Below are 56,149 nucleotides of genomic sequence, written 5' to 3'. Positions count from 1 at the left end.
TGTACAAGCTGGCGCGAGCAGGAGAGGTAGTGGAGCGCGAGCCGCGTTCTGTTACCATTGCGCGCTTGGAATTGCTCTCGCTTGAGGATGACCGAGCGCGTCTGACCGTCGCGTGCAGCAAAGGCACTTATATCCGAACATTGGTCGAGGATATCGGGCATGCCCTGGGCTGTGGTGCGCACGTCGCCGAGCTGCGGAGAACCCAAGCGGGACCGTTCGATCTTAGTCAGACGGTCAGTCTCGAAGAGCTTGAGCGGGTGCACTCAGAAGGTGGTGCTGAGGCGGTTGATGCCTTTCTGAAGCCCGTGGACAGCGGACTCGAGCACTGGCCGCTGCTGCAGCTGTCAGAGCACAGCGCATTTTATTGGCTGCATGGGCAGCCGGTACGGGCACCGGAAGCGCCGAAATTCGGCATGGTGCGGGTGCAGGATCACAATGCTCGCTTCATCGGAATCGGTGAAGTGAGCGAGGACGGGCGTATTGCGCCGCGTCGACTGATTCGGTCCGAGTGACCGATACGCGGCGCGCCCTGAGGGTGCGTCGCGTTACGAGGATGGCTGTTGGCAGGCACGGTCACACCTCTTTTAAAACACGGGATGCAATCCCGGCCTGTTCATAGAAGGAGCCCATCATGGCACTTAGCGTTGAAGAAAAAGCCCAGATCGTTGGCGAGTACAAGCAAGCTGAAGGCGATACCGGTTCCCCGGAAGTGCAGGTTGCCCTGCTCACCGCCAACATCAACAAGCTGCAAGGTCACTTCAAGGCCAACGGCAAAGACCACCACTCCCGTCGGGGTCTGATCCGTATGGTTAACCAGCGTCGTAAGCTGCTGGATTACCTGAAGGGCAAGGACACTACTCGTTACAGCACCCTGATTGGTCGTCTGGGTCTGCGTCGCTAAGCGATGCTGGTGCGAAGCTGAATGCCAAAGCTGGAAGTGGGGTTTGCCCTGCTTCCAGCTTTTGCCTTTCAGAAGCGCACGTTTCGGACAGGGGTAAGGACGACTCCCACCCCTGCCCACAAATTTGTGTGACATGTCCCGCGCGAGGCCGTGCCCGCGGGATGTGAGAACGATTCCCCCAAGGCAACAAAGAGAAGGAACCACCGTGAACCCGGTAATCAAGAAATTCCAATTCGGTCAATCGACCGTAACCCTCGAGACTGGCCGTATTGCCCGTCAGGCCAGTGGTGCCGTATTGGTCACCGTTGATGACGATGTGACCGTCCTGGTCGCCGTCACCGGTGCCAAGACCGCCGACCCAAGCAAAGGCTTTTTCCCGCTTTCGGTCCACTACCAGGAAAAAACCTACGCAGCCGGCAAGATTCCAGGTGGCTTCTTCAAGCGTGAAGCACGTCCTTCCGAAAAGGAAACACTGACCTCGCGCCTGATTGATCGTCCGATCCGTCCGCTTTTTCCAGAAGGTTTTCAAAACGAAGTACAGGTCATCTGTACTGTCGTATCGACTAGCAAGAAAACCGATCCGGACATCGCTGCGATGATCGGTACTTCAGCTGCGCTGGCAATTTCGGGAATTCCGTTCAACGGTCCGATCGGTGCAGCACGCGTTGCCTTCCATCCGGAAACCGGCTACCTGCTGAACCCGACATACGAGCAACTCAAGGCCTCCAGCCTGGACATGGTTGTTGCCGGTACCAAAGACGCGGTTCTGATGGTTGAATCCGAAGCCAAAGAGCTGACAGAAGATCAGATGCTGGGCGCAGTACTCTTCGCTCACGACGAGTTCCAGGCCGTTGTTCAGGCGGTGACCGAGTTGGCGGCCGAAGCAGGCAAGCCAACCTGGGACTGGCAGCCGAAAGCTGAAAACACTCAACTGCTCAGCGCTATTCGTAGTGAGTTCGGCGAGGCTATCTCGCAGGCGTATACCATCACCATCAAGCAGGACCGTTATGCGCGCCTGGGTGAGCTGAAAGATCAGGTCGTTGCCAAATTCTCCGGTGAAGAAGGTCAGCCGTCAGCCGGTGAAGTTAAGGAAGCCTTTGGCGAAATCGAATACCGCACCGTCCGTGAGAACATCGTCAACGGCAAGCCGCGTATCGATGGCCGTGACACGCATACCGTGCGTGGTCTGAACATCGAAGTTGGCGTGCTCGACAAGACTCACGGCTCGGCGCTGTTCACCCGTGGTGAAACCCAGGCACTCGTGGTTGCCACCCTGGGCACCGCGCGCGACGCTCAGCTGCTCGACACCCTCGAAGGCGAGAAGAAAGACCCCTTCATGCTGCACTACAACTTCCCGCCGTACTCGGTCGGTGAGTGTGGTCGCATGGGCGCTACTGGTCGCCGCGAAATCGGTCATGGCCGTCTGGCCCGTCGTTCCGTTTCTGCCATGCTGCCGAGCGCTGACGAGTTCCCGTACACCATTCGCGTGGTTTCAGAGATCACCGAGTCCAACGGTTCCAGCTCCATGGCTTCGGTTTGTGGTGCTTCCCTCGCATTGATGGATGCCGGTGTGCCGATGAAGGCACCCGTTGCCGGTATCGCCATGGGCTTGGTCAAGGAAGGCGAGAAGTTCGCCGTTCTGACCGACATCTTGGGCGATGAGGATCACTTGGGCGACATGGACTTCAAGGTTGCCGGTACTGCCAAGGGCGTTACCGCGCTGCAGATGGACATCAAGATCCAGGGCATCACCGAAGAAATCATGGAGATCGCGCTAGGTCAGGCGCTGGAAGCGCGTCTGAACATTCTCGGTCAGATGAACCAGGTCATCGGTCAGTCGCGTACCGAACTGTCGGCCAACGCACCGACCATGATTGCGATGAAGATCGATCAGGACAAGATCCGCGACGTCATCGGTAAGGGTGGCGCCACCATCCGCAGCATCTGCGAAGAAACCAAAGCCTCAATCGACATCGAAGACGATGGTTCGATCAAGATCTTTGGCGAAACCAAGGAGGCAGCAGAGGCCGCCAAGCAGCGTGTTCTGGGGATTACTGCTGAAGCGGAGATCGGCAAGATCTACGTCGGCAAGGTTGAGCGCATTGTCGACTTTGGCGCCTTCGTAAACATCCTGCCGGGCAAGGACGGCCTAGTGCACATCTCGATGCTGAGCGATCAGCGCGTCGAGAAGGTCACCGACGTACTCAAGGAAGGCCAGGAAGTGAAGGTTCTGGTGCTGGACGTTGATAACCGTGGCCGTATCAAGCTGTCGATCAAGGATGTCGCTGCTGCCGAAGCTTCTGGCGCATAAGCATTCCGGTGACAAGAAGAGCCCTTCGGGGCTCTTTTTTTTTGCATCGGCGAAAGCCAGCCACGTCGTTGCGCTAGCTGGGATATTGCAGTCTGCACGCTTCGCTTGCTCGAAACATGCAGAGTGCTAGTGGCAGGGCGGCATTACATATCGCTATGTGATTGAAAATTATAGATATTTATAATTTCAGAGTTTGGCATGCAGCTTGCGATATCTAAGGTGAACCTGCGGTAGGGCTATGCCGCAGCCACTATGAGAAACAGGAGTGCGACTCATGAACAAGATCCAGACTTCTATTACTGCTGCTGCTATTGCAACTGCCTTCAGCTTGCCGATGGCAGGCACCGCGTTCGCCGAAACCACCTCAGCTTTTGACGAGCCGCAACCGATGATGCTGGCTGCCAGCGACACCATGGACGCCGCTGAACATACCGCAGACGAGGCGGGTGAGGCGATGTCCGACACCTGGATCACTACCAAGGTCAAATCAGCCCTGCTTGCTGGCGACTCGACTCCAGGCATGCAGATCGAGGTCGAAACCAACAATGGTGTCGTCTCTCTGTCCGGGACTGTTGCCACCGAGGCGCAACGTGAGATGGCCATCGACAAGGCTAAGACTATCGAAGGCGTCAAAGACGTCGCTGCAGATGGCCTGAAAGCGGTGGACTAACCGCTTAGGCAATATAAAAGCCCGCTGCTTGCAGCGGGTTTTTTTGCTCATCAGCCTCGTTCGCTATCGATATTACTGAGGCGGTTACCTTCGAAGCGCAAAAAATGGTACATGCCATTGGTGGGGCCGTAGGTCCATTCCTCAATCTGGACCTCCTGATGAAAACCGTATTCGTCGACCAACTCCTTGTATCCGGTCAATGCACGGTTAGTCGGTTCGCCGCACTTGGCCTGAACCTCGGCTGTCGAATCTCTCAGGCTTACCAGCTTGCTACCGCAACGAAATGTCGAGGAAGCCTGCACCTGCAGCGCAAAGATTGTGAGGGTAAGCGCGGCCAGCAAGATACTTTTCCGCATGGCGACTCCCTGAGCTCAGTTGGCGCGACTGGTTTCTATCCGTACCAGCCGGTTGCCCTCGAATGTGAGGATGCTGAATACGCCATTGTCTGGGCCGTAAACCCATTCTTCACGCATCATCTCGCGGCGTTGATGTGCGCCCAGTGTGTAACCGACCAGGTCACGCTGGGCCGGTTCGCCACATTTACGCTCCACTTCGAAGGTGCGGTCGCCAGTGTTGATCAGGCTGCTGCCGCAACGGAGGGTGTCCGCGCCGACTCCTGAGCTCATCAAACCGACCGCGAAAGAAAGGCCCACTTTCCACTGCCGCCTGCCTGTCCGTTTCATTCCGCCTCCAGATGCAGCACCGTTGGGACTTCTCTACCTTGGGGAGTCTGGGCAATGCCTGTGTCGAGCAGGAAAACCCTGTCCGCGGCCAGCCCTGTATTGTCCACCAGATAATCCTTGATGCTGGCGGCTCGCGCACGGCTCAGGCGTCGCAGAAGTGCGGTGCTGCTCTCTCGGCTGCTAAGGATTGCCTGCCGCAGCTGTCGCGCTCGAGTGTCCTCGTCGAGGCTTTGCCACTCAGTGGGCGGCTGCTGTTGCAGGCGGCTGCGATAGATGCCTTCCAACATGGCGGCTTTTTCGTCTTCACTGATTTCAAGCATTGAAGGATCGGCGGGTACAGTGTCACCACGTCGCTGCAAGACTTTGTACCAGGTTTGTTGATATTCGCGCTCCAGCCATTGCTCGGCGAGGAGCGGGCCGTCCACTGCGGGGGTGCTCATACCTTCGATCTCAAGCCTCAACACCGGTCGCTGCCTAAGCGCACTTGCGAGCGTATCCAGGTTGCTACGCGCAGTATTGTCCAGTTCGCTGCTGCCCGGCGGAAAGAGGATTTGACTGAGGTCAGTCTGGTCTCCACCTACGAGTCCGCCGAGAAACTTGAATGGGGACTTGGAGGCTTTAACTACCAGATTGCGCAGCGTCTGCCAAATGATGGGCACCACGTCGAACTGCGGGTTCTTGAGATCTCCCTGTACCGGAATCTTCAGTGCAATGGTGCCGCTGCTGTCCTTCAGCAGCGCGACGGCAAGGCGTACCGGCAGATCGACGGCCTGTTCGCTGTCGACCTTTTCGCCCAGCTCCAATTCCTCAAGCACCACTTCGTTTTCAGCATTCAGCTGTCCTTGCTGGATACGGTAATGCAGGTCCAGGTTCAGGCGACCCTTGCGGATGCGGTAGCCGGCGAACTTGGCCGAGTAGGGCGAGAGCGTGGTCAGTTCGACCTGTTTGAAACGGGTGATGATGTCGAGGCTCTGCAGCGGCTCGAAGGGCGTCAGGCTGCCCTCGATGCTCACGGGTGCGTAGCGGTCAACCTTGCCCTGTATATCAACACTGGCAGCGTTGTGCTGGCGGTTGTCGAGGGTGCCGATGCTGCCGCCAAGATCCTGTATGGCAGTGATGAACGGCGGACGCAGGCTCAGGTCAGCGAAATTGGCCGAACCGTCGGCTATCTGAATGCCACCGATCCGCAATGCGAAGGGCTCGTCTGGAGATGCCGACTCCTGTGGAGTAGTCGCGTTTTGACTGGGTGTGGCTGCGGGCTTGTCCACCAGCAGGTCATTGATGTTGGTCGTCAAGTCTGGGTTGATAATGAAGCGTGCATAGGGCTGGTTCAGGTCGAGCTTGTCAATCTGCAGCGCGTTTGGATAGCTATAGTCTAGACCGCTCACCTGCAATGACTGCCATTTCACCAAGTCACGGTCCTGAATGGTGTCGAGCGTATGAAGCTGGGTAACCTCGGCGGAACCGCCAATATGAAATGCCAGCGGCTCGATGCCCTTTAGTTCAACCGCAAGCTGGCTAGCCAGCAGTCCGCTGCGTAACTCCAGGTGAACGAATGGTGAGAGGTAAGGCTGCGCCAAGCGCAGGTCGATACCTGCCAGCGTGACGTCGAAACTCCCCTGCATCGGGGTCAACGTCAGCTTGCCCTCGGTAAGTAGCGAACCTTGCTTGCCGACCTCTGTCTTCAGTTTTAGATCCATTGGAGAGGTGCCGCGGCTGTCGAAGTTGCGCACGTCCAGATCGAGTGGCCCGACTTCCAGGTCAGCATTCGGCTCAGGGGTTTTGTCAGCCAGGTGCAGTTGGTAACCCCGCAGTTCCGCGTCACCTATGACGATCCGCCAAGGTTGACTGGGGGCATCCCCTTGCTGAACTGGCTGGGGATCGTCCTGAGTTGGTTCTTCGGTTGTCTCGCTCGAGATTGGCTCCGCTTTGCCTGCCACCAGGCGCTGCCAATTGAGCTGGCCGTCCGGCTCACGGATCAGCCAACTTTCCAGGGCCTGACTGCGCACTTGGCCAAGGGTTACTTGTCGCTTCTGCAAGTCCAGCGAAGTTTGGGCAATCTCTGCTTGCATCAGACGAAGCAGTGGCTGCCCTTCAAGGCTATCAATGCTTAGCGATGCCAGCGTAGCGCTCGCGTTGCTCAATTGCAGTGAAGTGCTTTCGCTGAGGTCCAGCTGATACCTCGTCTTCAGGCTCAGCTTTCCTTCGTTGAGGGCGAGTGGGGCCATGTCGCGGACATAGGGCCAGAACGTCTTCAGCGCCAGTCCGTCGATTTCAAGCTGGCCGGTTGATGTGATGGGGGAGAGGTTCAGCTGACCTTTCCACTCGATATGTGATCCGTCCGGGCCCTTGGCAGCCAGAACGGCGTCCGCCGCGTCGGTTGAACGGGTCGCAAAGTTGAGCAATTCGAAATCCAGCGAGTCGAGGAGAAAGTCGATTGGCTCTGCGGTTCGCTGATCGGCGAAGTGCACTCGGCCGCCAGCCAATGTCAGACGGTCGATACGCAGGGCGAGCGGCTCGGAGTCCTCTTTAGGAGAGTTTTCTGTCTTAGGTAGCTCGAACAGCTCGGTCAGGTTCAGTTTGCCGTCGAGGTCAAACAAGACTTCGGCATTTGGTCCAATGAGCTCGATAGCCGAAAGATGCAGAGTTCGATTCCACAGGCTGTCCCACTCGAGGTCGAGAAATAACCGTTCGAACGCCAGTTGTTCAGCGTCCGGCTCGCCCATGTGCAGGTTGTGGAGCCTTAGCTCAAGCGTGAACGGGTTGAGCTCGATCCGCTCAAGGCGAGCCGGTACCGTCGCGTAATGTGCCAGCTGCTGGTTGGCGATGCGCTGCGCTACTCCGGGCAGGATCAGAAAACCGAGCAGGCAATAAACGATCAGGGCGGTCATCAGGCTGATGAGCGCGCGCTTCAATCCGTTGTGCATGCGGACCTACTTTCCAGGCGATGAGCTGCTTTGGAGTATGGCATGACAAGCGGGTTCCTCTCGCGAGCGCGGGCGAGCATTGCCTCACAACTGGAGCATCAGCACCTTGAGCGGTGGCTTCTTGTCCATTGACGGGAAGTCGGCTGCCGGTGGCAGCACCTGGCAGTCCCGAACCGGCCGCCCGGCCTTGGTCGCGCAGCGCAAGACCTGACCTCGCCAGTCGTCGAGGTCGACCTTTGCCAGATTGTTACAGCAGATAAGGACGCCGTTCTCGGCGGTTGCAAGCAGTGCGGGTTTGAGCAAGCTCTGGTAGTCGCGCAACAGGTCGACCGTGCCGAAGGCGCTCTTTGACCAGGCCGGTGGGTCGAGCAGCACCAGATCGAACTGCTTGGGTGAAAGGCGTGGGTAATCTGGCAGAGGACGGCCGCGCCGCTGTGGAATAGGCATGTCGGCGAGCTGACGGATCGCGGGAAAGTAATCCGACTGAATGAACTGCATCGGGACCAGCTCAGGATTCAGCGCACTGTTTTCGCGGCCGACTGCAAGGTTGCTTTCGGCGAAGTCCAGGTTGCACACCTCGCGAGCGCCGCCAGCAGCAGCGCTGAGGCCGACGCCGCAGGTATAGGCAAAGAGGTTGAGCACTGACTTCCCAGCGCTGTTGGCCTTGATCCAGCCGCGCACATTGCGCAGATCGAGAAAAAGCAGTGGGTCTTGGCCGCTATGGCGCGCCCGGACGCGGTAGTTCAGGCCCCCCTCCTGGCCGATCAGGTCGTCCAACGCGGCAGGATCGGCGCGGTAGATCGGGTCACTGCGGTCAATACGCGAGTTACCTTGAGAACGGTCGTTATAGGCGAGCAACAGGCGTGTACCCAGGTTCGTGCAGGTTTGCTCATACAGGGCCAGCAGAGCCTCACGTTCGAGTGTCTGATGGAAGCTCTGCACCTGCAGCAGCTGGCCGTAACGGTCGACGGTGAGCCCAGGTGCGCCCTCCTGGCTGCCATGGAACAACCGGTAACAGTCGGTGGCCTGACGGTGCAGTTCGCAGAGCAGTGCTTCGCGCTTGAGGTAGGCGGCGCGCAGCGCCTGTTCGAGAGAGGACATGCGCGGCGACTCGTGAAAGAGGGCCGCGCAGTTTAGCGGAAATCGCCGGCGTATGGCCGGCGGGCTACTTGCCGGTCAGCGTTCGATTGCCAGCGCGACGCCCTGGCCGCCACCGATGCACAGCGTCGCCAGTCCTTTGTGGACGTCGCGGCGGATCATTTCATGCAGCAGGGTCACCAGGATACGGCAGCCAGAGGCGCCAATCGGGTGGCCGATGGCGATGGCGCCGCCATTTACGTTCACCTTGTTCGCGTCCCAGCCCAGTTCCTGACCCACCGACAGCGCCTGTGCCGCAAAGGCTTCGTTGGCTTCTATCAGGTCGAGTTCGTCGAGCGTCCAGCCGGCCTTTTCCAGGCAGCGACGCGTGGCCGACACCGGGGCAATGCCCATGATGGCAGGGTCCACGCCTGCGTTGGCGTAGCTGGCGATGCGAGCCATGACCGGTAGGCCGAGCGCCTTGGCCTTTTCGGCGCTCATCAGCAACACGGCGGCTGCCCCGTCGTTGAGGCTGGAGGCGTTACCCGCCGTTACGCTGCCGTCTTTCTTGAAGGCTGGTTTGAGTTTGGCCAGGCTCTCTGCCGTGGTGCCGGCTCGCGGCTGTTCGTCGACGTCGAACACCAGCGGCTCGCCTTTGCGCTGTGGAATCTTGATCGGGGTGATTTCCTCGCGCAGGCGCCCCGCCTCAATGGCGGCGACCGCTTTCTGCTGGGAGGACGCCGCGAACGCATCCTGAGCCTCGCGCGTAATGCCGTATTTCTCCACCAGATTTTCGGCTGTAATGCCCATGTGGTAGTCGTTGAAAGCGTCCCACAGGCCGTCCTGAATCATGCTGTCGACCAGCTTGCCGTGGCCCATGCGCAAGCCGGTGCGGGCAGCGGGCATCACGTAGGGCGCCAGGCTCATGTTTTCCATCCCGCCTGCAATCACCACCTCAGCATCGCCACAGCGAATCGCCTGCGTGGCCAGGTGCAGCGCTTTTAGGCCCGATCCACAAACTTTGTTCAGGGTCATGGCCGGTACCGCATGGGGGAGCCCTGCGCTGATCGCAGCCTGTCTCGCCGGGTTCTGCCCCGCACCTGCGGTCAACACCTGGCCGAGGATGACTTCGTCGACCTGGGCGACATCGATTTCGCTCTGCTGAATGAGTTGGCGAATCACCGCGGCGCCCAGTTCGACGGCAGCTATGTTGGCCAGCGCGCCCTGGAAGCTGCCGACAGCGGTGCGAGTGGCGGCGACGATAACGACGTCTTGCATGATCTTGAACCTCGATTAAGGTGCGGGCTCCGCGGGGTGCTCATGGTGGCACAGGCCGAAAGGTGGCTCCAGATGCGGAACCTGCCGGTCACGCTAGCGTATGGGCAGGCCCATGCGGCGGCGCGCCCGGTGAACCGAACCGCTGCGCACGGCCCAACGCAGGACCGGCGCGGTTCGCCTGACAGCCATTCGGATCAGTTGTCTTTCGAGGTCGGACTGGCTGAGATCGAGCATGGCGCTGGCCCAGTCCGGCAGCAGATCGACGCCGGCGCGCATCATCAGCGCGCCAAACGGCTTGGCCAAGCGACTTGGAGCGGGGGCGTCGAACAGGATGCGCACGATCTCTCGTGAACGCTCGTCGCAGCGCAGGTGTGGGCGGATAGCCTCAAGGTAGTCGTCAACCTCTTGCCGGGAATGCGGCACATGGCGGGCACCGAGTGCTTCGGCAATGCGTGCCACTTCGCCGTAGTAACGGTCTTGCTCTGGACCTGGCAATACGGGGTTGAGGTAGCGCAGGTGCGCCTTGAGAAAGCTGCTGACTTCGGCGACGTGCACCCAGGTCAGCAGGTCTGGGTCGTACGCGGCATAGGGGCGGCCGTCCGGTGCGTGCCCAGTAACCTTGAGGTGAATGGCCCTGATCCGCTCGATCAGTCGCTGTGCATCGGCCTGACTGCCAAAAGTAGTAGCCGAGATGAACTGGCCGGTGCGACGCAGCCGACCGAGCAAGTCGTCGCGAAAGTTCGAGTGGTCCCAGACGCCGGCCAGGGCGAGTGGATGCAGGGCTTGCAACAGCAGGGCAGAGATCCCGCCCACCAGCATGGATGTGAAATCGCCGTGCACGCGCCAGCAGACTGATTCTGGGCCGAACAGGCCAGGGTCACCCGGTGGGGTTTCGTAGTCGACACCGCCGATGGCCAGTCCTGTGAGGCTGAGCACCTGCGTTTCGATATGACGGCGGATGATTTCCAAAGGCAACGTCTGGCGTGACTGGGAACTTGAATGTTACCCGAAGCGCAGGTGTTACCCAGGCCTGGTGGAGCAATCTAGGACCGCGTGCGCATAAGCCATCAGGAAGTGGTGGGGGAAGGTCACCGGACAGCGGCAAGGCGCTGTCCGGCTCTGCACGGATCAGCCGCGATGACGGCCGCGGAAGAAGTCGATCAGGCCTTGGGTCGAAGCGTCCTCGGCGGGCTGTGCATCGAAGCTGGTCATCTGTCCGTAGACGGTTTTGCCCAGGTCCTTGCCGAGCTCCACGCCCCACTGGTCGAAAGAATTGATTCCCCAGATCACGCCCTGAACAAACACCTTGTGTTCGTAGAGTGCGATGAGCGCACCGAGACGGCCTGGACTGATGGTTTCCATAACCACGGTGTTGCTCGGTCGGTTACCCGGAATGACCTTGTGCGGCGCCAGACGCTCCACTTCGGCTTCGTCCATGCCTTTAGCTCGCAGCTCGGCTTCGGCCTCTTCGCGCGTTTTGCCGCGCATCAAAGCCTGACTCTGGGACAGACAGTTGGCGTAGAGCCACTCGTGGTGATCGGCGACCGGATTGTGGCTGACAACCGGCACGATGAAGTCTGCGGGGATCAGTGGCGTGCCCTGGTGCAGCAGTTGATGGTAGGCATGCTGGCCATTACAGCCGACACCGCCCCAGATCACCGGACCGGTGTTGCAGGACACGGGTGTGCCGTCCTGGCGCACGCTCTTGCCGTTGGATTCCATGTCCATTTGCTGCAGGTGTTTGACGAAATTGCGCAGGTAGTGGTCGTAGGGCAGAAAGGCGTAGCTCTGCGCGTCCCAGAAGTTGTGGTACCAGATGCCCAGCATTGCCAGCAGCACCGGCATGTTGCTTTCGAACGGCTCGCTGAGGAAATGCTGGTCCATGCTGTAGGCGCCGGACAGCAAATCCTTGAAGTTGGACATGCCGATAGCCAGGGCGATGGGCAAGCCGATCGCCGACCACAGCGAATAGCGACCACCGACCCAGTCCCACATCGGGAAGATATTCTTTTCGCGGATACCGAATTCGACCGCCGCTTGCTTGTTGCTGGTGACGGCGATGAAGTGGCGGTAGAGCTTCTCTTCGGTGCCGCCCTTGCCCAGATACCAGGTGCGCGCGGCCTGGGCGTTCTTCAGCGTCTCAAGGGTGCCGAACGTCTTGCTGGAGATGATGAACAGCGTGGTTTCGACATTCAGCTTGGCGGTCACTTCGCGGAACTCGCTGCCGTCGATGTTCGCCAGGTAGTGCGTGCGTACGCCGTGCTGGGTGAACGGCAGCAGCGCCTCGGATACCAGCTGCGGACCGAGGAACGAGCCGCCAATGCCGATGTTCACCACGTCGGTGATGGTCTTGTCGCTGAAGCCGCGCCACAGGTTGTTGTGGATGCGGGTGACGATGTCGGTCATCTGCGCCAGCGCCGCATGCACGTCACGAATGATGTTCTTCCCGTCGACCATCACCGATTCACCCATCGGTCGGCGCAGCGCGGTGTGCAATACCGGGCGGTTCTCTGAAGCGTTGATCCGCTCACCTTCGAACATGGCGCGGGCCGCCTGCTCGACGCCGGCCTCTCGCGCCAGGTTCACCAGCAGGGTGCGGGTCTCCGGGGTGATCAGGTTCTTCGAATAATCGAGAAACAGGCCGCTGCAGGAAACCGACAGGTCATCGAAGCGCGTCGGATCGGCTTTGAATGCCTCGCGCATGCTGAAGTTCTGCATGGCCAGGCGGTGTTCTTCCAAGGCCTTCCAGGATGGCAGGCCGGTGGCGTCGAGAGGGTGCTGGTAGTAGCTCATGGTTGTGCGGCTTCCTTTGCTTTGGCGGACTGTCTGCGGCTCTGCGATTCGTTCGGACAGTCATTCGATCATGCTGGCACGCTGGCATTCGTCCTGAATGTGACAGGCGCGTTCCGCTGCGATTGGACCGCAACGGCGACGGTGCATCCTGCACCGTCGAGACTGGTCTGACTGGCAAAAACGCGCGGCGTTCCGAAGCGTTGCGCACAGGCTACCGAGAGCGACCAAGACAAGACGACCATTGCAGATTTATAGGGTCGGGGGAAACCCTTTGCACACAAAAAAGCCCGCATCACTTGGGTGATGCGGGCTTTTGAACAACTGACGTCGAATTCAGGCGACCTGAACCGGAATTGCGTTGCTGGTGTGACTGAGATCACCATCGGCGCCCATATACAAAACGTGTGGCTTGAAGCTGGCCAGTTCGGCTTCGCTGTAGTGCGCGTAGGCACAAATGATCACTCGATGACCCACGCCGGCCTTGTGCGCCGCGGCACCGTTGACGGAAATGATCTTCGAGCCTTCCTCGCCGCGGATGGCATAGGTCGTGAAGCGCTCGCCGTTGTCGACGTTGTAAATCTGGATCTGCTCGTATTCGCGGATGCCGGCGAGGTCCAGCCAGTCACCGTCTATGGCGCAGGAGCCTTCGTAATCCAGAACCGAGTGGGTCACCTGGGCGCGGTGCAGTTTAGCCTTGAGCATGATGGCGTGCATGGCGGGGTCCTCCGGGGGCGCAAGCGGCGCAGAGTGTGCCCGAACCCTCAGGTGTGTTCAAGACTGAGGGCCGAGCTGGGTTAGGCCGATGGTCGGCTGTATCAGGACGCGCTCTGGGAGATATCGACCAGCAGGTTATCCAGCAGCCGGGTCTTGCCGAGATAGGCCGCGGCGAGAATCACCAATTCGCGGCTGTCGGCGGTGACCGGGCTAAGATCCAGTGCGTTGCGAACTTCCAGGTAGTCCGGGCGCAGGCCGGCGGTCTGCAGCCGCTGACGACCGGAAGCAAGCAGTGCAGGGTAGTCGCGCTCACCGTTACGAATGGCATCGGCGAGTTGCTGCAGTGTGCGGTGCAACACCGGGGCGGTTGTGCGCTCATCAGTGGTGAGGTAACCGTTACGTGAGGACAGTGCGAGGCCGTCTTCAGCGCGCACGATGGGTTCGCCAATGATCTGCACGGGCATGTTCAAGTCGCGGACCATGGTGCGGATAACCGCCAGCTGTTGGAAATCCTTCTGGCCGAAGACCGCCAGGTCCGGCAGCACCATGTTGAACAGTTTGCTGACAACGGTAGAGACGCCGTCGAAATGGCCTGGACGGCTGCCACCGCAGAGCCCTTCGGACACGCCTGGTACGCGGACGATGGTCTGCAGCGCCTGACCATGCGGATACATCTCCTCGACGCTGGGTGCGAATAGCAGGTGGCAGCCAGCCTCGAACAGCTTGTCCTGGTCGGCCGTCAGCGTACGCGGGTAGTTGGCAAGGTCCTCATTGGGGCCGAACTGCAGCGGATTGACAAAGATGCTGGCAACCACGAAGTCAGCGCGCTGGCCGGCCTTCTTGATCAATGCAATGTGGCCGGCATGCAGGTTGCCCATGGTCGGCACAAAGCCGATGCGCTTGCCTTCGCCCCGTGCGCGGGTTACTGCGGCGCGCAGGTCGGCAACAGTTTTCACCACGTTCATGCTGAGAACCCGTGTTCTGCGGCAGGAAACTCAACGGACTTAACCGCCTGGACGTAGGCGGCGATGGCGGTTGGAATATCGCCATGTTCGCGCATGAAGTTCTTGACGAATTTCGGCGCTCGGCCGGTCAGCGACAGGCCGAGCATGTCGTGCAGGACCAGCACCTGGCCATCTGTTGCGCTACCGGCGCCAATCCCGATGACCGGGACCGTCACCGCCTGGGTAATGCGTGCGGCCAGTTCACTCGGAACACATTCGAGTAGCAGCATCGCCGCCCCGGCATCCTCCAGCGCTTTGGCGTCAGCAATCATCTGCTGCGCCTGGGCTTCTTGACGGCCCTGAACCTTGTAACCGCCAAAAATGTTCACGGCCTGCGGAGTGAGCCCCATGTGCGCACAGACGGGGATACCGCGCTCGGCCAACAGGCGAATGGATTCGGCCAGCCAAGCTGCGCCCTCGACCTTGATCATGTGCGCGCCGGCCTTCATCAGGGCCGCTGAGTTGTTCAGCGTCTGTTCGAGGGTGGCGTTGGCCATGAACGGCAGATCAGCGACGATCATCGCCCCGCGGTTGCCACGTTTGACACAGGCCGTGTGATACGCCATCTCGTCAACCGAAACCGGCAGGGTGCTGTCGTGACCTTGCAGGACCATCCCCAAGGAGTCACCGATGAGCAGCATCTCGACACCGGCCTCGCAGGCTATCTTGGCGAAGGTGGCGTCATAGCAGGTCAGCATGGCGATCTTGTCGCCTTTCTGCTTGAGGCCTTGCAGGGTGGTCAAGGTTACGTCTGGCATGAATGCCGTCCTCCTAAAGCCTCTCGGGGATCACGGGTGCAGGCGGAGCGTCAGGGTTGCCCCGTTTCGATGCGTGCCGGCAGAGGGCGCTTATAGTCCAGATGGCGGCGAACTAAGTCAATCGTGAGTGTTACCCACAGGTTACATCTGTTACCCGGGGGTTACAGCGGCTCGCCGAGCCGCTCGAGGCCTGCGTACGGGCAGGCCGCGAGCAGCTCGGCCAGTGAGCGGCCGTCGGCAAGCCGCAGGCCGTCTATGGCAATCTCGGCGAGCGGGTAGAGAACGAAGGCTCTGGCATGCATGTGGTAGTGCGGCACCGTCAGGCGCGAGTCGCTGATCAGGCGATCCCCAAATAGCAAAATATCCAGATCCAATGTACGCGGGCCCCAGCGCTCGGCTTTGCGTTGACGGCCGTGGGCCAGCTCGATGGCTTGGAGTGCATCGAGCAGGGCCAGGGGGGGTAATGAAGTGTTCAGTGCAGCCACGGCATTGTGGTAACGCGGCTGATCCGGCGGGCCGAGTGGGTCGCTGAGATAAAGCGAGGACACAGCGGCGAGTTGCGTGTTGGGGATTCTGGTCAGGGCGTCGAGGGCGCTACGCAGCTGCTGACGAGGTTCGGCCAGATTGCTCCCAAGGCCGATATAAACCCGGTCCATTTAATCGGCAGACGCCGGTGCGCTTTCGCTAGGACCGCGCTTGCGGCGGTTGCTGCGACGTCGTTTGCGTGGAGCACCACTGCCGTCGTCCTTGTTGCTCAGCCCCCGAATCATGTTACGACGCTCGCTCTCGTTGGCTTCCTGGTAGTCCGTCCACCAGTCACCCAGGCCATCGGTTTTTTCACCGGCACTCTCACGCAGCAGCAGGAAATCGTAGCCGGCACGGAAGCGCGGGTTCTCCAGAAGCTGATCCGCACGGCGACCCTGACGGCGCGGCAGGCGTTCCTGCATGTCCCAGATCTCGCGCATAGGCATGGTGAAACGCTTTGGTATAGCGGTGCGCTGGCACTGCTCCCAAATGAGGTCGTGTGCCGCTTCCTGCATGGCCGGGATCGGCGGCAGGCCCCGTGCCTGAACCTCGGCGACCCGCGCCGGCAAGGCCGGCCAGAGCAGCGCCGCAAACAGGAAAGCCGGGGTGACGGGCTTGCCCTGGGCGATACGCAGATCGGTATTGATCAGGGCGTTGCGGATCAGCGTGCCGGCATACTCGGGGTTGTCTTCCAGTGCATCGGCGCTGGCTGGGAATAGCGGTGCGAACAGGTCGTATTCGAGCAGCAATTCGAAGGTGCGCTCGGCTTTGCCGCTAAGGAACAGCTTGATGATTTCATCAAACAGGCGCGCAGACGGCACGTCGTTCAACAGCTCGGCCAGGTCCGCAATCGGCTCGGCGCTGTGCTTTTCGATTTCGAAGTTCAGCTTGGCGGCAAAGCGGACTGCTCGCAGCATACGCACCGGATCTTCCTGGTAGCGCTGCTCTGGGTCGCCAATCAGACGTATCAGCCTGTTGCGAATGTCGTGCACGCCATGGGTGTGGTCGAGGATCCGCTCAGAGGAAGGGTCGTAGTACAGCGCATTGATGGTGAAGTCGCGGCGCTGTGCATCGTCTTCCAGCGTGCCGTAGATATTGTCACGCAGAATCCGCCCGCTCTCGTTGCGAGAAGCCAAGTGGTTGGCTTCATCATCGTCTTCTTCCGGGTGGTTGGCGCGGAAGGTCGCAACTTCGATGATCTCGCGCCCGAAATGCACATGGACCAGCTTAAAGCGACGGCCAATGACGCGGGCGTTGCGAAATTCGGCGCGTACCTGCTCAGGAGTGGCGCTGGTGGCCACATCGTAGTCCTTGGGTTCCAGATCCAGCAGCAGGTCGCGGACGCATCCGCCCACGACATAAGCCTCGTAGCCGGCATGCTGGAGGCGCTCAACGACGCTGACAGCGTGTCGGCTGAGATCGTTGCGGTGCAGCGAATGCTGCCGGCTGGACAGTATTTCGGGGGTGCGACGAGGATGCGGGAGTCGGCGCAGGGGAAAACGAAAAGACTGGAACAGCTTTTTCAGCATGAGAGGCACTGTGTGGCGAAATGACAAGGTGGCGAGGTGAATGGCCACGAAACAGGCGTGGATTCTAGCACCGGGAGCAGGGATGGTGAACGAAGCGCGGAGAGGTGTCAAAGCACGGCCTGGGCCAGAAAGCACTAGGGGGAGCCTAAGCTCCCCCTTTTAAATGATGTCGCGTGCTTTGTTGTTATTAGTATTTCGGGCGTGTTGTTTTTGTTTGGATCGCCCGCTCCCTTCAGCTATCGCGTCCAGGAACCGCTCCTACCTAGGGAGCAAAGAGCAAACGGATTTCTTTGGTCGCTGATTTACCATTGATCATTCGATCCAACCAGTTCAGGCGCTGCTTATGCAGTTTTTGTTGTTCTCAGCCTGGTCATGGGGCAAAACCCCATTTGGCAATTCCTCTCCAAAAGAATCAGTTAGCTACGTCTCTGCCTTATTGTCTTTATTTTGCTAGAGCCGGTACGTCTTGTTCTTATTGTGGGTCTGCTTGTTATTGTTGTTGTGCTAGATATAAAGCATTCGCCGTGCCAGTTTTTGAAAAGCCTTTAAAATCAATGGCTTGTTTTTTTCTGTGGGTGGCATTACCCGAAGAATCTGTGGTGGCCGTTACCGATGAACCCGCATTTTGTTACGTCTTGGTAGTGGCGGTAACAGCGCACTACCCAGCGGCGGCCGATTTGCGTCGTGGTATTCCGAGTCGCTGGCGACGCTCCCACAGGCACTTGCGGCTGATGCCAAGCTTGCGGGCGAGCTCGGTCTCGGTCATGTGGTCCTGGTGCTCAAGCACGAAATGCTGGAAATAATCTTCCAGCGACAGATCCTCGGTCGGCTCGTTACTGGTGGAGACAGCGGAACCGAGCGGAACGCCGGGTTCGTCGAAATCCTCGTCGAGAGGGTCGAGCTCAACATCGATACCCAGTAGCTCAGCGCTGATCTCTTCACTCTCACTGAGAATCGCGGCGCGCTCGATGGCATTCTCCAGTTCGCGCACGTTCCCCGGCCAGCCGTACTGCCGTACGGCCTGCTCGGCCTCGCGGGAAAAGTGCAATCCATCACTGCCCATGCGCTCGCTCTGGCGTGCCAGAAAGGCCTTGGCTATCTCCAGCACATCGGCGCCGCGCTCACGCAGGGGCGGGAGTTTCAAGGCGATGACGTGCAGCCGGTAGTAGAGGTCCTCACGAAATTGCCCGTTTTTGGCCAGCGTCTTCAGGTCGCGGTGGGTCGCCGCGACCAAGCGCACGTCGACTTTTTGCGATTGGGTAGAGCCTACCCGCCGAATTTCGCCTTCCTGCAATACACGTAACAGTCGCGCCTGTGCCTCCAGCGGCAGCTCTCCTATTTCGTCGAGGAACAGGGTGCCGCCATCCGCGGCCTCGACCAGGCCTGCGCGGCCGGCATTGGCTCCGGTAAAGGCGCCCTTCTCGTGGCCGAAGAGTTCTGACTCGATCAGGGTTTCCGGGATGGCGGCACAATTGACCGAGATCATCGGCGCCTTGGCGCGACGGGAAAGGTTATGCATCGCTCGGGCAACCAGCTCTTTGCCAGTACCCGATTCGCCCTGGATCAGCACATTGGAGTCGCTCGGAGCGACCTTGCGGATCTTGCCGAACAAATCTTGCATCGGACCGCAGCGGCCGATGATGCCAAGATCACCGTTGATCGAGTCTCCGGTCGTTGCGCCAGCAGCGGGCGTGGCGTTGCGTGACGCCGCAGTTGGCGCTGCGGCAGCTTGCTGCCGATCATGAAGAATGCGCGCCACGGTTTGCAGCATCTCGTCGTGGTCAAAGGGCTTGGCGATGTAGTCCACCGCGCCCATTTTCATCGAGTCCACTGCCGAGCGCAGGCTGGCGTAGCTGGTCATGATCAGTACGGGTGTGCCTTCGGCCAGCTTGATCAGCTCGGTGCCAGGAGCCCCTGGCAGGCGCAGGTCGCTGACGATCAGATCGAAAGAGGGAATGCTGAAGCGCTCTTGCGCCTCCTGTACCGAGCCGGCTTCGCTGACCTCGTATTGGTTGCGCTCGAGCAGTCGGCGCAGGGCGGAGCGGATAATGGTTTCGTCTTCGACGATCAGAATATGGGACATCAGTACTCTCTCGACGGTCTGAAGGCGGCTACACATCGGTTGGAAACGGCGCTGAAGAAGGGCTCGTTTATGAACCTGTGCAAGCCGCCGCGGTGCGACTTGATGCGGCTTCGGGGCGCCAGCGTCATCTCCATCCAGGTCGCGGCGGGGCCAGCTATACGCTGGGGTCGAGATCTGGCTAAGACTGCCGTCGCCTCGTCAATCACCGGAATCTGTTGCCTCGACATGACGCGGCAGGGTGATGCGGAAACGCGTGCCGCGTTTGGTTTCCGGGTCGGCCGGGCTATCAATATTGATTTGCCCATAATGCTCTTCCACGATCGAATAGACCAGTGCGAGGCCCAGCCCTGTGCCCTCGCCTGGATCCTTGGTCGTGAAAAACGGCTCGAAAAGTCGATCCTGAATCGACTGCGGAATGCCGCTGCCTTCGTCTTCGACGATGAGATAGACGGTCTGTTCGGAGACTTCGCTGCGCACTCGGATGGCGCCGCCGGGTTCCGATGCATCTCGGGCATTGGACAGCAGATTGATCAGCACCTGAGCGAGCCGCTGCGGGTCTCCTTCGGCCACATGACCAGGGTCGCAGAGGTTGAAAAAGCGCACCTCGGTACCGTGGCGGTTGAGTGAGAGCAGGGCAATGGCATCTTGAGCCACCTCGGCCAGGCTTACCGGGTACCGGTCCTGCTGCCTGCCGCCGGCGTGGGCGAAACTCATCAGCGACTGAACGATGCGCGAGACCCGCTTGGTCTGCTCGACGATTTGGTTGCTGGTCTCGATGATTTCCGGGTCTGCCTCGCGCTCCTCGCGCAGGTTCTGCGCCAGGCAGGCGATGCCGGTGATTGGGTTGCCGATTTCGTGGGCGACCCCGGCCGCCAGTCGACCAATGCTGGCCAGGCGTTCGGAGTGAACCAGCCGGTCTTCAAGCTGCTGGGTCTCGGTGAGGTCTTCGATCAGTAGTACCAGCCCGCTGCTACCCGGTGCCAATGGCTCGGCGATCGCGGCCTTGTGCAGGTTCAGGCATCGGCTGTGGCCGTCCAGTTGCAACCGTTGTTTATGCAGGTGCTCTTCTCTCTGCTGAGTGAAGTCGCTCAGCAAGCTCTGCCAAGGTTCGGCGATGGTCGACAGGCGCGAGCCCACCACCTGCAGCGCGGGAATCTCGGTAAGTTCTTCCAGGGCTCTGTTCCACATCAGGATTTCCTGATCCTTGGCCAGCGAGCAGACACCCATCGGCAGCTCCTGCAGGGTCTGCCGGTGATAGCGGCGCAGTGCATCGAGCTCGGCGGCCAGGCCGGTCAGGCGCGAGTGATAATCCTCCAGGCGACTCTCGATGAAATGGATATCTTCGGTGACGTAGCTGTCTGCGCCGTTCTTGTAAGAGAGGAAGTTCTCGACGATGTCCTGGGCAACGCTCGGACCCATCAGGCCCGACAGGTTTGCCTCGATGCGGTCGCGCAGCCGGCGCAAGGCATAGGGGCGATGCTCGTCAAAGGGGAGCTGCAGATCGCGCAGCGCCTGTTCCACTTCACGCTGCGCGGTCTTGGCGCCCAGGGGCTTGGCCAGTTGGGTGGCGAACTCCTGCGGCGAGGCAGCTGCCAATTCACGACGCTGCGGTCGGCGTACGTTTTCCACTGCACAGGCTTCGGCTGCGGCTTGCTCCTCGGGGCTGGTCTCGGTGAACAACGAGAACAGCGAAAACGCCAGTACGTTGACCGCCAGCGAGGCGATTGCCGCCAGGTGCCAGCTGGTGTCGTCGAGCACGTAAACGACGTTGAACAGCGGGATATAGAAACCATCAAGGTTGCCAATCAGCGGCAGCAGCATGGTCACAACCCAGACGGCGATGCCGGCCAGCAGCCCAACGATGTAGCCGCGACGATTGGCGGTCGGCCAATACAGCACCGACAACACGCCAGGCAGAAACTGCAGAGTCGCCACAAAGGCGACGATGCCCAGGTTCGACAGATCCTGTTCCGCACCGAGTAACAAATAGAAGCCGTAGCCGGCCATGATGATCGCGATGATCAGGCTGCGGCGGGTCCATTTCAACCAGCGGTAAATGTTGCCTTCGGTGGGCGGCTGGTAGAGCGGTAGTACCAAGTGGTTGAGCGCCATCCCCGACAAGGCTAGGGTGCTGACGATGATCAGTCCGCTGGAGGCTGAAAGCCCGCCGACGAAAGCCAGCAGCGTCAGTGCCTCGCTCTGCGCTGTAATGCCGAGGCCGAGTGTGAAGTACTCGGGGTTGGTGCTGACGCCCAGCTTGAGCCCGGCCCAGAGAATCAGCGGTACGGCCAGGCTCATCAGCAGCAGATACAACGGCAGGCCCCAGCTGGCGCTGACCAGTGCGCGCGGGTTGAGGTTTTCGGTAAAGGTCATGTGATACATGTGCGGCATCACGATCGCAGAGGCGAAAAACACCAGCAGCAGGGTGCGCCACGGCCCTTCCTGCAGCGGCGTGTGCAGGGCCTGCAGCGCCGATTGGTTCTGCAGCAGCCAGATTTCGAGCTGATGCGGCCCGCCAAACACGACAAACAGTGCATACAGACCAATGGCACCGAAGGTCAGCAGCTTGACCACCGATTCGAAGGCGATTGCGAACACCAGTCCTTCATGCTTCTCGCGCGTGGCGATATGCCGGGCACCGAAAAGAATGGTGAACAGCATGATCATCACGCAGTAACCCAGCGCGACCCGTTCCTGCAGAGGCTCGAGGGTGAGAATTCCGATGGCGTCGGCAACTGCCTGAATCTGCAACGCGAGTAGTGGCAGCATGCCAATCAGCATGACCACTGTGGTCAGTGCGCCGCTCCAGGTGCTACGGAAGCGGAAGGCGAACAGGTCCGCCAGCGACGCCAGCTGGTAGGTCCGGGTAATGCGTAGTATCGGATAAAGCAGTACCGGCGCCAGCAGAAATGCGCCGCACACGCCCAGGTAGGTGGCGAGGAAGCCGTACCCGTACTGATAGGCCAGCCCCACCGTGCCATAGAACGCCCAGGCACTCGCGTAGACACCAAGGGACAGCGTGTAGGTGAGCGGGTGGCGAATGATGCTGCGCGGGATCAGCCCGCGCTCGCTGACCCAGGCGACGCCGAACAGCACCAGCAGGTAGGCGACACTGATCAGAATCAGGTGGCTGAGGCTAAAGCTCGTCTGCATCGCGTTGACTCTGAAGAATGAAGGTCACCACGATGAGAATCAGCCACAACAGATAAGGCCGGTACCACGCGCCGTTGGGGTCAATCCACCAGTCCATGATGGCAGGGGAAAACAGATAGATCCCCACCACCAGGAGCAGCACCAGTCGGTAGATGTACATGCTGGAACTCGTGTCGAAAGTAGGCGGATGGTAAAGGAAGCGGCAAGCGGCAGGCCACAGGCTGGCAGAAAAGAGCGACGCGTGTCGGTTGGCTCGCGCCGATAGGCAAAGATGCCGCCTCAGCGCAGCTGCGACTCGGCGAGGGTGCGACAGCGAGGAATGCGCTCGATATCCCAGTGGGCGGTCGCCCAGCTCAGTACCTCATCGGGCAGGGCGTCGGACAGCTCGCCGAGGGTGGTTTGGCCGAGCGCGCGCAACGCACGCAGCAACAAGGGTGTGGCTTGGGCTGGCTCCAGCGGGGGCGATCGGTAACGCTTGCCCAGCTTATGGCCGTCCGGCTGGATGATCAGCGGTACGTGCAGATAGCGCGGGCGGGGTAGGCCAAGCAGCTCCTGCAGGAACAGCTGGCGCGGCGTGGAGTCGAGCAGGTCGGCGCCGCGAACGATGTCGGTGATGCCTTGCCAGGCATCGTCGAGCACCACCGCCAGCTGATAGGCGATCAGCCCGTCTCGACGGCGGATGACGAAATCACCCACTTCACGGCTCAAGTCCTGGCTGTACTGACCCTGAACGCGGTCATTGAAGCTGTAGGTCCGATCCGGTACGCGCAGGCGAATGGCGGCGTCTTGGGTGTCGCGGCCTGCTTCGCGGCACAAGCCTGGGTACAGTCCGGCGAACGCCTGCAATTGTTTGCGTGAACAGTTGCAGGCATATGCATGGCCGTCCTGCCTGAGTTTTTCGATCACCTCGTTATAGACTTCAAGCCGATCGCTCTGGCGGACCATCTCTCCATCCCACTGAAACCCGTAGGCCTCCAGCGCCCGGAGAATCGCTGACTGCGCGCCTGGCATTTCACGCGGCGGATCGAGGTCCTCCATGCGCAACAGCCAGCGCCCACCAGCAGCACGGGCGTCGAGATAGGAGGCGAGGGCGGCAATCAGCGAGCCGAAGTGCAGGTAACCACTGGGGGTCGGCGCGAAGCGGCCTATATACGAAGAGGGTGCGGACATGAGCCGGCTCGGATAAGGGGCGTCGAGGCGGGATGAAGCAAGGGCGCAGGAGGGCATAAATGAAGCGGGGCGCCGTAGCGCCCCGTTCGGGATCAGGAACCGATCTGCTTTTCCTTGATCTCTGCCAGCGTCTTGCAATCAATGCACAGCGTGGCGGTGGGGCGGGCTTCCAAACGACGGATACCGATTTCGACGCCGCACGAATCGCACCAGCCGTACTCGTTGTCTTCGATCAGCTGCAGCGTCTCGTCGATCTTCTTGATCAGCTTGCGCTCGCGGTCACGGGCACGCAGTTCCAGGCTGAACTCTTCTTCCTGGCTGGCGCGGTCGGCCGGATCGGGGAAATTGGCCGCTTCGTCCTGCATGTGATGCACGGTGCGGTCGACTTCTTCCATCAGCTCCAGCTTCCACTTATTGAGGATGCCGGTGAAATGAGCGCGCATGTCATCGCTCATGTATTCCTCGCCCTTGGACTCCTTATAGGGAACGAAGGCGCGGATCAGTTGGTTGCTGGGTGTCGTCTTAGTAATGGGCATGGATGAACGCCTCTCGCTATGTCCATTGCGCAGGATAGTGAAATCCCTCTGCCGGCCCGTGCCGGCCCTGCGGCTGCAAGCGGGCGAACTTACCAGATCGCATCGGGGTGCGCTACTCCCGAATATCACGGTGGCTGCGGTGTCAGGGGGACCTTCGGTAGAATTCACGTTTTGTACTCGTCAGGAAGGTCAGATGACCTCGTCATATAGCGCGCGTAGCCGTGCAATCGAACCCTTTCACGTCATGGCATTGCTGGCCCGGGCTAATCAATTACAGGCGTCTGGACATGATGTCATTCACCTGGAAATAGGAGAGCCGGACTTCACCACCGCCGCGCCCATTGTTGCGGCTGGTCAGGCTGCCCTCGCTGCTGGTCATACCCGCTACACCGCTGCCCGAGGGCTGCCGCAGTTGCGCGAGGCGATTGCCGGTTTCTACGAGCAGCGCTATCAACTGTCTATTGACCCCGAACGCGTGCTGATTACTCCCGGCGGATCCGGTGCGCTTCTTCTGGCCAGCAGTCTGCTGGTAGATCCGGGCAAACATTGGCTTTTGGCGGATCCCGGCTACCCGTGCAACCGGCATTTTCTGCGCCTGATCGAAGGTGCCGCGCAGCTGGTTCCGGTGGGTGCAGATGTGCGTTATCAACTGACGCCCCATCTGGTCGAGCGTTATTGGGACAAGGACAGCGTTGGCGCCCTGGTGGCTTCGCCGGCCAACCCCACCGGCACTCTGCTGACCCGTGACGAGCTGGCGGGGCTTTCTGCAGCGCTGAACTCGCGCGGTGGGCATCTTGTAGTCGACGAGATCTACCATGGCCTCACCTATGGCACCGATGCGGCCAGTGTGCTGGAAGTCGACGACTCGGCGTTCGTACTCAACAGCTTTTCCAAGTACTTCGGCATGACCGGCTGGCGCCTCGGCTGGCTGGTCGCGCCACCTCAGGCCGTCAGCGAACTGGAAAAGCTCGCGCAGAACCTCTACATCAGTGCACCAACCATGGCGCAGCATGCCGCGCTGGCCTGTTTCGAGCCGGGCACGCTCGAGATTCTCGAGGCGCGTCGCCGAGAATTCGCCAAGCGTCGCGATTTCCTGCTACCGGCGTTGCGCGAACTGGGCTTCGGTATCGCGGTGGAGCCGGAAGGCGCTTTTTATCTCTACGCCGATATCAGCGCCATTGGCGGTGATGCCTATGCCTTCTGCCAGCACATGCTGGAAACCGAATTTGTCGCTATCACGCCCGGGCTGGATTTCGGACGGCACCAGGCCGGCCATCATGTACGCTTCGCCTACACTCAGGATTTGCCTCGGCTGGAGCAGGCCGTCGAGCGCATTGCCCGTGGTTTGCAGAGCTGGAAAGGCTGATGCTGTTTTCAACGCCTCTGGAGCAGGGACGCCTGATTCGACGCTACAAGCGCTTCCTTGCCGATGTGGTCACTGAGGCTGGTGAAGAACTGTGCATCCATTGTCCGAATACCGGCTCGATGCTCAATTGTATGGGCGAGGGCGCACGCGTGTGGTTCCAGCGCAACAGCGACCCCAAGCGAAAGCTGCCAGGCACCTGGGAGCTGGTGGAAACGCCGCAGGGGCGCCTGGCTTGTGTCAACACGGCACGCGCTAATCGGCTGGTCGAAGAAGCCCTGCTGGCAGGCGTGATTGGGGAACTGAGCGGCTTCACTGCGCTCAAGCGTGAGGTGGCCTACGGCATCGAGAACAGCCGCGTGGATTTCCGCCTCGACTATCCCGCCGGGCCGGCGTTCGTTGAAGTCAAAAGCGTGACCCTGGGGTTCGCAGATACCGCTGTTGCGGCCTTTCCAGATGCGGTGACGACCCGCGGTGCTCGCCATTTGCGTGAACTGGCGGCGTTGGCTGGCCAAGGCATACGGGCGGTACAACTGTATTGCGTCAACCTTACTGACATCGAGGCGGTCCGCCCCGCCAGCGAGGTCGACCCGGCCTACGCCTTCGCACTGCGGGAAGCCGTTGCGGCGGGCGTCGAAGTGTTGGCCTACGGTGTCGAGCTGTCGCCGGAGGAGATCCGGCTGGTGCATCCGTTGCCGGTCATCCTCTGACCAGGCCTGGCGCGACCGGTTGGGGGCCGGTCGCGATTCGCACCCTTTACCGGTGGTTGGGTGTTACCCGCCAGATCACGTTACCGACGTCATCGGCCACCAACAGCGCTCCAGCTTTGTCCACCGCGACGCCTACCGGGCGACCCATGGCCTGCTCCTCCTCATTGAGAAAGCCGGTCAGGACATCTTGGGCAGTGTCGTCCGGCTCGCCATCCTTGAAGGGCACGAACACCACTTTATAGCCACTGCGCGGCTTACGGTTCCATGAACCATGCTGGCCGATGAAGGCGCCGTGTCGGTAGTGCTCGGGCAGCAGCGAACCTTCATAAAAGGTCAGGCCGAGAGAGGCTGTGTGTGCGCCAAGCGCATAATCGGGCACGATGGCTTTAGCCACCAGGTCCGGACGTTGCGGCTTGACCCGCTCGTCGACGTGTTGACCGTAATAGCTATAGGGCCAGCCGTAGAAGCCTCCGTCTTGGACAGAGGTCATGTAGTCCGGCACCAGGTCGCTGCCGATCTCGTCGCGTTCATTCACAGTGGTCCACAGCTCGCCGCTATCGGGTTGCCACGCCAGGCCGTTGGGGTTGCGCAGGCCGGAGGCAAACAACCGCAGCGTTTTTTTCTGCGGGTCAACTTCGAGGATGGCTGCGCGGTTTTCCTCCGCTTCCATGCCGTTCTCGGCAACGTTGCTGTTGGAGCCGCTGGTGACGTACAGCCGTGATCCGTCCGGGCTGGCGATGACATTCTTGGTCCAGTGATGATTGATCGGCCCTGCGGGCAGGTCGATGACTTTCTCAGCCGCCGCGTCGATGCGGGTAACGCCTTGCGTGTAGGGGAAGCGCACCAGTGCATCAGTGTTGGCGACATACAACTGATCACCTATGAGGGCCATGCCGAACGGTGAGCGCAACCCCTCGATAAATACCGAGCGGTCTTCGAGCGTGCCGTCACCATCGCGGTCACGCAATAGCGTAATACGGTCGGCGCTCTTGCCGCCGGAGCCCGCCCGCACCATGACCTTTTTCATGATCCAGCCACGAATGCCCTGGCCGTCCTCCGGCTTCGCGGGCGCATTGCTTTCGGCCACGAGCACGTCACCATTGGGCAGCACATAGAGCCAGCGCGGGTGGTCGAGGTTGTCGGCGAATGCTTGAACCTGGAGGCCGGCGGCCGCTTGCGGGGTCCGGCCCTCAGGCCACCCGGTGGCCTCGGCGATGTTGACAGTCGGGATCAGCGTCTTGTTAGGCGCGGGCAGCGCAGGGTCCGGGCCGTAACCCGCTTCGACTGGCAGGGTGGCGGTATCGCCGCAGCCAGCCAGGCCAAGCATCAGCGCTCCGGTGGCCAGGTAAGCGTAACGGTTATGCATGATCTACTCCTGAAGGAAAGCTGCAGGCGGTTGTCATGGGGAGTCATCCTGATCACGCCCCTTCTTTTCGGTATCGGCCGACCTATGCGCCGCATGCTGCTCCAGGCGAGGCATCAGCAGAAAGATCACCAGTGCGAAGGCCGTGGTCATTACGGCGGTGGATTCGTGACCCAACCCCGTGGCAACCCCGATGGCGGCGGTCAGCCAGATGCCGGCGGCGGTGGTGAGGCCTTTTACGTCCTGAACCGAGCTTCCCTTGAGAATAGTGCCGGCGCCAAGAAAGCCAATGCCGGTGACAATACCCTGCATGACCCGTGAGAGGTCCTCGATGGGCATTCCCGCTTCGAGCGGTACCAGCACGAAGAGCGCAGCGCCCAGCGACACAAGCATGTGGGTTCGCAGACCGGCGGCCTTGCCCTTGGATTCACGTTCGTAGCCGAGCACACCCCCCAGAAACGCGGCCAGAACCAACCGTACGGTTACGCGAATCGCATGCTCGAAGTCAGGGATGTCAGAGAATTCCGAGGCAACGGTGCGGCTTAATATGTCCCACCATTCCATGCATTCCTCCATGGCCAGTAGCGGACGCCCTTTGCCGTTCGATGCCGCCTGGCTTCAGCGGTTCATTCCACGACCTCGAAGCGCAGCATGCCGATCATTTGTCCTGCCTCGGTCATCACCCGTATGCGCCATTTACCTTGGGCCTGCGCGGGGAAATTGCGCTTGTGAGTCCAGGCGCGGTAGCCAGCATCTCGGCCGCCACTGATCTCCAGAGGAATACGATCGACTCGTCGACCGTTGTGCGTCCATTCATGATAGATCCGCTCTTTCAGGCCGCGCGGCGCGTTGATCGCAGTAAAAGCATAGAGGCCATTGCCATGCAGCTGTTGGCTGGTCAGTTCACGCAGGCGATTACCCGGCTTGCGCGACTCATTGTCGAGGGTCATGGTCACTGCGACGTCCGTCAGCCAGAGCGTTGCCGGCGGCACCCAGGTGCGTCCCAGCCAGCCGGCCAGGCCGACCACGGCGGCGAGCGACAGTATTCCCAGCACGCTTTTCCAGTTCCAAGAGGTAAACAATCCGCCGAGGCTGGGCAGGGCGAGCACCACGGCGATGGCCAATGCCCAGAGGTAGCTCTGCGGTGTCGACAGGTGAAAGATGATCGGCAGTGCAGTCAGCAGAACGGCGAACAGTGTCAGCGCGTGAAAAGCCAAATAGACCCAGCGTCGCGGCGCCAGCCACTTGTAATAGAGCGGGTCGACCAATGACACGAGCGCTGCTACGCCCAGCAGCACGGTGAATGCGGCCTGGCCGCTGTTCCAGGTGGTGGTGATAAAGAAAAAGGGAATGATGAAGAACAGACTTTCCTGGTGGACCATCTGCGTCACGTAACGCAGCAGCGGCGGCGGCACCTTCCAACCGAAGCGACGTTCCAGGCCAGCGCGCAGACTTTTCTCCAGCATCAGCCACAGCCAGCTGACCAGCATCAGGGCGGCGATGAACTTGGCTAGTCCGGCCTGGCGTTCAACCAGCACGAAACTGGCTAGGCCCGAGCAGAAACCAAACAGTGCGAAGGTTCCCGGGTAACGGCTTATCAGACGAGAAGCAAGCCCGAACAGCGCCTGCAGGCGGGCTTTCAGCAGCATGGGGTGATCACGAGCAGGGTGTCTCCGGGAAAGGGGCGCGGCGTTATGGAGGGCCGCAGCCCTACGATTGTCGCGCGAAACTCACCTCGATTCGATCACCGGCGAGCCGAAACCGCAGCCCTCTGGGGGCGGTCGTGACGGGTCCAAGGCCTACGACCGAGTTTCAATGGCCTGCTCGACGGCGGCACACAGCCGGTCATAGGCGCGCGCCGTTTCCGCCGACAGGCGAACCAGCGGCAGGCCAATGGTCTGGCACAGTTCATCGACAAAGGTGTTGGCCGCGTCTGCCGGTTCCATTTCGATGGCGCATTGCGGCTCCAGTGTCGTCCTGTCGCACAGCAGAAAATCGAAGCGGGCCGCCGAGATACGGTTGACGGCGCGATACCAGGGCGCACGGCGCGGGATGGCGGTGACGTCGACGACGTCCGCCAGGCGCACCTTGGCGAGGATGACGAAACGCTCACCCAACGCCGCCTGCAATAGCTCTAGCAGCTCGCGTTCGCTGGGGTGGAACAGCGGCTGCTTTAGCGCATAGGGGAGACGCAGGGCCGGATGGTTGTACTGCCGTTGCTTGATGAAGAAGACCAGCGCAAAGCAGACGAAAGCCGCCAATACCATGGCGAGGAAGCTCATCATTGGAGCGGCACCGACATCAACAGGCGAGTTGAATGAGGGCGCGGGATGGCAGCAGCTGACCGGGACAACATGAGAGGTTCCTTGAGTAGGCCTATGCGATTGGAGGCGTTGTCCCCAGGGAAGTTCGTTGTTGGCGCGGGTGCAGCTTTCTGCTGATGAGGTTATCCCGGATATCTGTTAGGCGTTCTGTGGATAAGCTTTGAGTTGAAGGCTGTATGCCATGAGTTACGCGGCTTGCAGCGGTTTGTTCGTTTTTTAACCGAACCGCTTGTGGCCTGTAAGACGGCACGGCAGCAAAGGTTGTGCAAGGCTTTTCGGACCTGTTTGCCGCCTCGCCTGGTGGGTTCCTTCCAGTTATCCCCGGTTACTGTGGAGAGTGCTGTGGATAACCATCGGCGAACCCATTGCAAGCCACGAAGCACGACGCCTGCACAGATCTGGTTGTTTTCTGTACAGGCCGGGCGGCGAGCATTTACGCCGGTGCGCGCTTGCTCCAGCGCGTCTCGGCACTCGGCTGCCAGTCCTGCAGGAGCTGCAGCAACGCTTCAGGCGAGTCGCTGCGCTGGAGCATGCCGCGGTGCGGAGCCTTGACGAAGCCCTCGTTCACCAGATGGTCGAGGAACTGGCTGAGCTTGCTGTAGAAGTGATTCGTGTCGAGCAGGCCAAGCGGTTTGCCGTGGTAGCCCAACTGACCCCAGGTCCAGACCTCGAACAGCTCCTCGAGCGTGCCAAGGCCGCCCGGAAGGGCAATGAAGGCATCCGACAGCTCGGCCATCCGTGCCTTGCGTGCGTGCATGCCGTCGACTACCTCTAACCGCGTCAGTCCGGTGTGGCCGACCTCGGCGTCCTTGAGGCTTTGGGGGATAATGCCGATGACCTCGCCACCGGCGGCCATCGCTGCATCGGCTACCACGCCCATCAGGCCGACCGCACCGCCGCCGTAGACCAGCCGGATGCCGTGTCGGGCCAATGTCTGGCCCAAGGTTTCGGCCGCCTCTCGGTAAATTGGATCATGGCCAGTACTGGCGCCGCAGAACACGCATATCGAATGCAAGGACATCATCGACTCCGTCAGTTGAACGACAGGCAGCGTAACGCCCTGGTCCCGCCCAGCCAAGCCTCAGCAAGGCTCGCCGATACAGGCACCGCTGATCCCCAGCGCATAGTTGGCAAACAGGGTTTGAATCATTTCCAGACTGGACATGGCGGCGGCTCCTTGGGCGTGAGGACAAGCCTAGTCGCGTTGCGAACAGCCGCCTCTTAGGTTTTCCTGATTACCTCGATAGAGTCGGGAATACTTATCCCCGATGCCTGTGCAAGCCTCTGTGGATAACCTATTCGTGAATGTCTGAGCGCCGCGACCGCGTTGACGTTGCGGTAACTGATCAATAACTGATCAGCACTTGCTATCCGCCTCTAAGTGGTTGTTCAAAGGTCGTTTTCGCTTGACAGTCCGCTTCCTCTGATCCGTGGAAATGCGGCTGTTAGTTGTCCAGTATTTTTGTGGGGCGCTCTGTGGATAACATGGGGAAACGAGACGCCAGCCCACGCCCTGTCTGGCATGCAGCGAGTTGGCTAAAAATTAGCCACTAGGCTCGCTGGGCCTGTTTGGCCCCATCGGCTGTGCTGCTGGGGTTGCCACCGGCTCAGTCCTCGGCGCTCACCAGGCCCTTGCGCAGCGCATACAGCACCAGAGAGGGCACGTCACGCAGCTTGAGCCGATCCATGATCTGCGCCCGGTGTGCATCGACGGTCTTCACGCTCAGGCCCAGGCCGCTCGCAATCTCACGGGTCGACACGCCGCGCACGATCAGCCGCAGGATTTCGATCTGGCGTGGCGTCAGCTGCGCGGCAGCAGGCTCCGTGCGCTGGCCGCCTTCGATCACCGCCGACTGGATGACGGTCTGCGCGATGCCGGGACTGAGGTAGGACTCGTTGCGCGACAACGCCCTCAGTGCCAGCTCCAGTTCCTGTGCGGCGGCGTCCTTGAGCAGGTAACCGCTGGCGCCCAGGCGCAGCGCCTGCAGAACGTAGTCCGGCGTGGTGTGCATCGACAGGATCAGAATCTGTACGGCCGGGAACTCTGTGCGCCATTGACGCAGGGCGTCCAGGCCGCTCATGTGTTTCATGCTGATATCCAGCAGCAGGATGTCCGGCTTGAGGCGGGAAAGAATGCCGTGCACCTCGCTGCCGTCGGCCCCTTCGGCCACCACCTCGTATCCCGGCTGGTCCTGCACCAGCGCCCTTAGGCCTGCTCTGACCAGTCCATGATCGTCGATCAGTGCTACCCGTTTCATGCCTTTACTCCAGTGTGCGGGGATGCTGCTGCGATCGGCAGCTGCATGGTGACCCGTGTGCCGACCCCGCTGAGGCTGGCGATGTTCAATTCTCCGCTCAACGCCGCGACGCGTTCCTCCATGCTGGTCAGGCCCAGACTCTGAGCGCGTGTGCGAGCCGCTCGAACGTCGAAGCCGACGCCGTCATCAATGATTTCGACACGCAGGGCATCGTCTGTGCGGCAGATCAGCACGTCCAGGCGGCTGGCGTGGGCGTGGCGGGCGACATTGTTCACCGCTTCCTGAATGATGCGGAACGCCACCAGGGCGATATCAGGAGAAAGGTCGACCGTTTCGCCCTCAAGCTTAAGTGACCAGCGGGTGCGGGCGGCTTCGAGGAAGCGCGACAGGTGCCAATGCACGGCGGCCTGCAAACCGAGTGTCTCGAGCTGCAGGGGATGCAGCGCCAAAGACAGGCTGCGCACCTTGCCCAGCGCCTCGTCGGCGGCATCGCTGAGCTGGCCTGCCAGCCTCGCCAGCGTCGGTTCATGGGCCAGCGACAGGCGCAGCCGCTGCAGGTGCAGCTTTAGGGCGGTCAGCTGCTGGCCGATGTCGTCATGCAGGTCGCGGGCGAGCTGGCGGCGCTGGCTTTCCTGCACCTCCATCAGCCGCTGCGACAGATGTTGCAGCCGCTGGTTGGCCTGTTCCAGCTCGCGCTGCATTCGCTCCGATTCGCTGATGTCACGTATCAGCAGGAGCACGTCATGGTACCCGTCATTTTCCAGTAGCAGCTCGCATACCTCGGCCTGGAACGGGGTGCTGTCGGCGCGCAGCAGAATGACGTGCCGAAAGCACTGTGGGCTGATCACGCCGCACTGCAGGCGGTCCAGTCGCTCGGTTTCGCGTGCCCGCAGGTGCGGGGCAATGTATGGCTGCCATTCGCCGGTCAGCGACGGCGTCTGGCCTGATGGATCGAACAGGTTGCCGGCCGCCGCATTGCAAAAGCGGACCTGTCCGCTGCGGATGATCACCACGCCGTCGGGGAGGCTGGCGACCATCCGTTCGTAGATCCGCGGCGAATAGCTGCCCGTCGGCGAAGCAGCAACGTCCGCGTCGCGGGTGCTTGCACCTCCTACTGCAGCTGACTGTTGCGCCCGCATCGCACGGAGTATGACCTGGATGGCCAGCCACCACAGCGCCAAAGACAACAGCAGCGTCAGCAGGCTCCAGACAATGGCCGCCAAGGGCCGCGCACCCATCAGCAAGCCGCCCAGCAGCACGAGGGCCGCATGCAGCGCAGCGATGGCCCAGGGCATCCAGCGCAACAGTGAAGGGGAAGGGCCCAAGCGATCTGCAATGTCCGATACACGCTCCGTCATCTAAGAACCGTTACCTGTGGTCGATGGGTGCCGCTGTGTGCGGCACCCCCAGGGGTAGCTGTTTTACTGCGCGAGCGCTCTGTTCAGCCTAGTCCGCACGCAGTTCCTCGCAAACGAGCAGCCGGATGATGACGTAAGGCGGCGTATGCATGCCCCGGCAGCGGCGGCGGAAACTTTAGGGCTTTGACGCCTTAGGACACCCTAGGGCCGCCTAGGGTTTTGCCTGATACCGCCGTTGATGGCGGCTGCCTATCGTGCCGGCCATTCGACTCTGCCCTGCGAGGCCGCACCGTGTTTGCCTACCCTGCACTCTGGATTGGAATCACCATCGGGCTTGCCGGCCTGGCCCTGGGCTCGCCCTGGATCGCTGGCACGGGCAGCGCTGTGTGCGTGGCCGCGGCAGTTTTTCTCAAGCCGCGAGCCCCTCGCGCGGCGATCAACTCCGAGCCAGTGGTTGCAACGTCGGCCGACGCCCCAGCGGTCGAGCCGCTGCTCAATGCCGTGTTGCCGACCTGGGACAAGAACCTCGGCCAGGTGCGCGCCATCCAGCAAAACAGTGTGCGCCAGCTGTTCGAGCACTTCGCCGGATTGTCGGATCGGCTCAGCCAGACCCTGAATAAGTCGGACAACGTGATCGGCGGCGACGGCATGGCCAGCAGCCTGCGTCAGGCGCAGAACCGACTCAACGAAGTGACCTCGGCGTTCCATGCCGCCAGCGGCCGCAAGGCCGAATTGCTGGGCACCATCGCCGACCTCAACGGGTACGCCGCAGAACTGCAGTCCATGGCCAAACACGTCCAGGACATTGCCAGCCAGACCAACCTGCTCGCGCTCAATGCCGCCATTGAGGCGGCCCGTGCCGGCGACTACGGCCGAGGGTTCTCGGTGGTGGCCGACGAGGTGCGCAAGCTGTCGACGCTGTCAGCCGAGACCGGTCAGCAGATGGGCAACAAGGTCAGTGAGATCAACCAGGCGATCCGCGCCACCGTGACCGCCGCCGACGAGCTGACCACCAGCGAGCGCGACAACCTCAGCTACCTCGACAGTGTGGCGGGCGACGTCATGCAGGGGCTGGGGCAGAGCCTCAACGAGCTCTCGGTTACCTCGCTGCAGCTGCAGCAGGAGACCCGCGTCACCCAGGCGACCATCGAGGAAATCGTCGTCAGCCTGCAGTTTCAGGACCGCACCGACCAGATGCTCGACCACCTGCAGCACGACATGCAACGCCTGGATCAGGCCGTGCGCGTCGGCGATGGCAGCGTGAGCGACCCGCAGCGCTGGCTGCGCGAGCTGCACCAGCACTTCACCACAGACGAGGAGCGCCACGGCAAGACCCGTAGCAAGAGCTCCGGCGACGACGTGACCTTTTTCTGATTCAACAAGGAGCTCCACATGGCCAAGACCATTCTCATCGTCGACGACTCGCTCTCCATGCGCCAGCTGGTGAAGATGACCCTCACCGGCGCGGGCCATCAGGTCATCGAAGCCGTCGATGGCAAGGACGCGCTGACCAAGCTCAACGGGCAGAAGATCAACCTGATCATCAGCGACGTGAACATGCCCAACCTCGATGGCATCGGGCTGGTGAAGGCGGTCAAGGCCAACGCGGCCTACCGCTTTACCCCCATCGTCATGCTCACCACCGAAAGCGAGCAGGGCAAGAAGGCCGAGGGCCAGGCGGCCGGGGCCAAAGCCTGGATCGTCAAGCCGTTCCAGCCGCAGCAGTTGCTGACCGCTGTCGACAAGCTGGTCGGCTGACATGCTCGAAATCACCTACGACCGCAGCGTGGAGCCGACCCGGCTCTGCCTGACCGGCAGCCTGACCATCTACGAGGTCGGCGAGGCGCACACGACGTTGCTCAGCATGCTGGCCACGCCGGAGGCGCGCCCCTGCCTGCTCGACCTCGAAGCGCTGGAAGACCTCGACACCGCCGGGGCGCAGCTGCTGCTCGCTACCCAGCGTCATTTCGAGGCGGCCGGCGGCAGTTTGAAGGTGCAGGGTCCGGCCGCCGCTGTGACCGAGGTGCTCGAGCTGTTGCGCCTGGAAACCCTGTACCCCGACGTCCTACTGGCCCATCGCTGAAAGGAAACCGTGATGCTTGATGGCGAACAATGGAGCCAGCTGCTGCTGAGCTTTGTCGAAGAGGCCCGTGACCTGGCCAAGCAGGCCGAAGAGTACCTGCTGCTGCTCGACGAGTGCCCGACCGACGAAGAGGCGATCAACGGGCTGTTCCGCGCAATGCACACGCTCAAGGGTTCGGCGGGCCTGTTTTCGCTGGGGCCGCTGGTGGGCTTTACCCATCATCTGGAAAACCTGTTGATGGCGGTGCGTGACGGCGCTCAGAGCCTGTCGCCAGCACTGATTTCGCTGATGCTGCGTTGCCTGGATGAGATCAGCGCGATGATCGAGCTGATCGACACCGACAAGGGCGAGTTACTGGTCGACGACAGTCGCCAGCAACCCCTGCTGGCCGAGCTCGCCAGTTGCACCGACGCGCCGCCGCCGATGCACCACATTCCGGTGGTCATGCTGCCCGAGGACAGTTGCAACAGCCGCGGTCAGCTGGAGCGCTGCGCCAGCTGTGAAGCCGATGGCGCCTGGCACATTTCCTTGCGGTTTCACGCCGATCTGCTGCGCAACGGCTTCGAGCCCAGCTCGTTTGTCCGCTTCCTGAGCCGACTGGGCGACATCCTGCATCTGCAGACGATCACGCAATCGCTGCCGTCGCTGGCCGAGTTGCAGCCCGAGAGCTGCTACCTGGGGCTGGAAATTGCGCTGTGCACCCCGGCCGGCAAGGCCGAGATCGAAGAAGTCTTCGAGTTCATCGAGGACTTCTGCACCCTGCGCATCCTGCCGCCGTCCAGTGAGCTGCAAGACTACCTGCAGCTGATCCACGATTTGCCGGAAACGGATGCGCAGATCGGCCGGATTCTGGTCGCCAGTGGTCTGTTGACCGAGCGCGAACTGGAGGAAGGCCTGGCCCTGCAGGCCGCGGAAACGGTCGAGGTCAAGCCGCCGCTGGGCACCGTGCTGGTCAATGAAGGCATCGTCGCGCCCCAGGTGGTCAACGCCGCCTTGGCCAAGCAGCAGGTGGCGCGCGACAAGCGCAGCCAGGAAAGCAGCCAGATCCGAGTAGCAGCCAACAAGCTGGACGAGCTGATCAACCTGGTCGGTGAGCTGGTCATCAGCGCGGCGGGCGCACAGCTGCGCGCCCGTTCGCATGGCGACGCGGGGTGCATCGAGAGCACCCAGACGGTCAACCAGCACGTCGAGCTGATCCGCGAGGCCGCGCTGAAGCTGCGCATGATCGAGATCGGCGACACCTTCAACCGCTTCCAGCGTGTGGTGCGCGACGTCAGCCAGCAACTGGGCAAGGACATCCGCCTGGAGATCCGTGGTGCCGACACCGAACTCGACAAGGCGGTCATCGACAAGCTGGCCGACCCCCTGACGCACCTGGTGCGCAACGCCATCGACCACGGTATCGAATCGGCCGACGGTCGTGTTGCCGCCGGCAAAACGGTCGAGGGTCATCTGCGCCTGGACGCCTATCACGAGTCGGGGATGATCGTGATCGAAGTCGCTGACGACGGGCGCGGGCTCAACACTGCACGTATCCGCGAAAAAGCCATTGCCCGTGGGCTGATCGATGCCCAGGCGAACCTCCCCGAGGCCGATATCCAGGCGCTCATCTTCGCCGCCGGTTTCTCCACTGCCGAGAGCGTGTCCGACTTGTCCGGCCGGGGCGTGGGGCTGGATGTGGTGCGCAGCGCCATCGACGCCTTGCGCGGGACCATCGAGATCGATTCACGCGAAGGGCATGGCTGCACCTTCCGCATTCGCTTGCCGCTGACCCTGGCGATCATCGACGGCTTTCTCGTCAGCCTCGGCGACGACTATTTCGTGATCCCGCTGGACATGGTCACCGAGTGCCTGGAAATGGACACCGAACAGCTGAGCTCCGGCGCCTACGGCTACCTCAACCTGCGCGGCAAGCCGTTGCCCTGCCTGTCACTGGCGGCCCACTTCAACCTGCCGGAAAGCCACGGCAAACGTCGCAACGTCATTGTCGTCAGCCAGGGCCGGCAACAGGCCGGGCTGATCGTCGATCACCTTCACGGTGAACTGCAAACCGTCATCAAGCCGCTCGGGCAGCTGTTCCAGCACCTGCAAGGCATTGGTGGCTCCACCATCCTGGGAACCGGGCAGGTCGCCCTGATCCTGGATATACCCAGTCTGTTCCGTTACCTGCAAAACCACGTCGACGCGAATCCTGCTGCCCAGCGCATCAGCCAACCCCGCCAGGACCTCGCAGGCCAGTAAGGAGAAACACCCATGAATGTATTCGGTAACTTCAAAATAGGGACGCGCCTGATCGCGGGCTTTCTGATCGTGGTGGCCATGACCGTCACGGTCGGCACGCTGGGTATCCATAAGCTCGAGCAGGTCAACGAGCTGTCGGACCAGATGTATGACCGCGAATTGATCGCGTTAAACAATATTCAGTCGGCCAATGTGCAGCTGGTCTATGTCGGCCGTGGCCTGCGCTCGAGCATGCTGGCCACCAGTCTGGAAGAGCGTGATTTTGCCATTCGGCAGACCCGCGCCGCGATTGACAAGATGTACGAGTTTATCGAGCTCACCCGCCCGAGCTTCGTGACTGCCGAGGGCATCGCCCAGTTCGAAGCGCTCAGCGAGCCGATGGCCGCTTATGTGCAAACCGTCGAGCAGGTGCTCAAGTTGCGCGAGGCATCCAGCGAGGTGCGCCCGGCCGACGAACTGACGGTGATGCTGCCGCAACTGCGTGAAACCGGAAACAAGGCCGACGACCTGCTGACGGCGCTGGTCGAGCGCAAGGTGTCGCGTGCCAAAGAGGCCAATGAGCAGATTACCGGCATCTACCTTGACTCGCGCACCCAGATGATCGCGCTGGTGATCATCGCCGCCGTGCTCGGCTTCGGCATCGGCATCCTAGTGACCCGCAGCATTACCCGACCGCTCAACCGCGCGGTGTCGGTGGCTGATTCGCTCGCCGCTGGCGACCTCGGCATCCAGGTCGAGTCCGACAGCAAGGATGAAACCGGGCAGCTGCTCAACGCCATGAAAAACATGACCGAGCGCCTGCGCAGCGTCATGGGCGATGTGCGCAGCGCCGCCGACTCGTTGTCTTCGGCCTCTGAGGAAGTCAGTGCCACGTCGCAATCGCTGAGCCAGGCGGCCAGCGAGCAGGCGGCCGGCGTCGAGCAGACCACCGCCTCGGTCGAGCAGATGTCCGCGTCGATCGCGCAGAACACCGAAAGCGCCAAGATCACCGACAGCATCGCCGGCAAGGCGGCCAACGATGCCGTGGCCGGGGGCCGTGCGGTGCGTGACATGGTCATTGCCATGAAGCAGATCGCCGACAAGATCGGCATCATCGACGACATTGCCTACCAGACCAATCTGCTGGCGCTCAACGCAGCCATCGAGGCGGCGCGGGCCGGTGACCATGGCAAGGGCTTTGCGGTGGTGGCTGCCGAGGTGCGCAAGCTTGCCGAACGGAGTCAGGTCGCCGCTCAGGAAATCGGCGGCGTGGCCGGCAGCAGTGTGCAACTGGCCGAACAGGCCGGGCGCCTGCTCGACGATATCGTGCCGAACATCCAGAAGACCTCGGACCTGGTGCAGGAGATCACCGCGGCGTCTCAGGAGCAGAGCACCGGCGCCGGTCAGATCAATATCGCCATGGGTCAGATGAACCAGATAACCCAGCAGAACGCCTCGGCCTCTGAAGAGCTGGCTGCCACCTCCGAGGAGATGAACGCCCAGGCCTCGCAATTGCTGGAGCTGATCGGCTTCTTCCGGCTCGATGCGCGCGATGGGGTTGCTCATGGCCTCGGTCGCCAGCCACAGGCGCCCAGCGTCAAGGCCAGCGGCAACCGCTCGGTGCGCAGCATCCGCAAGCCGACCGCCATGGCTGATGACGGCCAGTTCGTCAGCTTCACATAAGGGGGCGCAGATGAACCTTCCACAGGTTAGCGGTGCTGCCAGCACCGCATCGGCTGACATCCAGCACCTGTCGTTCCGGGTGCGCCAGGCACGCTACGCGCTGCCTATCGATCTGGTGCGCGAGATCATCGAGTACGGACAGATCACCAGCGTGCCGATGATGCCAGCGTGCATCCACGGGGTGATCAACCTGCGCGGCAATGTCGTGCCGGTGCTGGACCTGGCGGCGCGCTTCGGTATGGAGCGCACGGTGCCGAGCAAGCGGACCTGCATTGTCATTATCGAGCTGGAACTGAACGAATCCGTGCAGCGCATCGGCCTGGTGGTCGATGCGGTTGACGCGGTACTGGACATTCAGGCCGACGATGTCGAGCCCGCACCCGCATTCGGCGCTGGGATTCGCACGGAGTTCATCGCCGGCATGGCGCGCGATGAGCGGGGTTTCACCATCATTCTGGACGTGCGCAAGGTGTTGTCGCTGGATGACATCCTGCAGATCAGCCAGGCGATGGCACAGGCGAGTTGAACATGCGGACGTCGGGCTTGCCGGTGCTGGGCGAGCAGGAATTTCGCTTCCTGCAGCAGCTGATGGTCGAGGCGTCCGGCATCCATCTGAGCGACAGCAAGCGCCCGTTGGTGGCCGGCCGCCTGATGCGCCGATTGCGCGCGCTGAACCTGAGCAGCTACCGCGACTACCTGTTGCTGCTCAAGGACCCGACGAAGCAGGCCGAGCAGCGGCTGGTGATCGACCTGCTGACCACCAACGAAACCTATTTCTTTCGCGAGCCGCAGCATTTCCAGTTTCTGGCCAGCTGGCTGGACGGCCGGCGCGGGCCGCTGCGTATCTGGAGCGCCGCCTGCTCGTCAGGCGAGGAGCCCTATACCCTGGCCATGGTACTGGCCGAACATGGGCCGGCGGACTGGTCGATCCTCGGCAGCGACCTCAGTCGCACGGTGTTGGAAAAGGCCGAGGCCGCGATCTATCCACTGGATGAGTCGAGCAAGTTTCCGCCCGGCTGGCTGAAGCGCCATTGCCTGCGCGGTATCGGCGATCACGAAGGGGCTTTTCGCCTCGCCCAGGGCTTGCGCGAGCGGGTGCGCTTCCGCGAGCTCAATCTGATGCGGCCATTACCCGAGGACATCGGCAGCTACGACGTGATCTTTCTGCGCAACGTACTCATCTATTTCAATGCCGAGGACAAGCGCGCCATCGTGGCGCGGCTGATCGAACGCCTGCGCGCGGGCGGCCTGCTGTTCATCGGTCATGCCGAAAGCCTGCATGGCTTTGGGCTGCCGCTGCGCAGCGTCGCGGCTTCGGTGTTTCAGCGTCTATGACTGCGCCCCGTTTTCTCATGCCTGGTGAGTACCTGTTCGGCCAGTATTCCGAGCCGGTGGTGACGCTGCTCGGCTCGTGCGTGGCTGTCGTGCTTTGGCATCCCCAGCGTCGGCTGCTTGCCGTGAGCCATTTTGTGGTGCCCGGTGGCGCCTTCGAGCGGGACGACACGCGCTGCGGCGAGGCGGTGTTCGTCCGTCTGCAGCAGGACATGGCCCGCCACCGCACGGCGCCGGGTGAGTATCGCAAAGGTCTCTTCGGCGGCGGGTCCTGCCTACAGCCGGGCAGGCATGGCACCGTCCAGATCGGACGCATGAACATCGCGTTCGCCCGAGAGCAATTTGCGCTGCTCGGCTGGTGCGCTAACGAGCAACATCTTGGTGGCCTGGGCTATCGGCGATTGACGGCCGACGGCCGGGACGGGCGCCTGATCTGCCAATCCTTCACTCCCCCTCAATTGCTGGAGGGCACGGCATGATCAAGGTCTTTATCGTCGATGACTCGGCGTTGGTGCGACAGGTGTTGTCGGCCTGCCTGGAGAACCACCCAAGCATCGAGGTGATCGGGCAGGCTGCCGATCCCCTGTTCGCGCTGGAAAAGATGCAGCGCAACTGGCCAGATGTGCTGGTGCTCGATGTCGAGATGCCGCGCATGGACGGCCTCACCTTTCTGCGCAAGCTGATGGCCGAGCGGCCGACCCCGACAATCATCTGCTCGACGTTGACCGAGGCGGGCGCGGCCATCACGCTCGAAGCCTTCGCTGCAGGCGCCGTGGGTGTGTTCACCAAAGCGCGGCTGGGCCTGAAGGACAGCCTGTTGCAACTGGCCAGTGACCTGATCAAGCAGATCCAGCAGGCCGCAGCAACTCGCCCGCGTGTCGCGGTTGCGCGATCAACACAGGTGGTGTCACCCGTGCGCCCGGCGGAGTCGCCCGCCAGCAGCGCCTTGACTACCACCGACCGGGTCGTGGCGCTGGGTACTTCGACCGGGGGCACCCAGGCGCTGGAGTTGGTGCTCAAACAGTTGCGCGTGGATTCGCCGGGGATCGTCATCGTCCAGCACATGCCGGAGAAATTCACTGCCGCCTTCGCGCAGCGTCTCGACAGCCTCTGTCAGATCGAAGTGCGCGAGGCGTGTCATCTGGATCGGGTGCGCTCCGGGCTGGCACTGGTGGCGCCGGGTGGCAAACACATGCAGCTCAAGCGCAGTGGCGCGCAGTATTTCGTCGAGGTGCTCGACGGCCCGCCAGTCAACCGGCACAAGCCCTCGGTGGATGTGCTGTTCCGCTCCGTCGCGCGTCATGCGGGGCATAACGCGCTGGGTGTGATCATGACTGGGATGGGGGACGACGGCGCCCGTGGGTTGCTGGCCATGCGCGAGGCGGGCGCCCGTACTGTGGCTCAGGACGAAGCCAGCTGTGTCGTTTTCGGTATGCCGAAAGAAGCCTTGCAGCTGGGTGCGGCGCAGTGTACCGAGTCACTGGACAATCTCCCGCGCTTGATCACCGACTATGCTCGGGCACCGCTTGCGTGAAGGCCGTTGCGATTGGCAGAAACACCGCTCGCTGATCAGAGGGTTGCTTTGCCGCGCGCAGTGACTCCGCCTAAGATCACGGACGTTTTCTGCAAACAAGGACAACCGGGTGAAAATCGTTCTGCAACTCGTGGCTGCTGTCGTGGTACTGCTCGTCCTGGCCCTTGCGGTGCTGGTGACGCTCAACTGGGCGCCGCCACGGTCGGTCGAAAGTCTGACCGAACGCTGGGCACCGGAGCCGTCCAAATTCATCGAGATATCCGGCATGCAGGTGCACGTTCGCGACGAGGGGCGGCGTGACGACCCCGTTCCGCTGGTGCTGCTGCACGGCACCTCCGCTAGTCTGCATACCTGGGAAGGCGTGGTCGAGGCGCTGAAGCCGCAGCGGCGGGTGATCAGCCTGGACCTGCCGGGGTTCGGTTTGACCGGACCCTTTCCCGACGGCAATTACCGCATGAGTCACTACGTCGAGTTTCTCTCGACCTTGCTGGACAGGCTGGACGTCGAACGTGCGGTGCTCATCGGTAACAGTTTCGGTGGTCAGCTCGCCTGGGAAATGGCGCTGGACCAGCCGAAGCGTGTCGAGCGACTGGTGCTGATCGATGCGGCAGGCTACCCTCGTCAATCGACCTCGGTGCCCATCGGGTTCAAGCTTGCCGGCGTTCCGGGGCTGGCACCGCTGATGACCAACATTCTCCCGCGCCGGCTGGTCGAGTCGAGCACCCGCAGCGTCTATGGCGACCCCGACGAGGTGACGCCGGAGCTGGTCGACCGCTACTACGAGCTGACCCTGCGTGAAGGCAATCGTGAGGCGTTGCGCGAACGCTTCAAGCAGGTGCCAGCCCTCGACAACACCGCTCGAATCGCATTGATCCAGACACCGACGCTGATCATCTGGGGCGGGCGCGACGGCTTGATTCCGCCGCTCAATGCGCGCCGCTTCCAGAGCGATATCGCTGGCAGCGAGTTGGTCATGTTCGAGGATCTCGGCCATGTCCCGCAGGAGGAGGCGCCGTTGCGAGTCGCCGAGGCGATCCGCGCGTTCCTGCTGCAGCCCTGACGCTATCAATCATCCTGCAGCCTTATGGTCGGGCATTCATTCGCGGCCGTTTGATTGTGGCCGGCTGTGGCGTCGCCGACACTCGCCACAGGCTTTTGCGACGCATCCAACAATAATCCGCTGGAGGAATTTCCATGAGTGAAGCCATTCGCTTCGAAGACAAGGTCGTCATCGTGACCGGTGCTGGCGGCGGCCTTGGCCGTGCCCATGCACTGCTGTTCGCCCGTCATGGCGCCAAGGTCGTGGTCAATGACCTGGGCGGCAGTGCCCAGGGCGAAGGGGCCAACGCCTCGGCTGCTGATCGGGTCGTCGAGGAAATCCGTCAGGCCGGCGGTACTGCAGTGGCCAATCATGACTCGGTGACCGACGGCGAAAAGATCGTCCAGCATGCGCTGGACAGCTTCGGCCGCATCGACGTGGTGGTGAACAACGCCGGCATCCTGCGCGACAAGACCTTTCACAAGATGGAAGACGCCGACTGGGATCTGGTCTACCGCGTACACGTCGAGGGCGCCTACAAGGTGACCCGCGCCGCCTGGCCGCACATGCGCGAGCAGGGCTATGGCCGGGTGATCTTCACGGCGTCTACCTCCGGTATCTACGGCAATTTCGGTCAATCCAACTACGGTATGGCCAAGCTGGGCTTGTACGGCCTGACCCGCACGCTGGCCCTGGAAGGGCGCAAGAACAACATTCTGGTCAATGCCATCGCGCCGACAGGCGGCACGCGCATGACCGAAGGGCTGATCCCGCCGCAGGTCTTCGAGCAGCTCAAGCCCGAGCTGGTCAGCCCGCTGGTGGTCTTTCTCGCCAGCGAGCAATGCCAGGAAACCTCCGGCCTTTTCGAAGTCGGTGGCGGCTGGATGGGCAAGGTGCGTTGGGAGCGCAGCCTGGGTGCCGGTTTCGACCCGAAGGCCGGCTTCGATGCCGAGGACGTGGCGGCCAACTGGCAGCAGATCTGCGATTTCGAGAACGCAGCGCATCCGGCCGACAACATGGAAGCACTGAAGGAAATGATGGCCAACCTGCAGAAACACGCCGGTTAAACCATCGGTCGGCCGCTCGAGCTGCATAAGCGTTTCACGCTTCAGCTCAAGCGGCTTTTTTTGTTCAGACAGCTGGCTCGGCTGCGGCTGGAGCGGGTAACAGGCGTAAGGCCTTTGCCCGAGCCTGGGCCAGGTCTCGCACGTGGTACAGCTGTCCTTCGAGCGCGTGAATACCGGCGCGGCGTAGCTTCAGCCGCAATCGGGCATTACTCCCGGACAGAATCAGGGCGACGCCTTGCTTGCGGTAGTCCAACAGAACGTTTTCCAGCGCCGCCAGGGCGGTCATGTCCATCATCGGCACGTCGCTGATGTCGACGATGACAACCTTCACCTCTGGATTGAATTTTCGCAGCACGCTCAATGCCTTTTCGGCGGCACCGAAGAACAGCGGGCCACGAATCGCGTAAGCGGCGACGTGCTCGGGCAGGTCCTTGAGCATCGGGCTCTGCCCGAGGTTCAGAGGAGTGGTATCGGTCAGCTCGCTCATGCGTTTGATGAACAGTCCGGCCGCCAGCAGCAAACCAACGCCCACCGCCAGCACCATGTCGAACAGGACGGTCAGGCTCAGGCAGGTCAGCAGCACCAGCACATCGCTGCGCGGTGCTATGCGCAGTGTTTTGACGACGTGGGGTGCTTCGCTCATGTTCCAGGCCACCATTAATAGCAGTGCTGCCAAGGCAGCCATCGGCAGGTAACTGAACAGCGGTGCCAGCCAGAGAATCGCCACCAGGACCACACCGGCATGAATGATCGCCGCCAGTGGTGAGAAGGCGCCGGCGCGCACGTTGGTGGCGGTGCGAGCAATGGCGGCGGTCGCCGTGATGCCACCAAACAACGGGGCGACCAGGTTGCCGAGGCCTTGACCAAGAAGTTCGGCGTTCGGGTCGTGGTTGCCGCCGGCCATGCCATCGGCCACCACCGCGCAGAGCAAGGACTCGATGGCACCGAGCATGGCAATGGCGAACGCTGGCGCCAGCAGTTGGTGAAACAGCTCGAAGCTCAGCACCAGCGGTCGGCCGTCGGGGCCAGGCAATAGCCATGGCCATGCAAAATCCGGAAGAAATGGTGGAATGCCGGGATACTGCACATCATCGACCACGTAGCTGAAACGTTCGCCAAGCGTGGCGACGGTCAGTCCGATCGACTCCAGCGCCATGGCCGCCAGTGCGCCAACAACGAGGGCGATAAGATGGCCCGGCACCTTGGGCACCAGGCGCGGCCAGACGATGAGCACGCCAAGGCTGATCAGGCCGACCAGTGCGTCACCCCATTGGGCGCTGGGCAGCGCACTTACCAGCAGGCCGAGTTGTTCCACGTAATGTTGAGGCTGTTCGCTCAAGGTCAGTCCGAGCATGTCCTTGAGCTGGAGGGTGGCGATGACGATGCCGATGCCCGCAGTGAAACCCAGCGTGACCGGGTAGGGCACAAACGCGATCAGCCGGCCGGCGCGCAACAGCCCGAGCGCGATCAGGATCAAGCCGGCCAGCATGGTGCAGAGCAGCAACCCGCCGAGGCCGAATTGCTGGGTAATCGGCAGGAGGATGACGACGAAGGCTGCGGTTGGACCGGACACGTTGAACCGCGAGCCTCCGGTCAAGGCAATCAAGGGGGCAGCAACCAGCACCGTATACAGGCCGTGCTGCGGCGCTACACCTACCGCTATTGCCAGTGCCATGGCCAAGGGGATGGCGATAATGCCCACCGTCAAGCCGGCCGTGATGTCGCCGCGCAGTGCCGGGACACCATAGCCCGAACGCAGGGTTTGACGCCAGGCGGCGAACAACGGCGGAAGCTTCATCCCAGACACTCCATGTGCGCAAACCGGCAGTATAAGCACTGGAAATAGCGCTGGGCCTGTAGGAGTGCAACATCGGGGTCAAATCGCGGATTTTCGAGTACGACCTTGGTCTTATCGGCCTTTGGCGCGTTGAGTGCGTCGTGCGCGCAGAGTAAACTGCCGCCCCCGAAAGGCCCCGTCGAACCGGAGAAACCATGCGTAAAGACAAGAAGAAGGTGATCGGCGAGGAAGTCAGCGACGAGTCGATCAAATTGTTTCTCGAGCCGGAACCGGCTGACGACACACCGCCTTCGTTGCACAAGCTGATCAAGGCTTATCGCGGTTTGCGCGTCGATGATTTCGAGCGTTTTCTCGGATTCTTTGTCGAAGCGGGATACAACCTGAATGCGAAGGATGCCAATGGGCAAGACTTCGTTGCCTTGATCGCGGATCAGCGCCAGGCCGAGCCCTATATCGAGCTGATCAAGGCCGCGCGCGGCTGAGTTCGTCTGTAACCGTCGAGCTTCAAGCATGACCTGGCTGAGCAATCGGCAGCCGCAATAGATTTTCTCGCTGCACGCATCCCGTAGAGCCCTGGCTTGTCGCCCCGCTCCGGGAAGCAGAGGCGCGAGAGGGAGGAGGCCAAAAGCCGCTCTCCCGACAGCGGGTAGGTGCTTTCGAGTTCCTGCCTTCGGGCACAAGCCCGAGCAGCGGTATAGAAACCTCCTCCGTTTCTAGCCGCCAGGCTGGTGGTTCTACGCGATCGCGTACTGCGGTCGTGACAGTTTAATGCTGTGATTCTGGAGAACGCGTTAATGACGCAACACGATAGCGAAGCCGTGGATTTGGTGCTGGTGGGAGCTGGCATCATGAGTGCGACTCTGGCAGTACTGCTCAAGGAACTCGATCCTAACATCAGGCTGGAGATTGTCGAACTACAGGAATCCGGGGCCGTTGAAAGCTCGAATCCCTGGAACAATGCCGGCACCGGTCATGCCGGGCTCTGTGAGTTGAACTACACGCCGGACAGCAAAGACGGCTCGATCGACATCAAGAAAGCCGTCACCATCAATACCCAGTTCGAAGTTTCGAAACAGTTCTGGGCCTACCTGACCGGCCGTGAAGGCTTCGGCAGCCCACGCGACTTCCTCAATGCAGTACCGCATCTGAGCTTCGTCCGCGGCACGAAAAATATCGATTACCTCAAGCGCCGCTTCAATGCGTTGAAGACCCATCACGCCTTTGAAGACATGGTCTACAGCGAAGATCGCTCGACCATGGAAGAGTGGATGCCGCTGATGATGCCGGGCCGTCCGCTGGATGAGCCAATCGCCGCGACTCGCGCGATGAATGGCACCGACGTCAACTTCGGTGAGCTGACCCGGCAGATGTTGCAGTACCTGGCGGCCAAGCCCGGCGTGACGATGTCCTACTTCCAGAAGGTCACCGGCCTGGCTCGCGACGGCGATGGCTGGCGGGTTGAGATCAAAAACACCCGTGACGGCAGTCATCGGGAAATAAAAGCCGGCTTCGTTTTCCTCGGTGCTGGCGGTGCAGCGCTACCGCTGCTGCAGATGTCCGATATCGAAGAGGGCAAGGGCTACGGCGGCTTCCCTGTCAGCGGTCAGTGGCTGCGCTGCGACAATCCGGAAATCGTCAAGCAGCACCAGGCCAAGGTTTACAGTCTGGCTGCGGTAGGCGCACCGCCGATGTCTGTCCCGCATCTGGATACACGTGTCGTGGACGGCAAGAAATCGCTGCTGTTCGGGCCCTACGCCGGCTTTACCACCAAGTTCCTCAAGCATGGCTCGCCGCTTGATCTGCCCCTGTCGATCCGCCCAGGTAACCTGAAGCCGATGTTGGCTGTCGCGCGCGACAACATGGACCTGACCCGCTATCTGATCAAGGAAGTCCGGCAGTCTATGGATGACCGCCTGGAGACGCTGCGCGGCTTCTATCCTGAGGCCAAGGCCGAAGACTGGCGCCTGGAAGTGGCAGGCCAGCGGGTGCAGATCATCAAGAAGGACCCGAAGAAGGGCGGCATCCTGCAGTTCGGCACCGAGTTGGTGTCGGCCAAGGACGGTTCGATCGCCGCACTGTTGGGCGCCTCGCCGGGTGCCTCGGTCACCGTGTCGATCATGCTCGACCTGATCGAGCGCTGCTTCCCGGAGCAGGCCAAGAGCGAAGCCTGGAGCAGCAAACTCGCCGAGATTTTCCCCGCGCGGGAAAAGGTTCTCGAGGCCGATGCGGCGGTGTATCGCGAAGTTGTCTCGAAAGTCGACAAGCATCTGGGGTTGGCCGATTAGCCACCACGACGCCATGTAAGCAAGCCGCGCTGCCCGTCAGGCCAGCGCGGCTTTTTTATGCCTGTCGACTGGGTGCGCAGTTTGGCTGAAGGCCGGTTCTAGGCAACGGCTTGCCGATCCAGTTGAGACGAATTTCTGCTATCTCGACCCAGCGCTCACCATGAGGGCGCTCTTTGGCAGTCAGCAGCATGCGGCAGCGATCCTGTTCGTCCAGCAGGGCATAGTGACGCAGTGGACGTTGTCGAAACAGGGTTTTGAATAAGGACATGAGCGGGCGCTCGTTGGACTTCGCGCTGTTATCGCACCCCGACGTTACGGTTGGATGAATGGAACGCGGCCGGTCCGCAGGCGGTCTTTAGCGCGTCACTGTCAGGCGGTTGCGGTGCTGGTTATACTGCGCGCCATTCATCCCTAACCTGGAGTAAGCAGCATGCTGAAACGCCTGTTGTTCAGTCTCGCCGCCGCGTCAGCACTGGCGCTTGCCGGCTGCGCCCACAGCCCCCAACAACTCGATCCAAACCCGAAGCTCACCGACACCATCAACCCGGTCGGTCAAGGGCAACCGGTAGTGGTGCGTGTAGTCGACGGTCGCCCCTCGGCAACCCTGGGTACCCGTGGCGGCTTGTATCCGGAAACCAGTGCCGTGATCGTGCCGAAAGAAAAGGTCGTTCCAAAACTGCAGGCTCAGGCTGAAGCAGCGGTCCGCCTGCTGGGCTTCACGCCCTCGGCCAACGCCTACAACGCACCGCAGCTGACCTTGACCCTGGCCGAGCTGAAGTATCAGTCGCCAAAGGAAGGGCTGTATGTCACCGAAGCGACGATTGGCGCTACGTTCCGGGTAGAAGTACAGAACGGCGGTCGCCGTTACACCGGTCGCTATGGCGCTTCTCTGAACCAGCGTTTCGGCATGGCTCCCAATGAGCAGACCAACACCAAGCTGGTAACCGATGTGCTGAGCGATGCGCTGACCCGCACGTTCCGCGATCAGAACATCGGTCAGGTGCTGGCGCAGTGAGCTGCAACTAGCCCAGGCGGTTGCCAGCGAGTGATCAGAACCCCGCCTTTTTGGCGGGGTTTTTGTTTTTAAGCGTGGCACAGGGCTCTTCAGTGAAGGGCTTAAGGGGCACTGCCCCTCATGCAGTAAGCGGAGCAAGGAACGAGCCCAGCGCGATGCCCGATGCGTGTTCGCGTCTGCGCGATAGCAGACGCCGACGCAGCTGACCCATACCAGCCATTGCGCTTATGTAAGTGCAAAAAAAAACGCCCCGACATGTCGGGGCGTTTGTCTTAGCGGTGTGGCTTAGCGTACGCCGGAATTACGCAGCGCGGCTGGGGTGTACTGGTTGGAGTTAGCCTTGTAGTTGTAAACGTAGGGGTTCTTTTCCTCGTTCTTCATGCCCATCACCAGGTAGCGACCGGAGACCAGGTCGTACAACGTTTCCATGGCATACAGCGGAACTTGGTCGTTGTAGATGTACTCGGCATGCGCCTCGGCCAGGCGCCACAGCGTATTACGGCCATCGTAATGGTCGATCACGGCGGCCTGCCAGGTATCTTCGTCGATGAAGAAGGTGCGCTTGGCATAGATGTGACGCTCGCCGGGCTTCAGCGTTGCCTCGACTTCCCATACGCGGTGCAGTTCGTAGCGGGTCAGATCCTGATTGATGTGACCGGCCTTGATGATGTCGTCGTACTTGAGCTTCGGTGAGTCCAGACGGTAGGCGTTATAGGGGATGTACATCTCCTTTTTGCCCACCAGCTTCCAGTCGTAGCGGTCCGGTGCGCCATTGAACATGTCCAGGTTGTCGGAGGTGCGCAGGCCGTCGGCGGCAGTGCCCGGGCCGTCATAGGCGACCTGTGGGGCGCGGCGCACACGGCGCTGACCAGCGTTGTAGATCCATGCCATGCGCGGCTCTTTCACCTGGTCCAGAGTCTCGTGCACCAGCAGCACGTTGCCGGCCAGGCGTGAAGGCTCGGTCACCTGCTGTTTGAAGTAGAACAGTACGTTGCCGTGCTTCTCGGCGTTGTAGTCAGTCAGGGTATCGGTGTAGACGACTTCGTCGACGAACTTGACCAGGCTGTAGCTACCGTTCACCTGGGGAGTGGCCTGCGCCACGGTGCGGCGGGCCGAGCCACCCCGATAGCGAGTGATGTGGTTCCAGATCACTTCCAGGCCGTCCTGAGGAATCGGAAAGGCAACTGCAGTGTCGAAATCTTCCAGCCCGTTGCCGCCGCGGACCAGCTTGGTCTGGGTCGCGTTCTTCTGCGCAGCGTCATAGATCCGCTGAGGCACGGCTGCGCTGCGATGGGTTTCAAACACCGGAAGGCGATAGGTCTCTGGGTAGCGCTTGAGCATGGCGATCTGGCCAGGGCTCAGGTTGTCTTTGTACTGCTCGAAGTTCTGCGCGGTGATGGTGAACTTCGGCTTGTCGTTCGGGTAAGGATCACTGACGAACCCATCTTCGCCGACGGCCGCTGCGTCGGTTGCCAAGCCGCCGGTCCAGGCGGGAATGGTGCCGGCCGCGTTGCCGGCTTTCTCGGCCCCCATCGGCGTTAGGCTGTTACCCAGCTTGGCCGCTTCGGATTCGGATACTGCAGCCATGGCTCCGCTTGCCAGCACAGCGCTTGCTAGCAAAGAGAGTGTAAGGGCCCCCGTCTTAAACCTGTTCTTGTTCATTGTTTGGTCCTGTTGATTCTCGGTAACTGATTCGCTGCAAGCGATGCCGTAAGCGCGGCGCTTGCAGATGGCGACTTCCACAAAGGAGGTGGCGGGACGAAGGTCCGGTACTGACGTCAGAGACGCAGTGATCACAAGTTGCCATTTGCCCGATCCCGCGGCAGTCCCGTCTGGTTGCTCAAGCCAGGCGCACGCTCTATTTCGGTTGTTCGAGGCGAGATGAGGGTGAAGCTGGAAGGGACTATAAGTCAACAATCGAGACGGCACCTATCTGCATAAATGGCGCAAATACCCGGCAAATTGCCATCGCTTGGTTGTGTTCCGTTCTGTCGGAAAGTGGCTGAGTCGGCAACGCCGTTTCGGTAGACTCCGCTGCCCCACTTCGGGCCGCTCAGGCCTGTATGTCCAAGCCCCAACGGAGATGACGGGTGTTGCTCGAATTCGATTACTCGACGCTGGCGCGGGTCGCGCCGCTGGTCAACTCGCTGGCCTTGCTGATCGCGCTCGGGGGTGCCTGGCTGTTGCTGGCGACACGCTGGCGTCGGCAGTTGTCGAACGCCGCGACGTCGCTTGCGGATTCTCGCCTCTCGTCTGTTGACCAGGGTGCCGTGGCTGCAACCCGGCGTCTCGACCGGTTTTTCTATGGCTTTGGTTTCAGCAGTCTGGGACTGGCCTGCCTGCTTTCTTCGCTTACGCGACTGACCTGACGGCCTGTCGCGTAAGCGCGGAGCCCTAGAGGCTCAAGCCAGCTTTCAAGCGGTACTGATTACGCACCGGCATGGCGTATTGCTGGATGAGAAAGGGCTGCTGCACGCTTGGGCAGGCCGCGAGGCGCTTGCCCCATTCGGCCTCGGCTCGTTCGATTTCCGCTTGGCTGAACAGTTCGCTGAGCTCGGGTATCGCCAGCGCCTCGTCACGATCCTCCCACATCCGGTGGGCCAGGAAATTCACCGGAAACAGACGGTAGTCACCCAGGATCTGTCGGTCGATTTCGGCTGCCAGCTGCTTGGCATCCTCCGGAACTTCGCTGATGGGCGTGCCGAAGCTGACATGCACCCGACCTTTGTAGCCGGTGATGCCGAGGGCGATGCTGGTGTCATCCTCGCCCGGGGCCTTGGTGTAGCTGCCGGTGCTGGCACGTATATAGAGCTCTCGCGCCTTGGCCTGATCGCAGGGGTCGTACTCATAGCTGATCGACACTGGCGTCGGCCGCAGGGTCGCCAATGCTTCGGCAAAGGGCTCGTCCTTGCGGCTCATGTGCAGCATTTTCAAAATGGCCGAATCGGTACGGTCATCGCCGTCTTTTGCCCGCCCTTCGGCCTGGGCAATCCAGATCGACTCACCATCGTTGCGGATCGAGTGGTTGATGTAGGCGGAAAGCAGCTGATAAGCCGCGAGCTTTTCGCGTCGCCCGGTGACCGATCGGCGTACGATGAAGCTCTTGTTGAGTCGCATCAGATCGCTGACAAAAGGCCGCTGCAGCAGATTGTCGCCAATGGCGATGCGCGGCGTGCGCATCTTGGCCTGGAACACCGCATAGTTGACGAAAGCGGGGTCCATCACGATGTCGCGGTGATTGGCGATGAACAGATAGGCACAGCCCGGCCGCAATTTTTCCAGGCCGGAATAGGTAATGCCATCGGTGGCGCGCTCGATGGTTCGGTCGAGGTACATCTCGATCCGCGCCTGCAGTGTGTCGATCGAGTGAATAGTGGCGAACTCACGCCGCAGTCGTTGCGCTATAAGTGGTTTGAGCATCCAGCCCATGGGGCCGGCCAGCCGCGGAAAGCGGAAATGCGCCAGTATGTCGAGAAATTCCCGGTCGGCGAACAGCCGTGCCATGACGGCGGGGACTTCAGCATCGGCGTAGGGTCGGATGGCTTCGAATTCGTCCATCATGATCTCTGTAAGGGTAACTACTGAATAACCCAATCGCTCAAGGGTCAAAGTTAGGTCTGTGGAGGTTTGGACACGATGACTGCGCGGGTTCGGATGATGCCGCGTGGCACCGGTCGGGTCCGCCACAAGTGCGCACCGGGGCATCTCAACAGACTCCGGACGGCGATTATAGCGGCAAGTCACGCAGGAGACGCTGATGCTGGAATCACAGGACTATCAATGCCCGTATTGTGGCGAGGTGGTGGAGGCGCTACTCGATCTGAGTGGTGGCGATCAGCAGTACATCGAAGACTGCTCAGTCTGCTGCAGGCCGATCGTGTTCGATCTGCGTACCGATGGTAGCGATTGGCAGCTCGACGTACGGCGGGAGGATGAATAGATGCAGCGGGTATACGAGCCGCGTGATCTGCTCGAAGCGGAAATGCTGCGTGGCATGTTGGACGCCGAAGGCATCGAGGTCTACCTGAATGGCCGGCATCTTATCGGAGCTGTAGGCGAGCTGCCTGTTGCCGGTCTGCTCGGGTTGATGGTCGCCGATGATGAGGCCGAGCGCGCGCGGCAGTTGATCGCTGAGTACAATGTCGCCGAACCGCTGCCCGGCGACGAACCGGAAAGTTATCCGGGGGAGCTCATCTGCTGATGCCTCAGAGTGAAGGCATTGCCCCTGGCCGCTGGCCCCTTTTCCCTTCGAGTTTTTCTACATGTGTGGCCGCTATGCCCTGTTTCGCTGGAATGCCGCTTTTGCTGCGCTGCCCGGCTTCCCGTCTGATCAGCAGCCGCACTGGAGCCTGGCGCCTGGCGCTTCGGTGCTTCTGCTGCGGCAGGTGGACGAAGCGCTGCAGTTGAGTCGCGTGCGATGGGGCTTGACCCCGGCGTGGTTGAGCGACTTCACTCGCACGCCGGCCCAGGCGCGGGCGGAAACGCTGGCTGAGCAGCCAATGTTTCGCGACGCCTTTCGTCTGCGTCGGGGCGTCCTGCCAGCGAATGGTTTCTATGAGTGGCGAGGCACGGCACGCAAGCGACCCTATTGGATGACGGCGGAAGACTCGCTGATGTACTTCGCCGCGGTCTGGGAGGCGTATCCGGTCGAAGGTCACAGTTACCTCAGTGCGGCCGTCGTGACGCGGCCAGCCTCAAACCAACGGCGACCACTGTTGCTGGATCAGGCTGGCATGACCGCATGGCTCGATCCCCAGACCCCGCTGGAAACGCTGCAGCTGCTGCTGGCTGCGCCACAACCGGCGTTGCGCGAGCGACCCTTGGCAACCTTCGTCAATGATCCCAAGCTGGACGCGCCGGAGTGCCTGACGCCAGTAAACTAGGCATTGGCAGTAATCCTCGAAAGAGGAGTCAAGGCGCTATCAGGTCGGCGCTGAAGCGGTGGGTTGCGGGCCTGTTGCCCGGTGCGCTGGCACCCTCTAGCATACGGCGCAGAATTCACGGGAGACGCGACATGTTCAAGCCGCATTCAATCAGCCTCTTTCTGGCGGCCGCCACGCTGGCCGGTTGTCAGGCCGTCAACACGACCAGCAGCGGTGCCGTTGGCGTCGACCGCAAGCAATACATGTTCAGCATGCTATCGACCGAGCAGGTCAATCAGATGTATGCGCAGTCCTATCAACAGACGGTGTCCCAAGCGAAGAGCAAAGGTGTGCTCGAAAACAACTCACCGGTGGCTCAGCGGGTCAACCGGATCGCCAGCAGGCTGATCGCCGAGGTCAAGGCTTTCCGGCCTGATGCGGCGGAGTGGGACTGGGACGTGAACGTCATCGACAGCCCCGAGCTGAACGCCAATGCCGGCCCGGGCGGAAAGATCATCTTCTACACCGGACTGATTGAGAAGCTGAACCTGACCGATGATGAGATTGCCGCGGTCATGGGCCACGAGATTGCCCATGCGCTGCGTGAGCACGGTCGCGAGGCCATGTCCAAGGCGTACGGTGTGCAGATGGCCACTCAGATTGGCTCGGCGGTCGGGATTGGTGATGGCAGCCTGCAGCTGGCCAACATGGGGGTGCAGTATCTGATGACGCTGCCCAACAGCCGCAGCAATGAGAACGAGGCTGACCTGATCGGTCTGGAGCTGGCCGCGCGGGCCGGGTACAACCCGAGCGCAGCGGTCAGTCTGTGGCAGAAGATGGCCGCGGCTGGCGGTTCCGCTCCGCCGGAATTCATGAGCACCCATCCCTCCTCAGGCAGCCGTACTCAGGCGCTGCAGGAGAACATTCCAAAGGTGATGCCACTGTATAAAAAGGGCCGCTGATGCAGATGCCGCCGGCGCTCTCAGGTCGGCGGTAGCTTGATTGGGAGAGGGCTTTCCAGGCCTAGCTGGCTACGGGCGCTTTCCAGGTCAAAAAGGGTACTGATTTCCTCGATGTCGCCGCTCGGATTGAGCGTCCAGATCGACATCGCGGCGACGGTGAGAATCTTCCCGCTGGGTGCGACGCCGAATACGGGTTTCTCCAAGGTGCCAAACAGGGTGCTGGAGGTCACCACGCGGTTGCCTTCGCTGAGGCATTCATCTACCGCGACTTCCAGATCCGGAATGGCCTGGCGGATCTCCCTTACGATCAGGCCGAAACCGGCACTGTTGACCGGCTGTGAGATGAACGAGCTTTTGTAGCTGAAGTAACGGCTCTGCAGCTGTTCAGCCAATGCCAGCCGACCCTTGATCCAGCTCAGGTCGATATGCTGCCGAACCCGCCGTTTTCGTTCCTCCGGTGACATGCCGCCTGCTCCCCTCAAGTGCCGCCAGAATGCGGTGAACACGCACTCTAACAGCACCCGTGGCGAGGCAATTTGCGCTGGGTATCAGACTGGAAGCATGCCGCTCAAGCTCAAGGCCTGATAGACGGCGTACAGCGCCAAACCGGCGAAACCGACGGCGGCGATTCGGCGAATCAGCGTAAGTGGCATGCGGTCGGCGGCAAAATTGCCGGCCAGCACCACCGGCACATTGGCGATCAGCATGCCAAGGGTCGTGCCAATGATCACCAGGATGAAGTCAGGATACTGAGCGGCAAGCATGACGGTAGCCACCTGTG

The 56,149-nt window shown here is 61.4% G+C and carries 55 protein-coding genes (2 of these 55 cut by a window edge); 25 read left to right on the top strand and 30 right to left on the bottom strand.

What is annotated here, in order from left to right; genetic code table 11:
• The 4 genes from truB to AAGW23_RS06340 form a co-directional block, all read left to right on the top strand.
• Positions 1-512, top strand: the 3' portion of a protein-coding gene (gene truB / locus AAGW23_RS06355; RefSeq protein WP_342405470.1) for a tRNA pseudouridine(55) synthase TruB. 406 nt of this gene lie to the left of the window's left edge; 512 of the gene's 918 nt are visible here — the last part of the coding sequence; its start codon lies beyond the left edge, outside the window; the stop codon is at positions 510-512.
• Positions 513-631: 119 nt separating this feature from the next.
• Positions 632-901, top strand: a complete 270-nt coding sequence (rpsO, locus tag AAGW23_RS06350; protein ID WP_019342083.1) for a 30S ribosomal protein S15 — start codon at positions 632-634, stop codon at positions 899-901.
• A gap of 205 nt (positions 902-1,106) precedes the next feature.
• Positions 1,107-3,212, top strand: a complete 2,106-nt coding sequence (gene pnp / locus AAGW23_RS06345) for a polyribonucleotide nucleotidyltransferase (protein WP_342405469.1) — start codon at positions 1,107-1,109, stop codon at positions 3,210-3,212.
• A gap of 274 nt (positions 3,213-3,486) precedes the next feature.
• A complete protein-coding gene (locus AAGW23_RS06340) occupies positions 3,487-3,882 on the top strand; it encodes a BON domain-containing protein (RefSeq protein ID WP_342405468.1) in 396 nt (131 codons plus the stop codon).
• A gap of 50 nt (positions 3,883-3,932) precedes the next feature.
• Here the strand turns inward: AAGW23_RS06340 and AAGW23_RS06335 are convergent, their stop codons facing one another.
• The 17 genes from AAGW23_RS06335 to dksA all read right to left on the bottom strand — a co-directional run bounded on the left by AAGW23_RS06335 (position 3,933) and on the right by dksA (position 24,112).
• A complete protein-coding gene (locus AAGW23_RS06335; protein WP_342405467.1) occupies positions 3,933-4,238 on the bottom strand; it encodes a DUF2845 domain-containing protein in 306 nt (101 codons plus the stop codon).
• Positions 4,239-4,253: 15 nt separating this feature from the next.
• On the bottom strand, positions 4,254-4,508 hold the full coding sequence (locus AAGW23_RS06330) for a DUF2845 domain-containing protein (RefSeq protein WP_342405513.1): 255 nt from the start codon (positions 4,506-4,508) through the stop codon (positions 4,254-4,256).
• Positions 4,509-4,561: 53 nt separating this feature from the next.
• Positions 4,562-7,492: a DUF748 domain-containing protein gene (locus AAGW23_RS06325; protein WP_342405466.1), complete on the bottom strand. Its 2,931-nt coding sequence runs from the start codon at positions 7,490-7,492 to the stop codon at positions 4,562-4,564.
• An 84-nt stretch (positions 7,493-7,576) separates the two neighbouring features.
• On the bottom strand, positions 7,577-8,593 hold the full coding sequence (locus tag AAGW23_RS06320; protein WP_342405465.1) for a class I SAM-dependent rRNA methyltransferase: 1,017 nt from the start codon (positions 8,591-8,593) through the stop codon (positions 7,577-7,579).
• A 75-nt stretch (positions 8,594-8,668) separates the two neighbouring features.
• Positions 8,669-9,847, bottom strand: coding sequence for an acetyl-CoA C-acetyltransferase (locus tag AAGW23_RS06315; protein ID WP_342405464.1), 1,179 nt, complete (start codon positions 9,845-9,847; stop codon positions 8,669-8,671).
• A gap of 93 nt (positions 9,848-9,940) precedes the next feature.
• Entirely contained in the window at positions 9,941-10,816 is an 876-nt protein-coding gene (locus AAGW23_RS06310) for an oxygenase MpaB family protein (protein WP_342405463.1), read from the bottom strand.
• 159 nt (positions 10,817-10,975) lie between these two features.
• Positions 10,976-12,640 carry a glucose-6-phosphate isomerase gene (gene pgi, locus AAGW23_RS06305; RefSeq protein ID WP_342405462.1) on the bottom strand — a complete coding sequence of 555 codons (1,665 nt, stop codon included), beginning with the start codon at positions 12,638-12,640 and terminating at the stop codon, positions 10,976-10,978.
• A 333-nt stretch (positions 12,641-12,973) separates the two neighbouring features.
• Positions 12,974-13,354: an aspartate 1-decarboxylase gene (panD, locus tag AAGW23_RS06300; RefSeq protein ID WP_019342093.1), complete on the bottom strand. Its 381-nt coding sequence runs from the start codon at positions 13,352-13,354 to the stop codon at positions 12,974-12,976.
• A 101-nt stretch (positions 13,355-13,455) separates the two neighbouring features.
• Positions 13,456-14,319 carry a pantoate--beta-alanine ligase gene (panC, locus tag AAGW23_RS06295; protein WP_342405461.1) on the bottom strand — a complete coding sequence of 288 codons (864 nt, stop codon included), beginning with the start codon at positions 14,317-14,319 and terminating at the stop codon, positions 13,456-13,458.
• Complete coding sequence (panB, locus tag AAGW23_RS06290; RefSeq protein WP_342405460.1) at positions 14,316-15,116, bottom strand: 3-methyl-2-oxobutanoate hydroxymethyltransferase; 801 nt, start codon at positions 15,114-15,116, stop codon at positions 14,316-14,318. Before panB ends, panC begins: the two co-directional genes overlap by 4 nt.
• A gap of 161 nt (positions 15,117-15,277) precedes the next feature.
• Complete coding sequence (folK, locus tag AAGW23_RS06285; RefSeq protein ID WP_342405459.1) at positions 15,278-15,772, bottom strand: 2-amino-4-hydroxy-6-hydroxymethyldihydropteridine diphosphokinase; 495 nt, start codon at positions 15,770-15,772, stop codon at positions 15,278-15,280.
• Complete coding sequence (locus tag AAGW23_RS06280) at positions 15,773-17,170, bottom strand: polynucleotide adenylyltransferase PcnB (protein ID WP_342405458.1); 1,398 nt, start codon at positions 17,168-17,170, stop codon at positions 15,773-15,775.
• A gap of 658 nt (positions 17,171-17,828) precedes the next feature.
• Complete coding sequence (locus tag AAGW23_RS06275; RefSeq protein WP_342405457.1) at positions 17,829-19,253, bottom strand: sigma-54 dependent transcriptional regulator; 1,425 nt, start codon at positions 19,251-19,253, stop codon at positions 17,829-17,831.
• Between the two features lie 198 nt (positions 19,254-19,451).
• On the bottom strand, positions 19,452-22,406 hold the full coding sequence (locus AAGW23_RS06270; protein WP_342405456.1) for a sensor histidine kinase: 2,955 nt from the start codon (positions 22,404-22,406) through the stop codon (positions 19,452-19,454).
• On the bottom strand, positions 22,390-22,566 hold the full coding sequence (locus AAGW23_RS06265) for a hypothetical protein (RefSeq protein ID WP_003095129.1): 177 nt from the start codon (positions 22,564-22,566) through the stop codon (positions 22,390-22,392). The genes AAGW23_RS06270 and AAGW23_RS06265 overlap by 17 nt, the downstream gene beginning before the upstream one ends.
• 119 nt (positions 22,567-22,685) lie before the next feature.
• Positions 22,686-23,576 (bottom strand): tRNA glutamyl-Q(34) synthetase GluQRS, encoded by an 891-nt coding sequence (gluQRS, locus tag AAGW23_RS06260; RefSeq protein ID WP_342405455.1) that lies wholly within the window; start codon positions 23,574-23,576, stop codon positions 22,686-22,688.
• Between the two features lie 92 nt (positions 23,577-23,668).
• Positions 23,669-24,112 (bottom strand): RNA polymerase-binding protein DksA, encoded by a 444-nt coding sequence (dksA, locus tag AAGW23_RS06255; RefSeq protein ID WP_064481641.1) that lies wholly within the window; start codon positions 24,110-24,112, stop codon positions 23,669-23,671.
• Positions 24,113-24,305: 193 nt separating this feature from the next.
• Here dksA and AAGW23_RS06250 point away from each other — a divergent pair, with 193 nt between their 5' ends.
• Positions 24,306-25,478 (top strand): pyridoxal phosphate-dependent aminotransferase, encoded by a 1,173-nt coding sequence (locus tag AAGW23_RS06250; RefSeq protein WP_342405454.1) that lies wholly within the window; start codon positions 24,306-24,308, stop codon positions 25,476-25,478.
• The gene (sfsA, locus tag AAGW23_RS06245; RefSeq protein ID WP_342405453.1) at positions 25,478-26,185 is read left to right on the top strand and encodes a DNA/RNA nuclease SfsA; all 708 of its coding nucleotides are present in this window, start codon (positions 25,478-25,480) and stop codon (positions 26,183-26,185) included. The genes AAGW23_RS06250 and sfsA overlap by 1 nt, the downstream gene beginning before the upstream one ends.
• A gap of 46 nt (positions 26,186-26,231) precedes the next feature.
• On the opposite strand, the gene AAGW23_RS06240 is transcribed toward sfsA, so the two are convergent.
• From AAGW23_RS06240 to AAGW23_RS06210, 7 genes are all read right to left on the bottom strand, one after another.
• On the bottom strand, positions 26,232-27,551 hold the full coding sequence (locus tag AAGW23_RS06240) for a sorbosone dehydrogenase family protein (RefSeq protein WP_342405452.1): 1,320 nt from the start codon (positions 27,549-27,551) through the stop codon (positions 26,232-26,234).
• 33 nt (positions 27,552-27,584) lie between these two features.
• Positions 27,585-28,112, bottom strand: a complete 528-nt coding sequence (locus AAGW23_RS06235) for an MgtC/SapB family protein (protein WP_342405451.1) — start codon at positions 28,110-28,112, stop codon at positions 27,585-27,587.
• Positions 28,113-28,174: 62 nt separating this feature from the next.
• Entirely contained in the window at positions 28,175-29,197 is a 1,023-nt protein-coding gene (locus AAGW23_RS06230; RefSeq protein WP_342405450.1) for a DUF5924 family protein, read from the bottom strand.
• 150 nt (positions 29,198-29,347) lie between these two features.
• Positions 29,348-29,830, bottom strand: coding sequence for a DUF2726 domain-containing protein (locus AAGW23_RS06225; protein WP_342405512.1), 483 nt, complete (start codon positions 29,828-29,830; stop codon positions 29,348-29,350).
• 475 nt (positions 29,831-30,305) lie between these two features.
• Positions 30,306-30,893 carry a TIGR00730 family Rossman fold protein gene (locus AAGW23_RS06220; protein ID WP_342405449.1) on the bottom strand — a complete coding sequence of 196 codons (588 nt, stop codon included), beginning with the start codon at positions 30,891-30,893 and terminating at the stop codon, positions 30,306-30,308.
• Positions 30,894-31,479: 586 nt separating this feature from the next.
• On the bottom strand, positions 31,480-32,130 hold the full coding sequence (locus AAGW23_RS06215; protein WP_342405448.1) for a response regulator transcription factor: 651 nt from the start codon (positions 32,128-32,130) through the stop codon (positions 31,480-31,482).
• Positions 32,127-33,488 carry an ATP-binding protein gene (locus tag AAGW23_RS06210; RefSeq protein WP_342405447.1) on the bottom strand — a complete coding sequence of 454 codons (1,362 nt, stop codon included), beginning with the start codon at positions 33,486-33,488 and terminating at the stop codon, positions 32,127-32,129. Before AAGW23_RS06210 ends, AAGW23_RS06215 begins: the two co-directional genes overlap by 4 nt.
• 648 nt (positions 33,489-34,136) lie before the next feature.
• Here AAGW23_RS06210 and AAGW23_RS06205 point away from each other — a divergent pair.
• From AAGW23_RS06205 to AAGW23_RS06155, 11 genes are all read left to right on the top strand, one after another.
• A complete protein-coding gene (locus tag AAGW23_RS06205; RefSeq protein WP_425540813.1) occupies positions 34,137-34,862 on the top strand; it encodes a methyl-accepting chemotaxis protein in 726 nt (241 codons plus the stop codon).
• An 18-nt stretch (positions 34,863-34,880) separates the two neighbouring features.
• Positions 34,881-35,246 carry a response regulator gene (locus tag AAGW23_RS06200; RefSeq protein WP_021205875.1) on the top strand — a complete coding sequence of 122 codons (366 nt, stop codon included), beginning with the start codon at positions 34,881-34,883 and terminating at the stop codon, positions 35,244-35,246.
• A gap of 1 nt (position 35,247) precedes the next feature.
• The gene (locus tag AAGW23_RS06195) at positions 35,248-35,571 is read left to right on the top strand and encodes an STAS domain-containing protein (protein WP_313085171.1); all 324 of its coding nucleotides are present in this window, start codon (positions 35,248-35,250) and stop codon (positions 35,569-35,571) included.
• Positions 35,572-35,583: 12 nt separating this feature from the next.
• A complete protein-coding gene (locus AAGW23_RS06190; protein ID WP_342405445.1) occupies positions 35,584-37,812 on the top strand; it encodes a chemotaxis protein CheA in 2,229 nt (742 codons plus the stop codon).
• A gap of 12 nt (positions 37,813-37,824) precedes the next feature.
• Positions 37,825-39,474, top strand: coding sequence for a methyl-accepting chemotaxis protein (locus AAGW23_RS06185; RefSeq protein ID WP_342405444.1), 1,650 nt, complete (start codon positions 37,825-37,827; stop codon positions 39,472-39,474).
• Positions 39,475-39,484: 10 nt separating this feature from the next.
• A complete protein-coding gene (locus AAGW23_RS06180) occupies positions 39,485-40,000 on the top strand; it encodes a chemotaxis protein CheW (protein WP_342405443.1) in 516 nt (171 codons plus the stop codon).
• A gap of 2 nt (positions 40,001-40,002) precedes the next feature.
• Positions 40,003-40,809 carry a protein-glutamate O-methyltransferase CheR gene (locus AAGW23_RS06175; protein WP_342405442.1) on the top strand — a complete coding sequence of 269 codons (807 nt, stop codon included), beginning with the start codon at positions 40,003-40,005 and terminating at the stop codon, positions 40,807-40,809.
• Positions 40,806-41,285 carry a chemotaxis protein CheD gene (locus tag AAGW23_RS06170; protein ID WP_342405441.1) on the top strand — a complete coding sequence of 160 codons (480 nt, stop codon included), beginning with the start codon at positions 40,806-40,808 and terminating at the stop codon, positions 41,283-41,285. Before AAGW23_RS06175 ends, AAGW23_RS06170 begins: the two co-directional genes overlap by 4 nt.
• Positions 41,282-42,340, top strand: a complete 1,059-nt coding sequence (locus AAGW23_RS06165) for a chemotaxis response regulator protein-glutamate methylesterase (protein WP_342405440.1) — start codon at positions 41,282-41,284, stop codon at positions 42,338-42,340. The genes AAGW23_RS06170 and AAGW23_RS06165 overlap by 4 nt, the downstream gene beginning before the upstream one ends.
• A gap of 109 nt (positions 42,341-42,449) precedes the next feature.
• Positions 42,450-43,400 (top strand): alpha/beta hydrolase, encoded by a 951-nt coding sequence (locus AAGW23_RS06160; RefSeq protein ID WP_342405439.1) that lies wholly within the window; start codon positions 42,450-42,452, stop codon positions 43,398-43,400.
• Between the two features lie 134 nt (positions 43,401-43,534).
• Positions 43,535-44,446: an SDR family oxidoreductase gene (locus AAGW23_RS06155; protein WP_342405438.1), complete on the top strand. Its 912-nt coding sequence runs from the start codon at positions 43,535-43,537 to the stop codon at positions 44,444-44,446.
• Positions 44,447-44,510: 64 nt separating this feature from the next.
• On the opposite strand, the gene dauA is transcribed toward AAGW23_RS06155, so the two are convergent.
• A complete protein-coding gene (dauA, locus tag AAGW23_RS06150) occupies positions 44,511-46,244 on the bottom strand; it encodes a C4-dicarboxylic acid transporter DauA (protein ID WP_342405437.1) in 1,734 nt (577 codons plus the stop codon).
• Positions 46,245-46,438: 194 nt separating this feature from the next.
• Here dauA and AAGW23_RS06145 point away from each other — a divergent pair, with 194 nt between their 5' ends.
• Entirely contained in the window at positions 46,439-46,726 is a 288-nt protein-coding gene (locus AAGW23_RS06145; RefSeq protein WP_342405436.1) for a PA4642 family protein, read from the top strand.
• 291 nt (positions 46,727-47,017) lie between these two features.
• Positions 47,018-48,529, top strand: a complete 1,512-nt coding sequence (mqo, locus tag AAGW23_RS06140; RefSeq protein ID WP_342405435.1) for a malate dehydrogenase (quinone) — start codon at positions 47,018-47,020, stop codon at positions 48,527-48,529.
• A gap of 55 nt (positions 48,530-48,584) precedes the next feature.
• On the opposite strand, the gene AAGW23_RS06135 is transcribed toward mqo, so the two are convergent.
• Complete coding sequence (locus tag AAGW23_RS06135; RefSeq protein WP_342405434.1) at positions 48,585-48,797, bottom strand: hypothetical protein; 213 nt, start codon at positions 48,795-48,797, stop codon at positions 48,585-48,587.
• A 162-nt stretch (positions 48,798-48,959) separates the two neighbouring features.
• On the opposite strand from AAGW23_RS06135, the gene AAGW23_RS06130 reads away from it, so the two are divergent.
• Complete coding sequence (locus AAGW23_RS06130) at positions 48,960-49,544, top strand: YajG family lipoprotein (RefSeq protein WP_148926723.1); 585 nt, start codon at positions 48,960-48,962, stop codon at positions 49,542-49,544.
• A 285-nt stretch (positions 49,545-49,829) separates the two neighbouring features.
• On the opposite strand, the gene AAGW23_RS06125 is transcribed toward AAGW23_RS06130, so the two are convergent.
• On the bottom strand, positions 49,830-51,206 hold the full coding sequence (locus AAGW23_RS06125) for a DUF1329 domain-containing protein (protein WP_342405433.1): 1,377 nt from the start codon (positions 51,204-51,206) through the stop codon (positions 49,830-49,832).
• A gap of 428 nt (positions 51,207-51,634) precedes the next feature.
• On the opposite strand from AAGW23_RS06125, the gene AAGW23_RS06120 reads away from it, so the two are divergent.
• A complete protein-coding gene (locus tag AAGW23_RS06120) occupies positions 51,635-51,913 on the top strand; it encodes a hypothetical protein (protein ID WP_342405432.1) in 279 nt (92 codons plus the stop codon).
• A gap of 25 nt (positions 51,914-51,938) precedes the next feature.
• Here the strand turns inward: AAGW23_RS06120 and AAGW23_RS06115 are convergent, their stop codons facing one another.
• Positions 51,939-53,105 carry a 1-acyl-sn-glycerol-3-phosphate acyltransferase gene (locus AAGW23_RS06115; protein WP_342405431.1) on the bottom strand — a complete coding sequence of 389 codons (1,167 nt, stop codon included), beginning with the start codon at positions 53,103-53,105 and terminating at the stop codon, positions 51,939-51,941.
• Between the two features lie 196 nt (positions 53,106-53,301).
• Between AAGW23_RS06115 and AAGW23_RS06110 the strand changes: the two genes are divergently transcribed.
• The 4 genes from AAGW23_RS06110 to AAGW23_RS06095 all read left to right on the top strand — a co-directional run bounded on the left by AAGW23_RS06110 (position 53,302) and on the right by AAGW23_RS06095 (position 55,368).
• Positions 53,302-53,484, top strand: coding sequence for a CPXCG motif-containing cysteine-rich protein (locus AAGW23_RS06110; protein WP_148926719.1), 183 nt, complete (start codon positions 53,302-53,304; stop codon positions 53,482-53,484).
• Complete coding sequence (locus AAGW23_RS06105; RefSeq protein WP_102835635.1) at positions 53,485-53,745, top strand: DUF2007 domain-containing protein; 261 nt, start codon at positions 53,485-53,487, stop codon at positions 53,743-53,745.
• A gap of 61 nt (positions 53,746-53,806) precedes the next feature.
• Positions 53,807-54,427, top strand: a complete 621-nt coding sequence (locus AAGW23_RS06100) for an SOS response-associated peptidase (protein WP_342405430.1) — start codon at positions 53,807-53,809, stop codon at positions 54,425-54,427.
• Positions 54,428-54,558: 131 nt separating this feature from the next.
• The gene (locus AAGW23_RS06095; RefSeq protein WP_342405429.1) at positions 54,559-55,368 is read left to right on the top strand and encodes a M48 family metallopeptidase; all 810 of its coding nucleotides are present in this window, start codon (positions 54,559-54,561) and stop codon (positions 55,366-55,368) included.
• A 20-nt stretch (positions 55,369-55,388) separates the two neighbouring features.
• Here the strand turns inward: AAGW23_RS06095 and AAGW23_RS06090 are convergent, their stop codons facing one another.
• Complete coding sequence (locus tag AAGW23_RS06090; protein ID WP_319297322.1) at positions 55,389-55,832, bottom strand: ester cyclase; 444 nt, start codon at positions 55,830-55,832, stop codon at positions 55,389-55,391.
• An 84-nt stretch (positions 55,833-55,916) separates the two neighbouring features.
• Positions 55,917-56,149, bottom strand: the 3' portion of a protein-coding gene (locus AAGW23_RS06085) for a TMEM165/GDT1 family protein (RefSeq protein WP_342405428.1). The gene runs 355 nt beyond the window's last position; the window shows 233 of its 588 coding nt (coding positions 356-588); its start codon lies off the right edge, out of view; it ends in the stop codon at positions 55,917-55,919.

Origin of the sequence: Stutzerimonas chloritidismutans (assembly GCF_038562055.1) — a bacterium.
Classification (GTDB): Bacteria; Pseudomonadota; Gammaproteobacteria; order Pseudomonadales; family Pseudomonadaceae; genus Stutzerimonas; species Stutzerimonas chloritidismutans_A.
Note: the sequence above shows the minus strand (reverse complement) of the source record. Positions and strands in the feature narration are given on the sequence as shown.

Coding starts and splice junctions, on each gene's coding strand:
- rpsO (WP_019342083.1), top strand. CDS start 632: ATGGCACTTAGCGTTGAAGAAAAAGCCCAGATCGTTGGCGAGTACAAG.
- AAGW23_RS06340 (WP_342405468.1), top strand. CDS start 3,487: ATGAACAAGATCCAGACTTCTATTACTGCTGCTGCTATTGCAACTGCC.
- AAGW23_RS06335 (WP_342405467.1), bottom strand. CDS start 4,238: ATGCGGAAAAGTATCTTGCTGGCCGCGCTTACCCTCACAATCTTTGCG.
- AAGW23_RS06330 (WP_342405513.1), bottom strand. CDS start 4,508: ATGAGCTCAGGAGTCGGCGCGGACACCCTCCGTTGCGGCAGCAGCCTG.
- AAGW23_RS06325 (WP_342405466.1), bottom strand. CDS start 7,492: ATGCACAACGGATTGAAGCGCGCGCTCATCAGCCTGATGACCGCCCTG.
- AAGW23_RS06320 (WP_342405465.1), bottom strand. CDS start 8,593: ATGTCCTCTCTCGAACAGGCGCTGCGCGCCGCCTACCTCAAGCGCGAA.
- AAGW23_RS06315 (WP_342405464.1), bottom strand. CDS start 9,847: ATGCAAGACGTCGTTATCGTCGCCGCCACTCGCACCGCTGTCGGCAGC.
- pgi (WP_342405462.1), bottom strand. CDS start 12,640: ATGAGCTACTACCAGCACCCTCTCGACGCCACCGGCCTGCCATCCTGG.
- panD (WP_019342093.1), bottom strand. CDS start 13,354: ATGCACGCCATCATGCTCAAGGCTAAACTGCACCGCGCCCAGGTGACC.
- panC (WP_342405461.1), bottom strand. CDS start 14,319: ATGAACGTGGTGAAAACTGTTGCCGACCTGCGCGCCGCAGTAACCCGC.
- panB (WP_342405460.1), bottom strand. CDS start 15,116: ATGCCAGACGTAACCTTGACCACCCTGCAAGGCCTCAAGCAGAAAGGC.
- folK (WP_342405459.1), bottom strand. CDS start 15,772: ATGGACCGGGTTTATATCGGCCTTGGGAGCAATCTGGCCGAACCTCGT.
- AAGW23_RS06280 (WP_342405458.1), bottom strand. CDS start 17,170: ATGCTGAAAAAGCTGTTCCAGTCTTTTCGTTTTCCCCTGCGCCGACTC.
- AAGW23_RS06275 (WP_342405457.1), bottom strand. CDS start 19,253: ATGTCCCATATTCTGATCGTCGAAGACGAAACCATTATCCGCTCCGCC.
- AAGW23_RS06270 (WP_342405456.1), bottom strand. CDS start 22,406: ATGCAGACGAGCTTTAGCCTCAGCCACCTGATTCTGATCAGTGTCGCC.
- AAGW23_RS06265 (WP_003095129.1), bottom strand. CDS start 22,566: ATGTACATCTACCGACTGGTGCTGCTCCTGGTGGTGGGGATCTATCTG.
- gluQRS (WP_342405455.1), bottom strand. CDS start 23,576: ATGTCCGCACCCTCTTCGTATATAGGCCGCTTCGCGCCGACCCCCAGT.
- dksA (WP_064481641.1), bottom strand. CDS start 24,112: ATGCCCATTACTAAGACGACACCCAGCAACCAACTGATCCGCGCCTTC.
- AAGW23_RS06250 (WP_342405454.1), top strand. CDS start 24,306: ATGACCTCGTCATATAGCGCGCGTAGCCGTGCAATCGAACCCTTTCAC.
- sfsA (WP_342405453.1), top strand. CDS start 25,478: ATGCTGTTTTCAACGCCTCTGGAGCAGGGACGCCTGATTCGACGCTAC.
- AAGW23_RS06240 (WP_342405452.1), bottom strand. CDS start 27,551: ATGCATAACCGTTACGCTTACCTGGCCACCGGAGCGCTGATGCTTGGC.
- AAGW23_RS06235 (WP_342405451.1), bottom strand. CDS start 28,112: ATGGAATGGTGGGACATATTAAGCCGCACCGTTGCCTCGGAATTCTCT.
- AAGW23_RS06230 (WP_342405450.1), bottom strand. CDS start 29,197: ATGCTGCTGAAAGCCCGCCTGCAGGCGCTGTTCGGGCTTGCTTCTCGT.
- AAGW23_RS06225 (WP_342405512.1), bottom strand. CDS start 29,830: ATGAGCTTCCTCGCCATGGTATTGGCGGCTTTCGTCTGCTTTGCGCTG.
- AAGW23_RS06220 (WP_342405449.1), bottom strand. CDS start 30,893: ATGTCCTTGCATTCGATATGCGTGTTCTGCGGCGCCAGTACTGGCCAT.
- AAGW23_RS06215 (WP_342405448.1), bottom strand. CDS start 32,130: ATGAAACGGGTAGCACTGATCGACGATCATGGACTGGTCAGAGCAGGC.
- AAGW23_RS06210 (WP_342405447.1), bottom strand. CDS start 33,488: ATGACGGAGCGTGTATCGGACATTGCAGATCGCTTGGGCCCTTCCCCT.
- AAGW23_RS06205 (WP_425540813.1), top strand. CDS start 34,137: ATGGCCAGCAGCCTGCGTCAGGCGCAGAACCGACTCAACGAAGTGACC.
- AAGW23_RS06200 (WP_021205875.1), top strand. CDS start 34,881: ATGGCCAAGACCATTCTCATCGTCGACGACTCGCTCTCCATGCGCCAG.
- AAGW23_RS06195 (WP_313085171.1), top strand. CDS start 35,248: ATGCTCGAAATCACCTACGACCGCAGCGTGGAGCCGACCCGGCTCTGC.
- AAGW23_RS06190 (WP_342405445.1), top strand. CDS start 35,584: ATGCTTGATGGCGAACAATGGAGCCAGCTGCTGCTGAGCTTTGTCGAA.
- AAGW23_RS06185 (WP_342405444.1), top strand. CDS start 37,825: ATGAATGTATTCGGTAACTTCAAAATAGGGACGCGCCTGATCGCGGGC.
- AAGW23_RS06180 (WP_342405443.1), top strand. CDS start 39,485: ATGAACCTTCCACAGGTTAGCGGTGCTGCCAGCACCGCATCGGCTGAC.
- AAGW23_RS06175 (WP_342405442.1), top strand. CDS start 40,003: ATGCGGACGTCGGGCTTGCCGGTGCTGGGCGAGCAGGAATTTCGCTTC.
- AAGW23_RS06170 (WP_342405441.1), top strand. CDS start 40,806: ATGACTGCGCCCCGTTTTCTCATGCCTGGTGAGTACCTGTTCGGCCAG.
- AAGW23_RS06165 (WP_342405440.1), top strand. CDS start 41,282: ATGATCAAGGTCTTTATCGTCGATGACTCGGCGTTGGTGCGACAGGTG.
- AAGW23_RS06155 (WP_342405438.1), top strand. CDS start 43,535: ATGAGTGAAGCCATTCGCTTCGAAGACAAGGTCGTCATCGTGACCGGT.
- dauA (WP_342405437.1), bottom strand. CDS start 46,244: ATGAAGCTTCCGCCGTTGTTCGCCGCCTGGCGTCAAACCCTGCGTTCG.
- AAGW23_RS06145 (WP_342405436.1), top strand. CDS start 46,439: ATGCGTAAAGACAAGAAGAAGGTGATCGGCGAGGAAGTCAGCGACGAG.
- AAGW23_RS06135 (WP_342405434.1), bottom strand. CDS start 48,797: ATGTCCTTATTCAAAACCCTGTTTCGACAACGTCCACTGCGTCACTAT.
- AAGW23_RS06130 (WP_148926723.1), top strand. CDS start 48,960: ATGCTGAAACGCCTGTTGTTCAGTCTCGCCGCCGCGTCAGCACTGGCG.
- AAGW23_RS06125 (WP_342405433.1), bottom strand. CDS start 51,206: ATGAACAAGAACAGGTTTAAGACGGGGGCCCTTACACTCTCTTTGCTA.
- AAGW23_RS06115 (WP_342405431.1), bottom strand. CDS start 53,105: ATGATGGACGAATTCGAAGCCATCCGACCCTACGCCGATGCTGAAGTC.
- AAGW23_RS06110 (WP_148926719.1), top strand. CDS start 53,302: ATGCTGGAATCACAGGACTATCAATGCCCGTATTGTGGCGAGGTGGTG.
- AAGW23_RS06105 (WP_102835635.1), top strand. CDS start 53,485: ATGCAGCGGGTATACGAGCCGCGTGATCTGCTCGAAGCGGAAATGCTG.
- AAGW23_RS06100 (WP_342405430.1), top strand. CDS start 53,807: ATGTGTGGCCGCTATGCCCTGTTTCGCTGGAATGCCGCTTTTGCTGCG.
- AAGW23_RS06095 (WP_342405429.1), top strand. CDS start 54,559: ATGTTCAAGCCGCATTCAATCAGCCTCTTTCTGGCGGCCGCCACGCTG.
- AAGW23_RS06090 (WP_319297322.1), bottom strand. CDS start 55,832: ATGTCACCGGAGGAACGAAAACGGCGGGTTCGGCAGCATATCGACCTG.